This is a genomic window from Desulfohalobium retbaense DSM 5692, from assembly GCF_000024325.1.
Lineage (GTDB): Bacteria > Desulfobacterota > Desulfovibrionia > Desulfovibrionales > Desulfohalobiaceae > Desulfohalobium > Desulfohalobium retbaense.
Genome location: NC_013223.1, coordinates 2,323,983 through 2,379,111, shown reverse-complemented (window position 1 = coordinate 2,379,111; position 55,129 = coordinate 2,323,983). Strand labels below are relative to the sequence as shown.

Annotated in this window: 66 protein-coding genes and 5 tRNA genes (1 of these 71 running past the window's edge); 64 read left to right on the top strand and 7 right to left on the bottom strand. The window is 55.3% G+C overall.

The genetic code is table 11. The annotated features are described in order from the left end of the window. Positions 1-116: 116 nt before the first annotated feature. Positions 117-620, bottom strand: coding sequence for a LysM peptidoglycan-binding domain-containing protein (locus tag DRET_RS10455; protein WP_015752516.1), 504 nt, complete (start codon positions 618-620; stop codon positions 117-119). Positions 621-693: 73 nt separating this feature from the next. Then, positions 694-1,470, bottom strand: a complete 777-nt coding sequence (locus DRET_RS10450; RefSeq protein WP_015752515.1) for a tetratricopeptide repeat protein — start codon at positions 1,468-1,470, stop codon at positions 694-696. A gap of 270 nt (positions 1,471-1,740) precedes the next feature. Between DRET_RS10450 and DRET_RS10445 the strand changes: the two genes are divergently transcribed. From DRET_RS10445 to DRET_RS10150, 62 genes are all read left to right on the top strand, one after another. Next, positions 1,741-2,046, top strand: coding sequence for an AtpZ/AtpI family protein (locus DRET_RS10445; protein ID WP_015752514.1), 306 nt, complete (start codon positions 1,741-1,743; stop codon positions 2,044-2,046). Further along, complete coding sequence (locus tag DRET_RS10440; protein ID WP_015752513.1) at positions 2,018-2,437, top strand: ATP synthase subunit I; 420 nt, start codon at positions 2,018-2,020, stop codon at positions 2,435-2,437. The genes DRET_RS10445 and DRET_RS10440 overlap by 29 nt, the downstream gene beginning before the upstream one ends. Before the next feature lie 15 nt (positions 2,438-2,452). Further along, positions 2,453-3,133: a F0F1 ATP synthase subunit A gene (gene atpB / locus DRET_RS10435; protein ID WP_015752512.1), complete on the top strand. Its 681-nt coding sequence runs from the start codon at positions 2,453-2,455 to the stop codon at positions 3,131-3,133. 52 nt (positions 3,134-3,185) lie between these two features. Further along, positions 3,186-3,506 carry an ATP synthase F0 subunit C gene (gene atpE / locus DRET_RS10430; protein WP_015752511.1) on the top strand — a complete coding sequence of 107 codons (321 nt, stop codon included), beginning with the start codon at positions 3,186-3,188 and terminating at the stop codon, positions 3,504-3,506. Positions 3,507-3,585: 79 nt separating this feature from the next. Continuing rightward, positions 3,586-4,239, top strand: a complete 654-nt coding sequence (locus tag DRET_RS10425) for a redox-sensing transcriptional repressor Rex (RefSeq protein WP_015752510.1) — start codon at positions 3,586-3,588, stop codon at positions 4,237-4,239. A gap of 178 nt (positions 4,240-4,417) precedes the next feature. Further along, positions 4,418-4,642, top strand: coding sequence for a 50S ribosomal protein L31 (gene rpmE, locus DRET_RS10420; protein ID WP_015752509.1), 225 nt, complete (start codon positions 4,418-4,420; stop codon positions 4,640-4,642). A gap of 92 nt (positions 4,643-4,734) precedes the next feature. Then, a complete protein-coding gene (gene prfA, locus DRET_RS10415; RefSeq protein WP_015752508.1) occupies positions 4,735-5,805 on the top strand; it encodes a peptide chain release factor 1 in 1,071 nt (356 codons plus the stop codon). Between the two features lie 8 nt (positions 5,806-5,813). After that, positions 5,814-6,716, top strand: a complete 903-nt coding sequence (gene prmC / locus DRET_RS10410) for a peptide chain release factor N(5)-glutamine methyltransferase (protein ID WP_015752507.1) — start codon at positions 5,814-5,816, stop codon at positions 6,714-6,716. 118 nt (positions 6,717-6,834) lie between these two features. After that, complete coding sequence (gene lpxC / locus DRET_RS10405; protein WP_015752506.1) at positions 6,835-7,755, top strand: UDP-3-O-acyl-N-acetylglucosamine deacetylase; 921 nt, start codon at positions 6,835-6,837, stop codon at positions 7,753-7,755. 330 nt (positions 7,756-8,085) lie between these two features. Continuing rightward, positions 8,086-8,161 (top strand) — tRNA-Thr (locus DRET_RS10400). 15 nt (positions 8,162-8,176) lie between these two features. Then, positions 8,177-8,262 (top strand) — tRNA-Tyr (locus DRET_RS10395). A 50-nt stretch (positions 8,263-8,312) separates the two neighbouring features. Continuing rightward, a tRNA-Gly gene (locus tag DRET_RS10390) sits at positions 8,313-8,389 on the top strand. 17 nt (positions 8,390-8,406) lie between these two features. After that, positions 8,407-8,482 (top strand) — tRNA-Thr (locus DRET_RS10385). Positions 8,483-8,558: 76 nt separating this feature from the next. Next, positions 8,559-9,755 (top strand): elongation factor Tu, encoded by a 1,197-nt coding sequence (gene tuf / locus DRET_RS10380; RefSeq protein WP_015752493.1) that lies wholly within the window; start codon positions 8,559-8,561, stop codon positions 9,753-9,755. A 3-nt stretch (positions 9,756-9,758) separates the two neighbouring features. Further along, positions 9,759-9,908, top strand: coding sequence for a 50S ribosomal protein L33 (gene rpmG, locus DRET_RS10375; RefSeq protein ID WP_015752505.1), 150 nt, complete (start codon positions 9,759-9,761; stop codon positions 9,906-9,908). Between the two features lie 19 nt (positions 9,909-9,927). After that, positions 9,928-10,004 (top strand) — tRNA-Trp (locus DRET_RS10370). Between the two features lie 11 nt (positions 10,005-10,015). After that, the gene (gene secE / locus DRET_RS10365; protein ID WP_015752504.1) at positions 10,016-10,264 is read left to right on the top strand and encodes a preprotein translocase subunit SecE; all 249 of its coding nucleotides are present in this window, start codon (positions 10,016-10,018) and stop codon (positions 10,262-10,264) included. A 14-nt stretch (positions 10,265-10,278) separates the two neighbouring features. Further along, a complete protein-coding gene (nusG, locus tag DRET_RS10360; protein WP_015752503.1) occupies positions 10,279-10,818 on the top strand; it encodes a transcription termination/antitermination protein NusG in 540 nt (179 codons plus the stop codon). A gap of 66 nt (positions 10,819-10,884) precedes the next feature. Beyond that, entirely contained in the window at positions 10,885-11,310 is a 426-nt protein-coding gene (gene rplK / locus DRET_RS10355) for a 50S ribosomal protein L11 (protein WP_015752502.1), read from the top strand. 17 nt (positions 11,311-11,327) lie between these two features. Further along, complete coding sequence (rplA, locus tag DRET_RS10350) at positions 11,328-12,032, top strand: 50S ribosomal protein L1 (RefSeq protein WP_015752501.1); 705 nt, start codon at positions 11,328-11,330, stop codon at positions 12,030-12,032. 146 nt (positions 12,033-12,178) lie between these two features. Then, a complete protein-coding gene (gene rplJ / locus DRET_RS10345; RefSeq protein WP_015752500.1) occupies positions 12,179-12,697 on the top strand; it encodes a 50S ribosomal protein L10 in 519 nt (172 codons plus the stop codon). A 29-nt stretch (positions 12,698-12,726) separates the two neighbouring features. Next, on the top strand, positions 12,727-13,113 hold the full coding sequence (gene rplL / locus DRET_RS10340) for a 50S ribosomal protein L7/L12 (RefSeq protein WP_015752499.1): 387 nt from the start codon (positions 12,727-12,729) through the stop codon (positions 13,111-13,113). Positions 13,114-13,347: 234 nt separating this feature from the next. Further along, a complete protein-coding gene (gene rpoB / locus DRET_RS10335) occupies positions 13,348-17,439 on the top strand; it encodes a DNA-directed RNA polymerase subunit beta (protein ID WP_015752498.1) in 4,092 nt (1,363 codons plus the stop codon). 63 nt (positions 17,440-17,502) lie between these two features. Then, on the top strand, positions 17,503-21,660 hold the full coding sequence (gene rpoC / locus DRET_RS10330; RefSeq protein ID WP_015752497.1) for a DNA-directed RNA polymerase subunit beta': 4,158 nt from the start codon (positions 17,503-17,505) through the stop codon (positions 21,658-21,660). 90 nt (positions 21,661-21,750) lie between these two features. Beyond that, positions 21,751-22,122: a 30S ribosomal protein S12 gene (gene rpsL, locus DRET_RS10325; RefSeq protein WP_015752496.1), complete on the top strand. Its 372-nt coding sequence runs from the start codon at positions 21,751-21,753 to the stop codon at positions 22,120-22,122. Between the two features lie 12 nt (positions 22,123-22,134). Further along, positions 22,135-22,605, top strand: a complete 471-nt coding sequence (gene rpsG, locus DRET_RS10320; RefSeq protein WP_015752495.1) for a 30S ribosomal protein S7 — start codon at positions 22,135-22,137, stop codon at positions 22,603-22,605. Positions 22,606-22,617: 12 nt separating this feature from the next. Beyond that, the gene (fusA, locus tag DRET_RS10315; RefSeq protein ID WP_015752494.1) at positions 22,618-24,687 is read left to right on the top strand and encodes an elongation factor G; all 2,070 of its coding nucleotides are present in this window, start codon (positions 22,618-22,620) and stop codon (positions 24,685-24,687) included. A gap of 10 nt (positions 24,688-24,697) precedes the next feature. Further along, positions 24,698-25,894, top strand: a complete 1,197-nt coding sequence (gene tuf / locus DRET_RS10310) for an elongation factor Tu (RefSeq protein WP_015752493.1) — start codon at positions 24,698-24,700, stop codon at positions 25,892-25,894. A 5-nt stretch (positions 25,895-25,899) separates the two neighbouring features. Next, positions 25,900-26,217 (top strand): 30S ribosomal protein S10, encoded by a 318-nt coding sequence (gene rpsJ / locus DRET_RS10305; RefSeq protein WP_015752492.1) that lies wholly within the window; start codon positions 25,900-25,902, stop codon positions 26,215-26,217. A gap of 8 nt (positions 26,218-26,225) precedes the next feature. After that, a complete protein-coding gene (gene rplC, locus DRET_RS10300) occupies positions 26,226-26,858 on the top strand; it encodes a 50S ribosomal protein L3 (RefSeq protein ID WP_148214054.1) in 633 nt (210 codons plus the stop codon). An 11-nt stretch (positions 26,859-26,869) separates the two neighbouring features. Further along, on the top strand, positions 26,870-27,490 hold the full coding sequence (gene rplD / locus DRET_RS10295) for a 50S ribosomal protein L4 (RefSeq protein WP_015752490.1): 621 nt from the start codon (positions 26,870-26,872) through the stop codon (positions 27,488-27,490). A gap of 2 nt (positions 27,491-27,492) precedes the next feature. Beyond that, a complete protein-coding gene (gene rplW / locus DRET_RS10290) occupies positions 27,493-27,783 on the top strand; it encodes a 50S ribosomal protein L23 (RefSeq protein ID WP_015752489.1) in 291 nt (96 codons plus the stop codon). A gap of 2 nt (positions 27,784-27,785) precedes the next feature. Beyond that, on the top strand, positions 27,786-28,613 hold the full coding sequence (rplB, locus tag DRET_RS10285; RefSeq protein WP_015752488.1) for a 50S ribosomal protein L2: 828 nt from the start codon (positions 27,786-27,788) through the stop codon (positions 28,611-28,613). A gap of 8 nt (positions 28,614-28,621) precedes the next feature. Further along, the gene (rpsS, locus tag DRET_RS10280) at positions 28,622-28,894 is read left to right on the top strand and encodes a 30S ribosomal protein S19 (protein WP_015752487.1); all 273 of its coding nucleotides are present in this window, start codon (positions 28,622-28,624) and stop codon (positions 28,892-28,894) included. Between the two features lie 14 nt (positions 28,895-28,908). Beyond that, on the top strand, positions 28,909-29,241 hold the full coding sequence (rplV, locus tag DRET_RS10275; protein WP_015752486.1) for a 50S ribosomal protein L22: 333 nt from the start codon (positions 28,909-28,911) through the stop codon (positions 29,239-29,241). 12 nt (positions 29,242-29,253) lie between these two features. Next, positions 29,254-29,895, top strand: coding sequence for a 30S ribosomal protein S3 (rpsC, locus tag DRET_RS10270; protein WP_015752485.1), 642 nt, complete (start codon positions 29,254-29,256; stop codon positions 29,893-29,895). Then, positions 29,895-30,308, top strand: a complete 414-nt coding sequence (gene rplP / locus DRET_RS10265; RefSeq protein ID WP_015752484.1) for a 50S ribosomal protein L16 — start codon at positions 29,895-29,897, stop codon at positions 30,306-30,308. The genes rpsC and rplP overlap by 1 nt, the downstream gene beginning before the upstream one ends. Before the next feature lie 2 nt (positions 30,309-30,310). After that, positions 30,311-30,514 carry a 50S ribosomal protein L29 gene (rpmC, locus tag DRET_RS10260; RefSeq protein WP_015752483.1) on the top strand — a complete coding sequence of 68 codons (204 nt, stop codon included), beginning with the start codon at positions 30,311-30,313 and terminating at the stop codon, positions 30,512-30,514. Further along, positions 30,507-30,773 (top strand): 30S ribosomal protein S17, encoded by a 267-nt coding sequence (gene rpsQ / locus DRET_RS10255; RefSeq protein ID WP_015752482.1) that lies wholly within the window; start codon positions 30,507-30,509, stop codon positions 30,771-30,773. The genes rpmC and rpsQ overlap by 8 nt, the downstream gene beginning before the upstream one ends. Positions 30,774-30,782: 9 nt before the next feature. Next, positions 30,783-31,151 (top strand): 50S ribosomal protein L14, encoded by a 369-nt coding sequence (rplN, locus tag DRET_RS10250; protein WP_015752481.1) that lies wholly within the window; start codon positions 30,783-30,785, stop codon positions 31,149-31,151. 11 nt (positions 31,152-31,162) lie between these two features. Next, on the top strand, positions 31,163-31,486 hold the full coding sequence (gene rplX / locus DRET_RS10245) for a 50S ribosomal protein L24 (RefSeq protein WP_015752480.1): 324 nt from the start codon (positions 31,163-31,165) through the stop codon (positions 31,484-31,486). Positions 31,487-31,495: 9 nt separating this feature from the next. Further along, on the top strand, positions 31,496-32,035 hold the full coding sequence (gene rplE, locus DRET_RS10240) for a 50S ribosomal protein L5 (RefSeq protein WP_015752479.1): 540 nt from the start codon (positions 31,496-31,498) through the stop codon (positions 32,033-32,035). Positions 32,036-32,045: 10 nt separating this feature from the next. Continuing rightward, the gene (locus tag DRET_RS13460; RefSeq protein ID WP_015752478.1) at positions 32,046-32,231 is read left to right on the top strand and encodes a type Z 30S ribosomal protein S14; all 186 of its coding nucleotides are present in this window, start codon (positions 32,046-32,048) and stop codon (positions 32,229-32,231) included. 13 nt (positions 32,232-32,244) lie between these two features. Further along, a complete protein-coding gene (gene rpsH, locus DRET_RS10235) occupies positions 32,245-32,628 on the top strand; it encodes a 30S ribosomal protein S8 (protein ID WP_015752477.1) in 384 nt (127 codons plus the stop codon). A gap of 13 nt (positions 32,629-32,641) precedes the next feature. Then, complete coding sequence (gene rplF, locus DRET_RS10230) at positions 32,642-33,178, top strand: 50S ribosomal protein L6 (protein WP_015752476.1); 537 nt, start codon at positions 32,642-32,644, stop codon at positions 33,176-33,178. Positions 33,179-33,187: 9 nt separating this feature from the next. Further along, entirely contained in the window at positions 33,188-33,538 is a 351-nt protein-coding gene (gene rplR / locus DRET_RS10225) for a 50S ribosomal protein L18 (RefSeq protein ID WP_015752475.1), read from the top strand. 13 nt (positions 33,539-33,551) lie between these two features. Further along, entirely contained in the window at positions 33,552-34,043 is a 492-nt protein-coding gene (gene rpsE / locus DRET_RS10220) for a 30S ribosomal protein S5 (RefSeq protein ID WP_015752474.1), read from the top strand. Positions 34,044-34,052: 9 nt separating this feature from the next. Further along, the gene (gene rpmD, locus DRET_RS10215) at positions 34,053-34,235 is read left to right on the top strand and encodes a 50S ribosomal protein L30 (protein ID WP_015752473.1); all 183 of its coding nucleotides are present in this window, start codon (positions 34,053-34,055) and stop codon (positions 34,233-34,235) included. Next, a complete protein-coding gene (rplO, locus tag DRET_RS10210; protein WP_015752472.1) occupies positions 34,222-34,668 on the top strand; it encodes a 50S ribosomal protein L15 in 447 nt (148 codons plus the stop codon). Before rpmD ends, rplO begins: the two co-directional genes overlap by 14 nt. Before the next feature lie 4 nt (positions 34,669-34,672). Beyond that, a complete protein-coding gene (gene secY / locus DRET_RS10205) occupies positions 34,673-35,980 on the top strand; it encodes a preprotein translocase subunit SecY (protein WP_015752471.1) in 1,308 nt (435 codons plus the stop codon). A 2-nt stretch (positions 35,981-35,982) separates the two neighbouring features. Continuing rightward, complete coding sequence (map, locus tag DRET_RS10200; RefSeq protein WP_015752470.1) at positions 35,983-36,747, top strand: type I methionyl aminopeptidase; 765 nt, start codon at positions 35,983-35,985, stop codon at positions 36,745-36,747. 28 nt (positions 36,748-36,775) lie between these two features. Next, on the top strand, positions 36,776-36,889 hold the full coding sequence (gene rpmJ, locus DRET_RS13455; protein WP_015752469.1) for a 50S ribosomal protein L36: 114 nt from the start codon (positions 36,776-36,778) through the stop codon (positions 36,887-36,889). Between the two features lie 16 nt (positions 36,890-36,905). Next, positions 36,906-37,277, top strand: coding sequence for a 30S ribosomal protein S13 (gene rpsM / locus DRET_RS10195; RefSeq protein ID WP_015752468.1), 372 nt, complete (start codon positions 36,906-36,908; stop codon positions 37,275-37,277). Between the two features lie 24 nt (positions 37,278-37,301). Then, complete coding sequence (gene rpsK / locus DRET_RS10190; RefSeq protein WP_015752467.1) at positions 37,302-37,697, top strand: 30S ribosomal protein S11; 396 nt, start codon at positions 37,302-37,304, stop codon at positions 37,695-37,697. Between the two features lie 27 nt (positions 37,698-37,724). Continuing rightward, entirely contained in the window at positions 37,725-38,351 is a 627-nt protein-coding gene (rpsD, locus tag DRET_RS10185; protein ID WP_015752466.1) for a 30S ribosomal protein S4, read from the top strand. Between the two features lie 11 nt (positions 38,352-38,362). After that, a complete protein-coding gene (locus tag DRET_RS10180) occupies positions 38,363-39,406 on the top strand; it encodes a DNA-directed RNA polymerase subunit alpha (RefSeq protein ID WP_015752465.1) in 1,044 nt (347 codons plus the stop codon). Next, the gene (rplQ, locus tag DRET_RS10175; RefSeq protein ID WP_015752464.1) at positions 39,396-39,794 is read left to right on the top strand and encodes a 50S ribosomal protein L17; all 399 of its coding nucleotides are present in this window, start codon (positions 39,396-39,398) and stop codon (positions 39,792-39,794) included. Before DRET_RS10180 ends, rplQ begins: the two co-directional genes overlap by 11 nt. Positions 39,795-40,115: 321 nt before the next feature. Continuing rightward, a complete protein-coding gene (locus DRET_RS10170) occupies positions 40,116-41,030 on the top strand; it encodes a selenium metabolism-associated LysR family transcriptional regulator (RefSeq protein WP_015752463.1) in 915 nt (304 codons plus the stop codon). Then, the gene (gene selD, locus DRET_RS10165; protein ID WP_083777231.1) at positions 41,017-42,063 is read left to right on the top strand and encodes a selenide, water dikinase SelD; all 1,047 of its coding nucleotides are present in this window, start codon (positions 41,017-41,019) and stop codon (positions 42,061-42,063) included. The genes DRET_RS10170 and selD overlap by 14 nt, the downstream gene beginning before the upstream one ends. 8 nt (positions 42,064-42,071) lie before the next feature. Then, the gene (locus DRET_RS10160) at positions 42,072-43,616 is read left to right on the top strand and encodes an ASKHA domain-containing protein (protein ID WP_015752461.1); all 1,545 of its coding nucleotides are present in this window, start codon (positions 42,072-42,074) and stop codon (positions 43,614-43,616) included. 372 nt (positions 43,617-43,988) lie between these two features. After that, entirely contained in the window at positions 43,989-45,704 is a 1,716-nt protein-coding gene (locus DRET_RS10155; RefSeq protein ID WP_015752460.1) for a bifunctional sulfate adenylyltransferase/adenylylsulfate kinase, read from the top strand. 278 nt (positions 45,705-45,982) lie between these two features. Continuing rightward, positions 45,983-46,264 carry a ComEA family DNA-binding protein gene (locus tag DRET_RS10150; RefSeq protein ID WP_015752459.1) on the top strand — a complete coding sequence of 94 codons (282 nt, stop codon included), beginning with the start codon at positions 45,983-45,985 and terminating at the stop codon, positions 46,262-46,264. 468 nt (positions 46,265-46,732) lie between these two features. Here DRET_RS10150 and DRET_RS10145 read toward each other — a convergent pair whose 3' ends face one another. The 5 genes from DRET_RS10145 to DRET_RS10125 all read right to left on the bottom strand — a co-directional run bounded on the left by DRET_RS10145 (position 46,733) and on the right by DRET_RS10125 (position 52,604). Next, complete coding sequence (locus DRET_RS10145; RefSeq protein WP_015752458.1) at positions 46,733-47,800, bottom strand: glycosyltransferase; 1,068 nt, start codon at positions 47,798-47,800, stop codon at positions 46,733-46,735. A 203-nt stretch (positions 47,801-48,003) separates the two neighbouring features. Beyond that, complete coding sequence (larB, locus tag DRET_RS10140) at positions 48,004-48,762, bottom strand: nickel pincer cofactor biosynthesis protein LarB (RefSeq protein WP_015752457.1); 759 nt, start codon at positions 48,760-48,762, stop codon at positions 48,004-48,006. A gap of 7 nt (positions 48,763-48,769) precedes the next feature. Then, positions 48,770-50,566: an amino acid ABC transporter permease gene (locus DRET_RS10135; RefSeq protein WP_015752456.1), complete on the bottom strand. Its 1,797-nt coding sequence runs from the start codon at positions 50,564-50,566 to the stop codon at positions 48,770-48,772. 285 nt (positions 50,567-50,851) lie between these two features. Continuing rightward, positions 50,852-51,679 carry a transporter substrate-binding domain-containing protein gene (locus tag DRET_RS10130; protein ID WP_015752455.1) on the bottom strand — a complete coding sequence of 276 codons (828 nt, stop codon included), beginning with the start codon at positions 51,677-51,679 and terminating at the stop codon, positions 50,852-50,854. Positions 51,680-51,875: 196 nt separating this feature from the next. Further along, positions 51,876-52,604 carry an amino acid ABC transporter ATP-binding protein gene (locus tag DRET_RS10125; RefSeq protein ID WP_015752454.1) on the bottom strand — a complete coding sequence of 243 codons (729 nt, stop codon included), beginning with the start codon at positions 52,602-52,604 and terminating at the stop codon, positions 51,876-51,878. Positions 52,605-53,015: 411 nt separating this feature from the next. On the opposite strand from DRET_RS10125, the gene DRET_RS10120 reads away from it, so the two are divergent. Both DRET_RS10120 and ffh read left to right on the top strand, forming a co-directional pair. After that, a complete protein-coding gene (locus DRET_RS10120) occupies positions 53,016-54,206 on the top strand; it encodes a pyridoxal phosphate-dependent aminotransferase (RefSeq protein ID WP_015752453.1) in 1,191 nt (396 codons plus the stop codon). 132 nt (positions 54,207-54,338) lie between these two features. Beyond that, a protein-coding gene (ffh, locus tag DRET_RS10115; RefSeq protein ID WP_015752452.1) for a signal recognition particle protein crosses the window boundary here: on the top strand, positions 54,339-55,129 show its 5' portion. Its footprint extends 691 nt past the window's final position; the window shows 791 of its 1,482 coding nt (coding positions 1-791); the start codon lies at positions 54,339-54,341; its stop codon lies beyond the right edge, outside the window.

Sequence of the window (55,129 nt, the reverse complement as noted above, 5' to 3'; positions counted from 1 at the left end):
GTGAAAGGGCTGTACGTGTCGTTCCCCGCCAGAATGTTCCCGGGCCGAGCAAAGGAAAAGACCCCGGTTGACGCGATGTCGACCGGGGTCTTGTTCAGGCGCGTCTGGTACGACTTCTAGAAGCCCCAGCCGAGTTCGCTGCGCATGTCTGCCGGTACATTGGCGTCGCGCGGGGGCAGATATGGTTTAGGGGCCCCGGCTTGGCGGCGGCTTTCAGTGAGTTGGTTCTTGGAGAAATCACGGGGGATCGAAAAGACCTGGTTGGGATAGATCAGGTCAGGATCCTGGATCTGATCCCGGTTGGCTTTATAGATAAGGGGCCACATAAAGGGATCGTTGTAGATTTGCTTGTATTCGGCAATCCACCACAGACATTCCCCTTTTTCGACCTTGTGCTGGGTCGGCAACGAGGCGTATTTGTCCGCGTACAATTCCATGGGGGTGGGCGCAGGCGGTTCCGGTTCGCTGATTGTCACTTCCTGCTTGGGTTCCGGCTCTTGAGGTTGCTGCACCTCTTTTTCCGGTTCAGGTTGGCTCGGGGTAGAGGTGACTTTTTTTGAGGCACATCCGACACTGAAAATAACAAGTACAAGCAAAATGGCCCAGATAGATCTTTTCATTTTTCGCCTCTCCTTCCTCGATGGTGTGAACCAGTCCATTCGGCACTTTTGGGCGCCGGACGGAGGTTAAATGCTAGAACCGTAACTGCCCTTGTTGTTTAGCAACAAATTGTTTCTCTTGCAAGGCGGCTGAATTCTCCGGATTGATCTGCAGGGCCTTGTCCAGAGCGCGAGCGGCATTTTCGAACCAGCCGCCCTGTCGAAGGCTTTGGGAAGCCAAAATATACATTTTTTCAGGTGCTTGTGGGTAAAGGCTGTCCAAGAGGGCCGCGAGTTCTTCCTGGCTATATATGGAGTGGATCAAATCTTTGCGGTCATACAACAAGCGCGCCAAGAGCTTGTTGTCCCTGTGCAACACAAGAAACAACCGAAACATGCGGCGACAGCGGACAAGAATGAACCGAATCCGGGAAACTTCACGGGAGATGCTTTCCCGGGTCTGATCAACAATGGCCAGCAATTCCTGGCTTAAAGCGAGTTCTTCGGAGGAGACCTCCCGGCATTGCTGGATCTGTTGAAACCAGGGTCCGTAATTTTGCTGCTGGTAGGCATCTTCCTTGAGCTTGATGGATTCGTGGAAGATATATCCAATCGCCCAGTCCAGAAATTGGCAAATGGTTATCGGTGACGGGTAGTTGCGAAAAAGAAGATGGGCGGTGTCCTTGAGCCGCCAGAGCAGACCTTTATTCGTCTCTTCGCCCAGCAGGTCGCGCATGAAGACAAAATCGACGGCCCCGGTCTGTTCGTAGTTTTGGAATTCTTGATCAAAATAAAAGTGGATCTGGCAAAAATCCCGAAAGACATCACGAACAAATTCTTCTCGCTTGCTCCGGATCCAGGCTTTGGACATGCTCTCTCCTTATTGGACTCGGTTTCGAGCCCCATTCGTGGCACTTGTCAAGAAGTGCCCGCGAGCGAGAGGCTTGTCAACGAAGACTTTCCAAGCTACACGGTGGCTGCTTGCGCGAAAGTTCTCAAGCGCCCGGCAAGCGATACCCGTCAATGCATGCGAGAAGCTCCTGAATTCAGCGTATTGCCGGGATAAATGTGAATTTATAATGGGATGGTCGTTGACTTTGTCAAAAGAGGTGTGCTAGCACGGCTCACGTCTTGTGAATGAATGCACGAAGGGCTTTACCCGGTTGGACTCATGGTCTTTAAGAAAATATTCAAGATAGATGACAAAGACTATATAAACAATCTCGGCCGGGCGAGCATGATGGGCATCCATCTGGTCAGCGGTACAGTCGTCGGGCTGGTCATCGGGATTTATCTGGATAAGTGGCTGGGAATCAAGCCGTGGATGACACTGATTTTTTTGCTCTTTGGGATAGCTGCGGGATTCAAGAACATGCTCTGGGAATTCCGGAAAATTCAAAAGCAGGGCACGCCCCGCGATGACAACAAAGATCAATCGTCGCATTGAGGGGTGGCTGTTTCGGCGGGGATTTGCCGAGCCGGAAGTACGGGAGTTGGTGCGTAATCAGCTCTATGTGGCCGGCTTGATGAGCGTGGTTCTCCTCCTGGTAGCCCAAGGGGAACGTTGGGCAATAGATTTTGCCATCGGCGCTGGGCTCATCACGGCCAATTTCTACTTTTTGGCCCGGTTTATCGCTGAGCTGGTGCGCATGCAAAAAGGGGCGGTGACAGCGCTGTTAAGCGGTTTTTATATCCGTCTCGGGGCCCTGGCGGGGATCCTTTTCGTGCTCATTGTTTTTGCTCAAGCTTCAATACCGGCCCTTTTGGCCGGCTTGTCCACAGCCGTGGTCAATATACTTCTCTGGGGTGCTGGAAAAATGGTAGGACGCGTAAGATAAGGAGGCGTAAGCGAGATGGCTGCAAACATGCATCCGGTGGTGATTGTAGATGCCTTTGAGGCGGTGGGCATCCACATTCCGCACCACATTGTCTACTCCTGGATCGCCATGGCCGTGTTGATTGGAATGGGGTGGCTGGCGACACGCAATCTCTCTCTCGTTCCGGGGAGGGTGCAAAACTTTTTTGAGACCCTCATCGGCGGGCTCGAAGATTTTGTCGTCGAAAATATGGGGGAGCCAGGGAGAAAAGTCTTTCCCGTCCTGGCGACGCTGTTCATCTACATTCTGGTTTGTAATTTGATGGGCCTTATTCCAGGGACGGACGCCTCGACGGCGAATATCAACAACAACGCTGCGATGGCGGTTTTCGTCTTCTTTTATTACAACTATTGGGGCTTTAAGCTTCATGGGGTTGGGTACATCAAGCATTTTATGGGGCCAGTTCTGGCGCTTGCTCCGCTGATGTTTATCATTGAAATCATCAGTCACTTGTCTCGCCCCTTGTCACTGGCAGTCCGGCTTTTTGGGAATATCAAGGGTGAAGAACTCGTTCTGTTGCTTCTGTTCTTCTTGTTGCCTGTGATTTCCACGCTGCCCATTTATTTTCTCTTTATCCTGGTTAAAAGTATCCAGGCTTTTATCTTCTTCATGCTGAGTATGGTTTATCTGAAAGGTGCTTTTGAAGAAGCCCACTAATGGGGAAATGGCTTTTGGCCACAATAATCATATGTAAGGAGGACGAAGAAAAATGCGTAAATTTCTCCTGACCGCTCTGAACACGGTTGCTTTGGTTGCCATCGCCGGCGCTGCTTTCGCAGCAGAAGCTACTCCGGAAGTTATTTCCATGACTTCCATGGCCACCGCCATTGGTATGGCTATCGCCGCCGCCGGTTGCGGTGTTGCCCAGGGCCTTGGCCTGAAGGCCGCTTGTGAAGGAACCGCCCGCAACCCCGAAGCTAGCGGGAAGATCACTGTGACCATGCTGGTCGGCTTGGCCATGATCGAGTCCTTGGCGATTTACGCCCTGGTCGTGAACTTGATCCTGCTCTTCGCCAACCCCTTCCTGTAGGTCGCGGTGTAGCAGAATTGTTAAGGGGGCTGTCCCGCAGCCCCCTTTCCCATCCACGTGATTGTGAAATTTAGAGCAAATGGGCAAATCGATTAAAAGCGAACATATCCCTCGGGCCACCATCCAGCGGCTTGCCGTCTACGTTCAGGTCTTGGAGAATTTTCTTCAGGAAAAGCAAAACGTGGTTTCTTCGGAGGGGCTGGCCAAAGCCTGCGGGGTGAATCCTTCTCAGATCCGAAAAGATCTTGCGTACTTCGGCGAATTCGGCGTCCGAGGGGTGGGGTATTATGTCCAGGATCTGCTGACCGCTATCCGCCAGTCTTTGGGTATTGACCGGACCTGGAATGTCGCTCTGGTAGGGGTGGGCAATTTGGGACGTTCGCTTTTGCGCTACAGCGTGTTCCGCAAGCGTGGCTTTATCATCGTCGGTGCCTTTGATTGTGACCCGTTCAAGATCGGTGAGGTTGTTGCTGGCCTGGAAGTTATCTGTTCCCGACGTCTGAGCGAGAAAGTGCAGGAGTTGGGAATTGAAATCGGCATCATCACCACACCAGCGGAGCGCGCTCAACGGGCAGCCAACTATTTGACCGAAGCAGGGGTGAAGGGCATTGTCAATTTCGCCCCGGCTCGACTTTCTGTTCCCTCGAGCGTGGCTGTCGAATATGTGGACTTTGTCCACCACCTCTTTTCCGTTGCCTTTAATATAAGCTACCAGCAATCGCGCAACCGGTAGCCTCTTCCCGTCTCTTCTCCCTTTCTTTTTTTTATACTTAGCCGCTATTCCGGGTGGTTACGAAGTGCTTGCCAAAAAGGCGAACAGTGGCTAAATTGTAATATTTCCATGTCGCGTATTTTGGGGCAGCGCGCGCCCATCCCTAGTAAATCATGTTTGTCTTGATACGGAGGACACGATGAAAGACGGCATCCATCCCAAGGTGCATCAGGCTAAGATCACCTGCTCGTGCGGCTTTGAGGTCGAGGCCCAGTCCACATGGGGCGAAGAAATCCAGGTGGAAATTTGCTCCCATTGCCATCCCTTTTATACCGGAAAGCAGCGGTTTGTGGATACGGCGGGTCGAATCGACCGTTTTCGCAAGAAATACGCCCAGTTCGAAAATGCCAAGAAGCAAAAATAACAACAAGACCCCGTCTCGGGCGGGGTCTTTTTTTTCAAATCCCACTGAGCCTGCCGTGTGTCTCAAGTGGGGTGACGAGGATAGGGACCGCAATGTTTGCCAAGTTGGATAGCATTGAAGAGCGTTACGCCGAAATCGAACAGGAACTGAGTTCGAGCGATGTCCTGCAGGATCAGCAACGCTATGCGGAGCTGGCCAAGGCCCACGCCGACCTCGGGGAGATTATTTCCGTTTATCGGGAGTACAAGGAAGTGCTCACCGGTATTGAGGAAAATCAGGACGTCCTGTCCGACGGGGATCAGGAGTTGCGCGAGCTCGCCAAAGAGGAGCTGAGCGCTTTGGAAACCCGTCAGGAGGAACTCCACGCCCGGTTGCAAAAGCTCTTGCTGCCAAAGGACCCCATGGATGACAAGAATATCATTCTGGAAATCCGGGCTGGAACCGGCGGTGAAGAGGCGGCGCTGTTTGTTGCTGATCTGCTCCGCATGTATACTCGGTACGCGGAAACCATGCACTGGAAAGTTGAACTCATGAATTCCCATCCGACTGGATCCGGGGGGATGAAGGAAGTCATCGCATCGATTTCTGGGGCCTCGGTGTACAGTCGATTGAAATATGAGTCCGGTGTTCACCGTGTCCAGCGTGTCCCGAGTACCGAGTCTCAGGGGCGGATCCATACCTCGGCGGTAACAGTGGCCATTTTGCCGGAAGCTGAGGAAGTCGATGTGGAGATCGATCCTTCAGAATTGCGAATTGATTACTTTCGAGCCTCAGGCCCCGGCGGGCAAAGTGTGAACACCACTGATTCTGCGGTGCGCATCACCCATATCCCTTCTGGTGTGGTCGTCTCCTGCCAGGATGAGAAATCCCAGCACAAGAATAAGGCCAAGGCCATGAAGGTCCTTCGGTCACGGATTCTGAAGGCCAAACAGGAAGAGGCCAAAAAGGAACTCGACGCTAGCAGGCGATCCCAGGTCGGCAGTGGTGATCGGTCTGAACGCATCCGGACCTACAATTTTCCCCAAGGGCGGATTACAGACCATCGCATCAATTTGACCCTCTACAGCCTGGAAAATGTGCTGGCCGGCAATATGGACGAGGTCATCGAACCCTTGGTCCAGCATGACCAGGCTGAAGCCCTTCGCGCGCAGGCCGAAGAATAATCCCGCCTTTGAACGACTCCATCTTTTCCGAAATATTATGCCAGCCGGGCCCCCTTAGCGCCGTCCTTCGGGCCGCGACAGGGATATTGCGCCAAGCAGGGATCGACTCGGCCCGTCTTGACGCTGAAATTCTCGTCGCTGATGCCCTGAGCGTGTCCCGGCTTGAGTTGTATCTGCAACACGACCGCTGGATCCAGGCAGAGGAACTGCGACGCATTGCCATTCGGCTTGAGCGCCGGTCCAAGTTTGAGCCCGTGGCCTATATCGTGGGGTGTAAAGAATTTTACGGTCTGGATTTTCATGTTCGTCCCGGGGTACTCATCCCTCGCCCGGAAACGGAGACGATCATCGATGCCGTCCGAGAGTGGTTCACTCCTGAATCGATTTTCAGATTCGCCGACACCTGTACTGGCAGCGGGATCCTCGGGGTGGTTCTAGCCACGTATTTTCCCCGAAGCCAAGGGGTGCTCATCGATATAAGCGATGAGGCCCTCGCCATAGCCCGCTCGAATGTTCAGTTGCACGGCCTGAAGCAGCGTCTTCTCGCAGTGCAGGGAGACCTGCTCCATCCAACCGCCCGGAACCAGCTGGACCTCGTGGTGGCCAACCCGCCCTATCTGGCCCCCCGGGAAGTGGAGGAAACCATGCCGGACGTCCGCTTGCACGAGCCCCGCCTCGCGCTTGAAGGGGGAGATACAGGCTGCCTTTTCCTCCAACGACTTGTGGAGCAGGCCCAAAGGGCGCTCAAGCCGGGCGGGATGGTCTGTGTCGAAATGGGGTGGCAGCAGGAGCAGTGGGTTCAGGGGCAATTCCATGGTCCGGCATGGGAACGAACGGCAGTACTCAAGGATCTCGCGGGACACGACCGGGTCGTTGTTGCCCACCGCTCAAAGTGTCAAAGAACAACATAGTTGTTGTGTCAAAGGGACATCTTTTGAATTCTTGAGCGGTAACATTTTGAAATCCAATAGAAAAAACAGTCTCCACAGCGTGGAATGATTTTTGCTTATCCGCGAGTGGAGGTGGATTATGCAACAACATACAATCGAAAAGGCAGTCAGCTGTACCGGCATTGGCTTGCACAGTGGGCGACGGGTTTCTCTGCGGCTCAATCCTGCCGCCGAAGACACGGGCGTCGTGTTTGCTGTCAATACCGGAGATGGAGCACGTTTTTTGAATCTCCATCCTGACGCTGTCCAAGGGACAGGGCTGGCCACCACCTTGGGACAGGGTGATGTCCGGGTCGCTACAGTCGAGCACCTCATGGCCGCAATTCGGGCCATGGGCATAGATAATATCCTGGTTGAGGTCGACGGGGGGGAAGTTCCCATTATGGATGGCAGTGCCGCTTCCTTCGTCATGCTCTTGCGTGACGCTGGGCTGCGCCAGCAACGCAAGCCACAGAAAATCTGGGCCGTCAAACGCCGCGTCAGTGTGGAAGAGGACGGCCGGTGGATTGTGGGCGAGCCCTTTCCCGGATTTTGTGTCGACTACACCATTGATTTTGATCATCCGCTTGTCGGGGTCCAAACCCGGCGTTTTCATCTTGCCCCAGAGGATTTTGAGCGTTCCGTGGCCCGGGCCCGGACCTTCGGGTTCTTGCATGAGGTCGAGAAGTTGCAAAAGCACAACTTGGCCCTGGGCGGGTCGCTGGACAACGCCATTGTCTTGGACGAGTATGGGGTTGTAAATCCGGAGGGGCTTCGGTTCGTTGACGAGTTCGTTCGCCACAAGATTCTGGATTTCGTCGGTGACATGGCGCTTCTCGACGGCCAATTGTGGGGCAAATTCACCGTACATTGTTCCGGACACGCTTTGAATAACGCCTTTTTGCGCCATATTTACGAGAACCGTGCTCAGTGTCTGGAGCGCTGGGAAGCCAAGCCCCAGACCGAACAGCGACTCCCAGGGAGGGAGTGGCTGGGTCAGGAAGTCCCCGCCGATATGTAGAAACTCATCCATGTTTTTCGGGACCTGCGGGCCCAGAGGGTGGCAAACCGGGGCGCCAACGGAGCGCTCCGGTTTTTTTTTATGCCCGCCTCTGGACCGCAGAACCTGAGATTGCTGGCTTGTTTTCGAGGGCATTTACTGGCAGGACAGCAGAGCTGCTCTGAGGCGGCTATCCCGGGAAAAAGAAGTCAGAGCTGTTTTCAAGCCCAATTCGCCAATCAGGCTTTGTGAATATGAACAGCTTTTTCAGGGCTTTAAATAAAAATTTATATTTTTTGGGATAAAGGGGTTGCGTTCGCGGCAAACTCTTTATATAACCCCTCCCTCGTTGCTGGCGTAGCTCAATTGGCAGAGCAGCTGACTTGTAATCAGCAGGTTGCGGGTTCGAGTCCCATCGCCAGCTCCAGATTTCCCCTCACCTGGAGGAGTGCCCGAGTGGCCAAAGGGAGCAGACTGTAAATCTGCCGGCGTAAGCCTTCGAAGGTTCAAATCCTTCCTCCTCCACCAGATTGCATAGTAGGAGACGACTCACGTCGTCAGTGACTACTTAAGATATTGCGGGAATAGCTCAATTGGCTAGAGCATCAGCCTTCCAAGCTGAGGGTTGCGGGTTCGAGTCCCGTTTCCCGCTCCAACGGCCCGCCCGTAAAGGCCCACGTAGCTCAGCAGGTGGAGCACATCCTTGGTAAGGATGAGGTCACCGGTTCAAGTCCGGTCGTGGGCTCCATTCCCATCTTAAGTAGTCGCATTTTCATTTTTACCATATAACTCCAAGTCCGAGACGAGTTCCAAGGGGGTAACGTATGGGCAAGGCGAAATTTGAGCGTTCGAAGCCGCACGTTAATATCGGCACGATCGGCCACATTGACCACGGCAAGACGACATTGACGGCGGCGATCACCCGCCAGATCCATTTGAAGGGCGGCGTGTCCGACTATGTGCCTTTCGATCAGATCGACAAGGCGCCTGAAGAGAAGGAACGCGGCATCACCATCGCCACGGCGCACGTGGAGTACGAGACTGGACCCCGGCACTACGCCCACGTGGACTGCCCGGGTCACGCCGACTACATCAAGAACATGATCACTGGTGCGGCCCAGATGGACGGCGCGATCCTGGTTGTCGCCGCTACTGACGGCCCGATGCCGCAGACTCGTGAGCACATCCTGCTGGCGCGTCAGGTCGGTGTCCCGAGCCTGGTGGTGTTTTTGAACAAGGTCGACCTGGTTGACGACGAAGAGCTGTTGGAACTCGTTGAACTGGAAGTGCGTGAGCTGCTTTCGAGCTACGACTATCCCGGCGACGATATTCCGGTCATCTCCGGTAGCGCCTTGAAAGCTCTGGAAAGCGACGATCCGAACAGCGAAGATGCCAAGCCGATTTTCGATCTGCTCGACGCTGTGGATGAGTACGTTGCCGAGCCCGAGCGCGACATCGAAAAGCCGTTTTTGATGCCCATCGAGGACGTGTTCTCGATCTCCGGCCGCGGAACGGTTGTCACCGGCCGTGTGGAACGTGGTGTGATCAAGGTCGGCGAAGAAGTCGAGATGGTGGGCATGAAGGATACGACCAAGACGGTCGTCACCGGCGTGGAAATGTTCCGCAAGATGTTGGACCAGGGCGAAGCCGGGGACAATATTGGGGCGTTGCTGCGTGGTGTGAAGCGCGAAGATGTTGAGCGCGGCCAGGTTCTGGCACGTCCGAAATCGATCACGCCGCACCGCCGTTTCAAGGCCGAAGTCTACGTATTGAATAAGGAAGAAGGCGGCCGCCACACCCCGTTTTTCTCCGGGTACCGTCCGCAGTTCTATTTCCGGACCACGGACGTGACCGGTGTGGTGACCCTGGCCGAAGGCGTTGAGATGGTCATGCCCGGCGATAACGCGACGTTTGATGTCGAATTGATCGTGCCGATCGCCATGGAACTGGGACTGCGCTTCGCCATCCGCGAAGGCGGCCGTACAGTGGGCGCCGGCGTTGTATCCGAAATTGTGGAGTAGGTCATGCGCATCAAGATCCAGCTTGCTTGTTCCGAGTGTAAGCGTAAAAACTACGCGACAATGAAGAACAAAAAGAATACGACTGGGAAAATGTCCTTGAAAAAGTACTGCCCATTCGATCGCAAGCATACCTTGCACAAGGAAACCAAGTAAGCCCTCTACAAACTCGTGCAGGCCAGTAGCTCGAACGGCTAGAGCGCCGGACTCCAAATCCGGGGGTTGGGGGTTCGAATCCCTCCTGGCCTGCCATATTTATTATTATGGCCAAGAAAAAAAAGAAAAATCTTGAGCAAGCCAAGAAACAGGACCAAGGGCTGCAAGGCAAAATTGCGCAGTTCAAGGAGTTCTTTGAAGAGTCCCAGGTCGAGCTGAAAAAGGTCACCTGGCCGACTCGCAAAGAAACCTTGCAAATGAGCGGAACTGTTTTGCTCTTTGTTGCTGTCCTCGCCCTTTTCCTTGGGTTGGTTGACGTCACCCTGGCCAAAATCATTGAAGCCGTACTTTCGTGAGTTGTGGGAATTCTATGACAGAAGAAAGCGCCCGTTGGTATATCGTCCATGCCTTCTCAGGTTATGAGCAACGCGTGGAGAAAACCATTGCTGAAATGATCCGAAGTGGACAGGGCGAAGGGCTCATAGAGGAAGTGATCGTCCCTACTGAAAAAGTAGTGGAGATGGTCAAAGGTCAGAAGAAAACGTCGACCCGCAAGTTTTATCCCGGCTATGTCCTGGTCAAGATGATCCTCAACGACAAGACCTGGCACCTGATCCAGTCGATCCCGAAAGTGACAGGGTTTGTCGGAGGACAGAAGCGGCCGAAGCCCTTGACGCAAAAGGAAGCGGACCAAATTCTGCAGACCATCGAGAGCCGCAAAGAGCAGCCGCGCCCGAAATTCCATTTCGAACGTGGCGATGAAGTTCGCGTGATTGATGGGCCTTTTTCCGGCTTTAATGGGGAAGTAGAAGAGGTCAATTACGATAAGGGCAAGCTCAGGGTTTCGGTTTCCATTTTCGGGCGGCAGACACCTGTTGAACTCGATTTTGTCCAGGTCTCCAAAGGGTAGCATCGCATCGTGTCTGATGACGGCATGCTCAAGATCTCGCTGTAAGATAATTACGAGGTAGGAATTATGGCCAAGAAAGTACTGGCAAAAATCAAACTGCAGATTCCTGCTGGATCCGCGAATCCATCTCCGCCTGTCGGCCCCGCCCTGGGGCAGCACGGCGTCAATATAATGGAATTCTGTAAGGCCTTCAACGCCAAGACCCAGGAACAAAAGGGTATGGTGACCCCTGTGGAGATTACGGTCTATCAGGACCGGACCTTCACCTTCATCACCAAGACCCCTCCTGCCTCTGTCCTGCTGCTCAAGGCCGCCAAGCTGGATAAAGGTTCCGGTGAGCCCAACAAGCAAAAGGCGGGCAAGGTGACCATGGAGCAGGTGAGGGAGATCGCTCAGACCAAGATGCCCGACCTGACGGCCAGCGATCTGGACGCGGCTACGCGTTCCGTGACAGGTACCGCGAAGAGCATGGGTATCGAGGTTGAAAATTAGTTGGAGAGGGAGTGAGCATGCCCAAGCACGGTAAAGCATATAAAAAAGCAACTGAAAATCTGGATACGCAGAGCCGCTATTCTTTGGAAGAAGGGGTCGCCAATGCGCTGCAGGCTGCGTATGCCAAATTTGACGAAACCGTCGATGCAGCTGTGTGCCTTGGTGTCAATCCCCGCCATCCGGATCAGATGGTCCGCGGTGCGGTGAGCCTGCCCCACGGCATCGGCAAAGACGTTCGGGTCATTGCTTTTTGTAAAGGTGAGAAAGAGGAAGAGGCCAAAAATGCTGGAGCGGATGCAGCCGGGGCTGAAGAGCTCGTGCAGAAGATCCAGGACGGGTGGCTCGAATTTGACAAAGCCGTCGCCACACCGGACATGATGGCCCATGTGGGGAAAATCGGGCGCGTCCTGGGGCCCCGTGGATTGATGCCCAACGCCAAGACCGGCACAGTGACCTTTGATATCGCGACCGCTATCAAAGAGCTCAAGGCCGGCAAAGTCGAATTCCGTGTCGATAAAAACGGGGTGATCCACGCTCCGCTGGGCAAGGTCTCCTTTGGCCCGGAAAAGATCCAAGACAATCTTGTGAGTCTGTTGCAGACCCTGGTGCGCTTGAAACCCAGCGCCGCCAAGGGGACCTATCTGCGCAAACTCGCAGTTTCAACGACGATGGGGCCGGGGGTGAAAATCGAAACCGCCTCGGTCCGTCGCATGGTCGAGTAATATACCACAGGCCTTCAGATACTGAAGGCCGCTCGAACCAACCCCGATAGGAAGTCGAGTCAAAGACAGCAGGTGGGGTCCCCTTAAAGAGGCCTGCCGAGATTCGCTTTGGCTCCCTTCTAGAAAAGCGAAGAGGAGATAGGCAAGTGAACAGGGCAGAAAAAGCGCAAGTCATTCAAGACCTGCACGACAAGGCGCAGAAGGCAAGTATCGCCCTCGTCACTGACTTCAGGGGGTTGAAGGTGGAGGAGATCAATGAACTGCGCTCCACCTTGCGTCAGAACAACGTGGACTATCAAGTCGTTAAGAACACGCTGGCGCGCATAGCCCTTGAAGACAGTCAGCATGCGTTGCTGAAGGATGAGTTGCGTGACACATGTGCTGTCGCGTTCGGGTACGACGACCCGGTCGTCGCGGCCAAAGAACTCGCCAACTTTGCAAAGAAGCACAAAAAGTTTGCGTTGCGGTTTGGAAGCCTTGAGGGCAAATACCTTGATGCCGACCAGATCAAGGACCTCTCAGAATTGCCGAGCCACGAGGAATTGCTCGGCAAATTGCTGGGGACCTTCAATGCTGTGCCAACGCAATTTGTGGGCCTGTTTGCCAATTTACTGCGTAATCTGATGTACGCACTGAAGGCCATTGAAGAGCAGAAACAAGGGTAGCCAAAGCGAAATTGAAAAAGGAGGATGACATGTCCGAGATAACCAAAGATCAGGTTGTCGAATTTATTTCAAATATGACCGTTCTGGAACTCGCTGAGTTCATCAAGGAACTGGAAGATAAATTCGGTGTTTCCGCTGCCGCCCCTGTGGCCGCTGCTGCTCCTGCCGCCGCTGGTGGAGGCGAAGCTGCCGCTGAAGAAGAACAGACTGAATTTGATGTAATTCTGCAGGAAGTTGGCGGCAATAAGATCGCTGTCATCAAGGCTGTGCGGGCCATCACTGGCCTGGGCTTGAAAGAAGCCAAGGCCAAGGTCGACGAACTTCCGTCCGCGATGAAAGAGCAGGTTGACAAAGAGACTGCCGACGAAGCCAAGAAGCAGCTTGAAGAAGCCGGCGCGAAAGTCGAACTCAAGTAGTTCGCCTTGCCATAATGCTATTATGGGCTGGAGAGCGCATTCTCCACTGGAGAATTGCGCCCTCCAGCTGTTTTCGTTTCATATTTATCCTGGACCGTAGCACGTATTTTCAGAGGCTTCACTGTCTCGTCTTCTCTCCTCTTGCGTTGGACGTGCATTGTGCACAATACAATTGCTGCTCCGCGTATTCCCTACCTGGCTACCTAACAATAAACATATTTTTGAGGGGATGCAATGAACCAGCTGGTAAAATATTTTGGTAAAATTCCCCAAGCACTTGAAATACCGCATCTTTTAAGCCTGCAATGCGATTCGTATCTGGACTTCCTGCAAGCGGACGTCCCTGCGGCCAGCCGTGCAGATAAAGGGTTGGAGGGCGTTTTCCGCTCTGTTTTTCCCATCGAAGATTTCAATAAGACAGCGACACTGGAGTTTGTCAACTACGAACTTGGTGAACCAAAATATGATATAAAAGAATGCATTTCGAAGGGGCTGACCTATGAAGCGACTGTTCGTATAAAGGTCCGCCTTGTCGTATATGATGTCGATGAAGAAAGCTCTCATCGCACCATTCGAGATATTAAAGAACAAGATATTTATTTCGGCACAATTCCATTGATGACTGAAAAGGGAACCTTCGTCATTAATGGAACCGAACGGGTCATCGTCAATCAGCTGCAGCGCTCTCCCGGACTGATTTTTGAACATGACTACGGCAAATCCCACTCCAGCCGGAAGGTGCTCTACAGTTCCCGGATCATTCCCATGCGGGGATCCTGGATTGACTTTGATTTTGACCACAAGGACATCCTTCACGTCCGGATCGACCGGCGCCGCAAGATGCCGGCGACCATTTTGCTCAAGGCCATGGGATTGAGTCGTGAAGAGATTCTGAATTATTTTTATGATGTTGAGCACTATTATGTGATCGGGAACCGGGTCTTTCGCGAGGTTCAGAAAGACTACTATCGCCGCAGCAACGCTTACGTCGATATCACTGATGCCGAGGGCAAGGTTCTCGTCGCCGCTGGCAAAGCGATCAGCAAGCCCATGTGGAGGCGGATCGTCAAGGCCGGCATCGAGCGCATTGAAGTTGATCCTATGGAGTTGGCCCAGCAATTCGCTGCGTCCGAGTTGATCCATCCGGAGACCGGCGAAGTCTTGGCTGAGCCCGGGGATCAGATAGCGCCGGAGACCATCGACCTTTTGGGAGAGACAGCGGAGACTGCCGTACCGACCCTGTTTACCAGTGGTCTGGAGGTCTCGACGTCCATTCGCGACACCCTCGAACTCGACAAAACCGAGGATGAAGAAAGCGCCCAGATCGAAATCTACAAACGGTTACGGCCCAGCTCGCCGCCGACGAGCGAAGTGGCCAAGACCTTTTTCGATAATCTTTTTCGTAACAAAGAATATTACGACCTTTCTCCGGTCGGTCGGTATAAGCTCAACGCACGCTTGGGAATCGACCTGCCGTTGGATCATCAGACCCTGAGCAATGAAGACATCCTGCGGACGATCAAGCACCTGACTGCTTTGAAGGATGCCCACGGCCAGCCGGATGACATCGATCACCTTGGTAAGCGTCGGGTGCGGCCAGTTGGTGAATTGGTCGAGAATCAGTACCGCATCGGTCTGGTCCGCATGGAGCGGGCGATCAAGGAGCGCATGAGCCTTCGTGAAGTCGCGACGCTTATGCCCCATGACTTGATCAACCCTAAGCCGGTGACCGCGGTGATCAAGGAGTTCTTCGGGACCTCCCAGCTCTCGCAGTTCATGGATCAAACCAATCCCCTTTCCGAGGTCACCCACAAACGGCGGCTCTCCGCGCTGGGTCCCGGGGGCTTGAGCCGTGAGCGGGCCGGTTTTGAAGTTCGCGACGTCCATCCGAGTCACTATGGGCGTATTTGCCCTATTGAGACCCCTGAAGGGCCGAACATCGGTCTGATCGTCTCCCTGACCACCTATGGTCGCGTTAATCCGTATGGCTTTATCGAGACCCCATACCGTGTGGTCGACAAAGGCCAGGTGACTTCCGAGGTCAAATACCTGGACGCCGATGCCGAAGAAGGGGAGATCATTGCCCAGGCCAACGCTCCGATGGATGACCAGGGCCGGTTTGTAAAGGACCAGGTCGCTGCCCGTGTTGAAGGGGAGTTTGCTGTTGTCGATCGTGACGAGGTCACGTTGATGGACATCTCCCCGAACCAGATCGTGTCCGTCTCCTCGGCCCTGATTCCCTTTCTTGAGCACGACGACGCCAACCGGGCGCTCATGGGCTCGAATATGCAGCGCCAAGCGACCCCGCTACTGAGGACCGAATTGCCCTTGGTGGGAACCGGACTGGAAGGTGTTGTGGCCCGCAACTCCGGGGCGTGTATTCTGGCCGAGGGCCGTGGACAGGTGACCTATGCCGACGCGGACCGGGTTGTCGTGCGCTACGAGGACGGGACGGCGCCCCAGAGCGGCGGCGTGGCCTGCTATACGATGCAGAAATTCCATAAATCCAACCAGAGCAGCAGCTTCGGGCAGCGGCCCGTGGTCCATACCGGGGAACTGGTGGAAAAGGGCAGTGTCCTGGCCGATGGGCCGTCCATCGAGCACGGGGAACTCGCCTTGGGCAAAAACCTGCTTGTGGCTTTCATGCCCTGGTGCGGATACAACTTTGAGGACTCCATCCTCATTTCCGAGCGGTGCGTCAAGGAAGATGTCTATACTTCGATGCATATCGAGGAATTCGATGTCGTCGCCAGAGACACCAAACTCGGACCCGAAGAAATTACCCGGGACATCCCCAATGTCGGTGAAGATATGCTCCGCAATCTCGACGAGAGCGGCATGATCCGTATCGGGGCCAAGGTCCGTCCGGACGATATCCTGGTCGGCAAGATCACGCCCAAGGGAGAGACGCAGCTGACCCCTGAAGAGCGGTTGTTGCGAGCTATTTTTGGCGACAAGGCCCGGGATGTGAAAAATACATCGCTCAAGGTCCCGCCCGGAATCGAAGGCACGGTTATTGATGTCAAAGTCTTTAATCGCCGTTCCGGGGAAAAGGACGAGCGGACCAAGGAGATTGAAGATCAGGAACTGGCCGTTCTTGATCGCAACGAGCAGCAGCATATCGAAGGGCTGTCCCAGAATGTGCGGCACAAGGTCTGGGAGATCATCCAGGGCCACCGTGTCGACCAGAGCATTATGGGCCAGAAAAAAGGCGAAGTCCTGGTCGAGGCCAACAAGACGCTTTCTGAAGAGGACCTGGCCCGTCTGCCCATCAAGAAGCTGCGGGGCGTTTTTGTTCACAAGGAGACAAACGAGGCCCTCGAGGAATTGCTCGATGAATACGACCGCAATATCCAGTTTATCAAATCCATCTACGACCAGAAACGCGAGAAGGTGACCGAGGGCGATGATCTGCCCCCTGGAGTCATCAAGATGGTCAAGGTCCATATCGCCATCAAGCGCAAGCTCAATGTGGGCGATAAGATGGCCGGCCGCCACGGGAATAAGGGGGTTGTCTCCTGCATCCTGCCTGAAGAGGACATGCCCTTTTTCAATGACGGGACCCCGATGGACATTGTGCTCAACCCCCTCGGTGTGCCCTCGCGGATGAATATCGGCCAGATCATGGAGACCCACCTCGGCTGGGCGGCCAAGGAACTGGGCCAGCAGCTTGCCAAGATGGTGGAGGACAAGGCCGACATCCAGGCCCTGCGCCAGGAGGTCAAAGAGGTTTTCCATTCCGACTCTGTGACCACGCTGGTGGATACCCTGGACGACGAGGAATTGGTGGAGTCTGTCAAACGTCTCGACAAGGGGATTGCGACCAAAACCCCTGTTTTTGACGGCGCCCAGGAAGAAGAGATCTGGGAGTGGCTGGAACGGGCCGGACTCCCCAGTGACGGCAAGGCCGTATTATATGACGGGCGCACCGGTGATCCGTTCTATAGCCGGGTCACGGTGGGGTATATGTATATGCTCAAACTCCACCACCTAGTCGACGAAAAGATCCACGCCCGCTCTACCGGCCCCTATTCGTTGGTGACCCAGCAGCCTCTGGGCGGCAAGGCCCAATTTGGTGGGCAACGCCTGGGTGAAATGGAGGTCTGGGCGCTGGAGGCCTATGGGGCGGCCCATTTGCTCCAGGAATTCCTCACGGTCAAATCGGACGACGTCCAGGGCCGGGTGAAGATGTACGAAAAGATAGTCAAGGGTGATAACTTCCTTGAATCGGGCATGCCGGAGTCGTTTAATGTCCTGGTCAAAGAACTCAAGGCCCTTGGCCTGGACGTAACCCTTTTGCACGACGAGGGTGCGAAACGGCAGTAAGCGCAAGCCCTGACGTACAACCGCTATCAGACAACTCTCCAACAGTCTGTGAGGATATCGACAATGACCCTTGATGATCTCTTTACTATGCGTGGCGCCGGGAGTTCCCAAAGCCAGAGCGAAGAACTCAAAGGTATTCAAATATCACTGGCCTCCCCGGAGAAGATCCGGGAATGGTCGTATGGCGAAGTCAAGAAACCGGAAACCATCAATTACCGCACCTTCAAGCCGGAGCGCGACGGCCTGTTCTGCGCCAAAATTTTCGGTCCGGTGAAGGATTACGAATGTAATTGCGGGAAATATAAACGGATGAAACACCGCGGCATCGTCTGCGAGAAGTGCGGTGTCGAGGTCATCCCCTCCAAGGTCCGGCGGGACCGGATGGGCCATATCGAATTGGCTGCTCCGGTGGCGCATATCTGGTTCCTGAAAAGCATGCCATCCAAGATCGCTACGCTCTTGGACATGACCATGGCCGAGTTGGAAAAGGTTCTGTACTTCGATTCCTATATTGTCCTGGACCCGGGACAGACGAATTTGAAAAAACAGCAGACCCTCTCCGAGGACCAGTATCTGCAAATCGTTGAACATTACGGTGAAGACGCTTTGCGGGTCGGCATGGGCGCCGAGGCGGCCAAGGAGCTGCTCGAGGAGATTGAACTCGAATCCTTGCGCCACACCCTGAAAGAAGAGTCGCTGGCCACTCGCTCGCAGACCAAGCGCAAAAAATTGGCCAAGCGGCTGAAGGTGGTCGAAGCCTTTATTGAATCCGGCAATCATCCGGCCTGGATGATTCTTGAAGTCGTGCCGATCATTCCGCCAGAGCTGCGTCCTTTGGTCCCGCTTGATGGCGGCCGTTTTGCCACTTCTGATCTCAATGATCTCTACCGCCGGGTCATCAACCGTAATAACCGGTTGAAAAGGCTTCTGGAGCTTGGGGCCCCGGACATTATTATCCGCAATGAAAAACGGATGCTCCAGGAGGCTGTGGACGCTTTGCTGGACAACGGTCGCCGCGGCCGGGCCATCACCGGGACCAACGGCCGGCCCCTGAAATCCTTGAGCGACATGATCAAAGGCAAACAGGGCCGTTTTCGCCAGAATCTGCTCGGCAAGCGTGTCGACTATTCCGGGCGCTCGGTGATTGTGGTCGGACCGAAGCTCAAGCTGCACCAATGCGGTTTGCCGAAGAAGATGGCCTTGGAGCTGTTCAAGCCTTTTATCTATTCCAAACTGGAGTCTTTGGGGCACGCCAGCACCATCAAAAGTGCCAAGAAGATGGTTGAGCGCGAGGATGTTGTTGTCTGGGACATCCTGGAAGATGTGGTCAAGGAATACCCCATTTTGCTCAACCGGGCGCCAACCTTGCACCGGCTCGGGTTCCAAGGATTTGAACCCCTGCTGGTCGAAGGCAAAGCCATTCAGTTGCACCCCTTGGTCTGCGCCGCCTACAACGCCGACTTTGACGGCGACCAGATGGCGGTCCACGTCCCGCTGTCGGTCCAGGCCCAGATCGAGAGCCGGGTGCTGATGATGTCCACAAACAATATCCTGTCTCCGGCTAACGGAGCGCCGATCATTGTTCCCAGTCAGGACATCGTCTTGGGCTTGTATTATCTGAGCCTGGCCCGCTCATTTGAGCGTGGTGAGGGCAAGATTTTCGCCGACGCCGAAGAGGTGATCATGGCCCTGGATGCACAGGCCATCACCCTGCACGCCCGGATCAAGGTGCGCATCGATGGCGAGTTGATCGACACCACGCCGGGGCGGATTCTTCTTAAAGGAATCCTGCCGGAGAAGGTGCCGTTTTCGTTGGTCAACTCGATTTTGAACAAGAAGGCCATTGGCCGCCTGGTCGGCGAAGCCTATCGTCTGGCCGGAACCAAGGCCACGGTTCTGCTTTGCGACCGCTTGAAGGACATGGGCTATGAATACGCCACCCAAGCCGGTGTGACCATCGGTGTCAAAGATCTGCTCATCCCGGAGCAGAAAAAACCGCTCCTGGAAAAAGCCCGAGCCGAAGTGGATTCCATTGAATCCCAGTACCGCGACGGCATTATTACCCGCACCGAGAAATACAACAAGGTGGTCGACGTCTGGACCAAGGCCACTAACGATGTTTCTTCGGAAATGATGCGGGATATCTCTGTGGATCGGATCAGCGACGCGCACGGGGAGCGGGTGGAAGAAAATCCCAGCCTTAACCCCATCTTTATGATGAGCAACTCCGGGTCCCGGGGGAATGTGGACCAGATGCGCCAGCTCGCAGGTATGCGCGGCTTGATGGCCAGGCCCTCGGGCGAAATTATTGAGACGCCGATTACGTCCTCGTTCCGTGAAGGACTGACGGTGCTGGAATACTTTACCTCGACCCACGGCGCGCGGAAGGGGCTGGCGGATACGGCGCTGAAGACCGCTAACTCCGGGTATCTGACCCGGCGTTTGGTCGATGTCGTCCAGGACGTTATCGTCGGTGAACTCGACTGCGGGACCGTCGACGGGATCGAGATCTCGCACCTCATGCGCGGTGGCGAGATGCAGACCCGCCTGAGCGAGCGGATTCTGGGACGGATGACCCTGTTTGACGTCACCAACCCGGAAACCGGAGAGGTTGTTGTCCCAGCCGACTCCATCATTGACGAAGAGTACGCCCGGCGTATTGATGATGCGGGCATCAACTCGGTCATGATCCGGTCGGTGCTGACCTGCAATTCCGAGAAGGGCGTCTGCGCCAAGTGCTACGGACGCGATCTGGCCCGCGGCCATCTGGTGAACGTCGGCGAATCCGTGGGGATCATTGCTGCCCAGTCCATTGGGGAGCCGGGTACCCAGTTGACCATGCGGACCTTCCACATCGGTGGCACCGCCTCCAAGGAGATCGAACAGTCCTCGATCACCGCCCAGCACAAAGGGCGCATTGTCCTCAATCGTGTGCGCACGGTCTCCAATTCCGATGGTATGCACATGGTCCTCGGCAAAAGCGGTCAGATCGGCGTGGTGGACGAGCAGGGTCTGGAGCGGGAGAAGTATGTCCTGCCTCCAGGGGCCAGGCTCTATATCCAGCCCGGTGATGAGGTCTCCAAGGGGACGCTTCTGGCTGAATGGGACCCGTTTAACGAACCCTTTGTGACCGACGTCGACGGTGTGGTTTCCTTTGCCGATATTGAAGAAGGCAAGACCTATCAGACCAAGGTTGACGAGGCGACACAACGGACGACGAAAACGATTATCGAATACCGGTCGACAAACTTCCGTCCCTCGATCTCCATTTGCGACGAGAAAGGGGAGGTCAAAACACGCCCCGAGAGTTCGCTGGCCGCGACCTTCCAATTGCCGGTCGGAGCCATTTTGATGGTCGAGGACGGTCAGCAGGTTCAGGCCGGGGACGTCATCGCCAGAAAGCCACGGGAAACGTCGAAAACCAAGGATATCGTCGGCGGTCTGCCCCGAGTTGCCGAACTCTTTGAGGTCCGCAAGCCCAAGGAAATGGGTGTGGTTACCGAGATCGACGGTGTGGTCAGTTTTGGCCCGGATTCCAGGGGCAAGCGGAAAATTATCGTCACTCCGGATACCGGGGACCCGCGGGAATACCTCATCCCCAAGGGCAAGCACATCACGGTTCAGGAAGGCGATTTCGTCGAGGCCGGCGAGTTGTTGACCGAGGGCAATCACGAATTGCACGATCTGCTCCGGGTCAAGGGTGAGAAGTACCTGGCCAACTATCTGGTCGAGGAAGTCCAGGATGTGTACCGCTTCCAGGGCGTGCACATCAATGACAAGCACATTGAGATCATTGTCCGTCAGATGCTCAAGAAGGTGAACATCACCGACCCGGGCGACAGCAGCCTGTTGGTTGGCGAACAGGTCGAAAAGACGCGCTTTATGGAGGAAAATCAGAAAGTCCTCAAGCGCGGCGGGCAGCCGGCAGTGGCCGAACCGCTGGTTCTGGGGATCACCCAGGCCTCCCTGACCACGGAATCCTTCGTCTCTGCAGCCTCCTTCCAGGAGACAACCAAGGTCCTGACCGAGGCGGCGTTGCAGGGCAAAAAGGATTTTCTGCAAGGACTCAAGGAAAATGTTATCGTCGGCCGGATTGTACCCGCCGGCACTGGGTTCCGCCCCTACTTGCAAGCAGGAATCAAGGTTCCCAATCAGCCGGAACGGTCGGAAAGGTTTTTGGAAGATTTGGAAGATGAACAACGATATAACGGTGTTGGGTAGCCAGCGTCAGGAACCGGTCAGCTTGACATCGCGAGTGGCTTAGATTAAGGCTAACCGGTTTCAACGAGCCCATGAGAGACGGAGGACATCATGCCAACGATCAATCAATTGATCAGCAAAGGCCGGAAGAAAATGGTCAAGCGCAAAAAGCGCGCGGCCCTTCAGCAGTGCCCGCAACGCCGGGGCGTATGCGTGCGTGTATACACCACAACCCCGAAAAAGCCGAACTCGGCCTTGCGGAAGGTCGCCAGGGTGCGATTGACCAATGGGATTGAAGTGACCTCGTATATTCCCGGGGAAGGGCATAATCTCCAGGAGCACTCCGTTGTGTTGGTGCGTGGAGGCCGTGTAAAGGACCTTCCCGGTGTACGCTATACAGTGATTCGCGGCACCTTGGATACGGCCGGTGTCCAGGATCGTCGCCAGAGCAGATCCAAATACGGCGCAAAACGACCCAAATAGGAGTGAGGAAATATGCCTCGTAAAGGTCCAGTACCAAAGCGGACAGTGACGCCTGATCCGCGCTTTCAGAGTCGGTTGGTGGCCAAGTTCGTCAATCGCCTCATGCGTGACGGCAAAAAGAGTCTTGGTGAGCGGTTGCTCTATCAGGCAATTGACGACTTGGGCGAGCGGACGAGCGAAGAGCCGCTCAAGGCGTTCGAGCAGGCCTTGGAAAACGTCAAGCCGCAGCTCGAAGTCAAACCGCGCCGTGTCGGCGGGGCGACCTATCAGGTACCTATGGAGGTCCGTCCCGAACGGCAGCAGACGTTGGCTATCCGCTGGTTGGTTACTGCGGCTCGTTCTCGGGGTGAAAAGGGGATGTCCAATCGTCTCACGGCCGAGTTGATGGATGCCTATAATGGGCGCGGCGGTGCCGTGAAGAAACGCGAAGACACGCACCGCATGGCTGAAGCGAATAAAGCTTTCGCACACTATCGTTGGTAGCGGGGAAGAGCAGTGGCACGAGTTGTACCCATACAGAAGCAGCGTAATATCGGCATCATGGCCCACATCGATGCTGGTAAGACGACGACCACGGAACGTATCCTGTATTACACAGGAGTCTCGCACAAAATCGGAGAAGTCCACGACGGCGACGCGGTCATGGACTGGATGGAGCAGGAGCAAGAGCGGGGGATCACTATCACCTCAGCGGCAACGACCTGTTTCTGGAAAGATTATCGTGTGAATATTATTGACACTCCCGGCCACGTGGATTTCACGGTTGAGGTCGAGCGTGCCTTGCGGGTCTTGGACGGTGCAGTTGCCGTTTTTTGCGCCGTGGGCGGAGTTGAACCACAATCTGAAACGGTCTGGCGGCAAGCTGACCGCTACAAAGTCCCCCGTTTGGCCTTTGTCAATAAAATGGATCGCACAGGCGCCGACATGTTTCATGTGGTGGGCGAGATCCGGGACAAGCTCAAAGCCAAACCGGTGCCACTGCAGATTCCCATCGGCGCGGAAGAAAATTTCAAAGGTGTTGTCGACCTCATCGAGGGCAAGGCCCTGTATTTTGATGAGGCCTCCAAAGGCCAGAAATTTATCTACGACGAAATTCCCGAAGATCTGCGCGACGAGTTCGCCAAATGGCAGCAGCATCTGGTCGAATCGATTGCCGAGGAAGACGAGAGCCTGCTGGATAAGTATCTGGCCGGGGAAGAATTCGCACCTGAAGAGTTAGTCCAAGGGATCCGCGCTGCGTGTCTGAATCTGAATATTTGCCCCGTGCTGTGCGGCTCGGCCTTCAAAAACAAGGGCGTGCAGCCGCTTCTCGACGCGGTGGTCTCGTATCTCCCCTCCCCCCAGGAAGTGCCTGCCATTGAGGGGATGGACCCGGATTCTGGCGAGACGATCGTCTGCCCTTGTGAAGACGATGCGCCTATGAGCGCCTTGGCCTTCAAACTGGCCAGCGACCCCTATGTCGGGCACCTGACCTTTTTGCGTATTTATTCCGGGCATATTGAGAGCGGCATGTCGCTTATAAATGCCGCCAACGGCAAAAAGGAGCGCATCGGCCGGTTGCTGAAGATGCACTCCAACAAGCGCGAAGAGATCAAGGAAGCCTGGGCGGGAGACATCGTGGCTGCGGTGGGGCTCAAGCATATCGCCACCGGCGAAACCCTGTGCAGCGGTGATCGCCCGGTCATGCTCGAATCCATGGAGTTCCCTGAACCGGTGATTGAGGTCGCCATCGAGCCCAAGACAAAAAGCGATCGCGATCAGCTGTCGCAGGCTCTGCAGAAACTGGCCAAAGAGGACCCGTCGTTCCGTGTGAGCACGGATGAAGAAACCGGGCAGACCCTTATTGCCGGCATGGGCGAACTCCACCTCGATATCATCGTTGACCGCCTGACGCGCGAATTCAAGGTTGATGCGAATATCGGCAACCCGCGGGTCGCCTACCGCGAATCGATCACCAAGGCGGTCAAGCAGGAGACCAAGCACGTCAAGCAGTCCGGTGGCCGCGGTCAATACGGCCATGTGGTCATCGAGGTTGAGCCCGGCGAAACCGGTTCCGGCTTCCAGTTCAAAAATTCCATTGTCGGCGGGGTTATTCCCAAGGAATACATCCCGGCTGTGGAAAAGGGGATTGCCGAAGCCCTGCAAACCGGTGTCGTGGCCGGGTATCCGACCATTGATGTCAGCGTTAATCTTGTTTTCGGTTCGTATCACGATGTCGACTCGTCGGAACAGGCCTTCTATGTTGCCGGTTCTATGGCCATTAAGGAAGCCTGCCAGAAAGCGGCCCCAGCTTTGCTTGAACCGATTATGTATGTGGAGATCCTGACCCCTGAAGACTATCTTGGCGATGTCATGGGTGATCTGAATGGCCGCCGGGGGAAGGTGATAAATCTGGAACCGCGCATGGGCACTCAAATTGTTCGCGCCCACGTCCCCCTGAGCAATATGTTCGGCTACGCCACTGTGCTGCGTTCGAACACCCAGGGGCGGGCAACATACTCGATGCAGTTTGACCACTATGAACAGGTCCCGGCGAGTTTAGTAGAAGAAATTGTGAAGAAGTAGGGGGTAACGTATGGGCAAGGCGAAATTTGAGCGTTCGAAGCCGCACGTTAATATCGGCACGATCGGCCACATTGACCACGGCAAGACGACATTGACGGCGGCGATCACCCGCCAGATCCATTTGAAGGGCGGCGTGTCCGACTATGTGCCTTTCGATCAGATCGACAAGGCGCCTGAAGAGAAGGAACGCGGCATCACCATCGCCACGGCGCACGTGGAGTACGAGACTGGACCCCGGCACTACGCCCACGTGGACTGCCCGGGTCACGCCGACTACATCAAGAACATGATCACTGGTGCGGCCCAGATGGACGGCGCGATCCTGGTTGTCGCCGCTACTGACGGCCCGATGCCGCAGACTCGTGAGCACATCCTGCTGGCGCGTCAGGTCGGTGTCCCGAGCCTGGTGGTGTTTTTGAACAAGGTCGACCTGGTTGACGACGAAGAGCTGTTGGAACTCGTTGAACTGGAAGTGCGTGAGCTGCTTTCGAGCTACGACTATCCCGGCGACGATATTCCGGTCATCTCCGGTAGCGCCTTGAAAGCTCTGGAAAGCGACGATCCGAACAGCGAAGATGCCAAGCCGATTTTCGATCTGCTCGACGCTGTGGATGAGTACGTTGCCGAGCCCGAGCGCGACATCGAAAAGCCGTTTTTGATGCCCATCGAGGACGTGTTCTCGATCTCCGGCCGCGGAACGGTTGTCACCGGCCGTGTGGAACGTGGTGTGATCAAGGTCGGCGAAGAAGTCGAGATGGTGGGCATGAAGGATACGACCAAGACGGTCGTCACCGGCGTGGAAATGTTCCGCAAGATGTTGGACCAGGGCGAAGCCGGGGACAATATTGGGGCGTTGCTGCGTGGTGTGAAGCGCGAAGATGTTGAGCGCGGCCAGGTTCTGGCACGTCCGAAATCGATCACGCCGCACCGCCGTTTCAAGGCCGAAGTCTACGTATTGAATAAGGAAGAAGGCGGCCGCCACACCCCGTTTTTCTCCGGGTACCGTCCGCAGTTCTATTTCCGGACCACGGACGTGACCGGTGTGGTGACCCTGGCCGAAGGCGTTGAGATGGTCATGCCCGGCGATAACGCGACGTTTGATGTCGAATTGATCGTGCCGATCGCCATGGAACTGGGACTGCGCTTCGCCATCCGCGAAGGCGGCCGTACAGTGGGCGCCGGCGTTGTATCCGAAATTGTGGAGTAGTATATATGGTTGAAATGAACAGTGACCGCATTCGAATTAAACTCAAGGCCTACGATTACCGCATTTTGGACAAGGCCGTCGCTGAAATCGTGGATTCGGCAAAGAATACCGGTGCGAGCATTGCCGGGCCCATCCCGTTGCCGACGCGGATACACAAATACACGGTCAATCGTTCTGTGCACGTGAACAAGAAATCCCGCGAACAGTTCGAAATGCGAATCCATAAGCGGTTGTTGGATATCCTTGAACCGACACAGCAGACCGTGGACGCCTTGGGGAAATTGAGTCTGCCGGCCGGCGTGGATGTGGAAATCAAGCTTTAGGTGAGGATATCATGAGCGCTTTAAATCTCATCGGGAAAAAATTGGGCATGACCCGTGTCTTTGGCGAAGACGGCACAGTGATTCCTGTGACCGTCATCCAGGCCGGACCCTGCCCTGTCATTCAGGTCAAGACGGCTGAGACCGATGGATATACCGCCTTGCAGATCGGAGCCGATCCGCTTCCCGCACATCGCGTGACCAAGCCCCAGCAGGGGCACCAGGCGAAGGCCGGGAAGGGATGTTTTCGGAAACTGCAGGAAGTACGTGTCGAGGACGCGGCCGAATACGAGCCGGGTCAGGAATTGTCCGTTGACATGTTCACCATCGGAGAGCGGATCGACGTGACCGGAAAATCCAAGGGCCGTGGTTTTGCCGGGGCCATGAAACGTTGGAATTTTGGCGGCTCCCCGTCGACCCACGGTCACGAGAAGGTGCACCGGTCCACAGGTGCTGTGGGGCAATGTGCCGCACCATCGCGGATCTTCAAGGGCAAAAAGATGCCCGGACATATGGGTGCGCAGCGGGTCTCCGTCCGCAATGCCGAAGTCGTTGACATCCGCCCGGAAGACAATCTGATCCTGTTGCGGGGTCAGGTGCCGGGTCCGAAAAACGGTGTCATAACCCTCCGGAAGAAGAGCTAAGGGACAGAACCATGCCAGTGGTACAGATAGTAGATAAATCGAATCAAGCGGTGGGTGAAGTGACCCTGTCCAGCGAGGTGTTCGAACGGGAGGTCCGTGCTGAGATCCTCCATCAGGTTGTTCGCTCCCAGCTGGCCGCCAAACGTCGCGGGACTGTTGGGGTCAAAACCCGGTCCCTCATCCGTGGCGGCGGGCGGAAGCCGTGGCGCCAAAAAGGTACTGGACGCGCCCGGGCGGGCACAGTTCGGTCGCCAATCTGGACGGGCGGAGCTATTGTTCACGGCCCGCAAGCCCGGGATTACGACATCAAGGTCAATAAGAAGGTCAAGCGGTTGGCCTTGAAGATGGCCATGTCCTCCCGGTTGGCAGAAGACAACCTGGTCGTCGTGGACAGTGTAACCCCTGAAGAGGTGAAGACGAAAAGCTTTCGGAAAATCCAGGAACAATTGGATTTGAAAAAATGCTTGATTGTCACTGCGGAAAAAGATAATACTCTTGAGCTTTCCGCCCGTAATATCCCTGGGGTCACCGTTATGACCTGGGACAACCTCAATACCTTCGATGTGTTGAACCACGACCAGCTGGTCCTGGAGGCCAAAGCGGTGGAAAAAATCGAAGAAAAACTGGGGTAGCCATGGAATATACACGCGTACTACACAAACCGCTTGTTTCCGAGAAAGCGACTTGGGCCAAGGAAATGGACAACCAAGTTGTTTTTTTGGTGGACAAGGCGTCAAATAAGGTAGAGGTCCGGAAGGCCGTTGAAAAGGCTTTCGGCGTCAAGGTCGAACGGATCAATATTGTCAACAAACGGCCCCGCACACGGCGTCGTTTCGGCCGTGAGGTGGGCAGGGTACCAGGTACCAAAAAAGCCTACGTCACGCTTGCTCCAGGTGAAAAAATCGAATTTTTTGAAGGTGTCTAGTTATGTCTATCCGGAAGCTTAAACCGACTTCCCCCGGGCGTCGATTCCAGACCGTTTCTATGTATGTGGATGTTACCCGGGAGACGCCTGAAAAGAGCCTGACGAAGGGCTTGGGACGCAAAAGCGGGCGTAATAATGCCGGACGGGTAACGTCCCGTCGTCAAGGTGGCGGAAACAAGAGACGATTTCGCGTTATTGATTTCAAGCGCAACAAGGCCGAAATACCGGCCAAAGTCGCCACCATTGAATATGATCCCAACCGCAGTGCCCGGATCGCGCTTCTGCACTATGTCGATGGGGAAAAGCGCTATATTCTGGCTCCCTTGGGCCTGAAAGTGGGCGATTTTGTCTACTCCGGTGACAATGTGGACATCAAGCCCGGCAACGCCATGCAGCTGAAGTCCATACCGGTCGGGACCACCGTGCACAATATTGAATTGGTTCCAGGCAAAGGCGGGCAAATGTGCCGCTCAGCCGGAACATACGCGCAGCTGGTCGCTAAAGAAGGCAAGTATGCTTTGCTCCGGCTTCCCTCCGGGGAGATCCGGCATGTCCTGGCTGCATGCCAAGCTACGGTCGGTCAGGTGGGCAATGTGCACCATGAAAATATTCGAGTGGGTAAAGCTGGCCGGAATCGCTGGAAGAATCGTCGTCCTAAGGTGCGTGGCGTGGCCATGAACCCGATCGACCACCCCCTTGGTGGTGGTGAGGGCCGCAGTTCTGGCGGTCGTCATCCGGTGACCCCTTGGGGACGGCCAACGAAAGGGTATAAGACACGAAATCCCAAGAAACCTTCTTCGCGTTTGATTGTTAAGAGAAGGAATAAATAGGAGTCGCCATGCCTCGTTCACTGAAGAAAGGACCTTTTGTAGATGAGCATCTGCTGAAAAAGGTTGAGCAGGCGCAGTCGACCAACGACCGCAAGGTGATTAAGACTTGGTCCCGGCGCTCTACCATCATCCCTGAAATGGTCGGAATGACCTTTGCTGTCCACAACGGGCGGAAATTCATTCCTGTTTTCGTTTCGGAGAATATGGTTGGCCATAAATTGGGTGAATTTTCTCCCACGCGTACTTTTCATAGCCACGCCGGCGACAAGAAGAAAAAGTAATTGGGGTTGCTACCATGGAAGTGAAAGCTTTAGCCCGGTTTATACGGGTGTCGCCACAAAAGACGCGCGTGTTGGCGAAAAATATCCAGGGCATGCCAGTGGAAGATGCACTGAACACGCTCAAGTTTACCCCGAAAAAGGGTGCCAATATTCTTTCTAAGGTACTGCAATCCGCTGTAGCCAATGCCAACCAGCTGCCGGGGATGGATATCGATGCTCTCTACGTCAAACGTGTGTGCATCGATGAAGGACCCACCTGGAAGAGGATTCGACCCAGGGCAATGGGCCGGGCCACGCGCATCCTGAAGCGGACCAGTCATATTACCGTTGTGGTAGACGAATTATAGGAGGATGTCGTTTTGGGTCAAAAAGTCCATCCATACGGTTTTCGGCTGGGGTATAATAAAAACTGGCTTTCTCGCTGGTTCAGCAGAAAGGATTACCCGCAGTACGTTTACGAAGACCGGCAAATTCGGAATTATGTGAAGTCGAAGTTGTACCATGCTGGTTTGTCTTCGCTGGAGATCGAGCGCTCAGCTTCCAAGCTGCGCCTGATCATCCACACCGCCCGGCCTGGTATTGTCATTGGGCGCAAAGGCGTGGAAATCGAGAAATTGCGCAATGACCTCAAGAAGAAATTCAAGCGTGATTTTTCCATTGAAGTCAATGAAATCCGCCGCCCGGAGACGAACGCGCAATTGGTGGCTGAAAACGTTGCCATGCAGCTTGAACGCCGTGTCGCCTTTCGGCGGGCCATGAAGCGGACCATCAGTTTGGCTCGGAAATTCGGTGCCGAGGGAATCAAGATCTCGTGCTCCGGGCGTTTGGGCGGGGCCGATATTGCTCGTACAGAGTGGTTCCGTGAAGGACGTGTTCCGCTGCAGACCTTGCGTGCTGACCTTGATTACGGCTACGCCGTGGCTCGGACCACCTATGGGGTCATTGGAGTCAAGGTGTGGATCTTCAGGGGTGAAATACTCGATGATGAGGTGTCCAGCTAATGTTAAGCCCAAAGAAAATCAAATTCCGCAAGCAGCAAAAAGGCCGCATCGGTGGGAAGACTGTCCGAGGGAGCCAGATCGCTTTCGGTGATATCGCTCTGAAGACTGTTGAGCCCGGCAAGATTACCAATAAGCAGATTGAGGCCGCTCGTGTGGCAATGATGCGCCACATTAAACGTGGCGGTAAGGTCTTTATCCGCATTTTCCCAGACAAGCCGATTACCTCCAAGCCCGCTGAAGTGCGTATGGGTAAGGGGAAAGGTTCGCCTGAGGGGTGGTGTGCTCCCGTTCGTACCGGACGGATTCTGTATGAGCTTGCCGGAGTGGCCGATCGTGAGTTGGCTCGGGAAGCGTTAGTCCGTGCCTCGCATAAGCTCCCGGTCAAGACTGTTATTGTTGAGAAGGAGTCCTAGCCATGGATGCGAGCAAGCTGAGGGAGATGGAACGGACAGAGCTTACGCAAAAGCTTGCCGATTTCGAGAAGGAGTTGTTCAATCTCCGTTTCCAGCACGCGACAGCGCAATTGGATAACACGCAACGCTTACCGCAGGTCAAGCGGACCATCGCGCAAATAAAGACCGTCATGCGCGAGAAAGAGATGGAGAGCGGTGATGAATAGTGAGCTGAAATCTTCGAATAAGCGGATAATGACGGGCTATGTCGTCAGCGACAGAACGGATAAGACAATCGTTGTCCGTGCTGAGACCCTGGTCAAGCATTCGCTGTACAAGAAGTATGTCCGCAGACGGAAAAAACTCATGGCCCACGACCCTGCGAATGATTGCAAGGTGGGTGACAAGGTGCAGGTCATTGAACACCGGCCGCTGAGCAGGCGTAAACGCTGGCATCTGCACAAGATACTTGAAAAAGCTGTTTAGGGGGTGGCCATGATTCAGGTGCAAACAAATCTTGATGTCGCAGATAACTCTGGGGCGAAGAAAGTCAGCTGTATTAAGGTGCTTGGTGGCAGTAAGCGCCGCTATGCTGGCGTCGGTGACCTCATAGTCGTCAGCGTCAAAGATGCCATGCCCCATTCCCGGGTGAAAAAAGGTGAAGTTCGTAAGGCCGTCATTGTGCGGACCAAAAAAGAAATCAACCGCCCGGATGGGACGTTCATCCGCTTTGATACCAATTCGGCTGTACTTTTGAATAATAATCTTGAGCCGGTTGGGACTCGTATTTTTGGACCGGTAGCCAGGGAATTGCGTGGCCGCAATTATATGAAGATCGTTTCCCTTGCACCGGAAGTGCTATAGGGGTTGGCATTATGAAAAAGTATAAGATTCGTGAAAACGACAAGGTCATGGTGCTGGCCGGTAAAGACCGCGGGAAGATTGGCAAGATCAAGAAGTTGGTCCGAAAGAAAGACCGTGTGATCGTAGACCAGGTAAATATGGTCAAACGCCATACTCGAGCCAATCCCTATACCGGAGAATCCGGAGGCATCCAGGAAAAGGAAGCTCCGATCCATATTTCCAATGTGGCCGTGGTGTGCGATGGGTGTACAAAGCCGACCCGTGTAGGGTACCGTTTTACCGAAGACGGTCAGAAACGGCGCTATTGCAAAAAGTGTAATGAACTAATCGATTAAGGTGCTCTCATGACCCGGTTAGAGACCCTGTACAAAGACAATATTGTTCCTGAACTGAGCAAGGAATTTGGCTATTCCTCGCAAATGCAAGTTCCCTCTATGAAGTGCGTCGTGCTCAATATGGGCCTGGGCGCTGGAAGTCAGGACAATAAGATTATTCAGGATGCGGTGCAGGAACTGGCTTTGATAGCCGGTCAGAAACCTGTTGTGACCCGCGCCAAAAAATCCATCGCCGCGTTTAAATTGCGCGAAGGGATGCCAGTTGGCTGCCGTGTGACATTGCGTAAACGCCGCATGTGGGATTTTGTGGACAAGCTTATCAACTTTGCCCTTCCCCGTGTTCGCGACTTCCGTGGCATCGCTGATCGTGGCTTCGACGGACGCGGCAACTTCACTCTGGGCATTCGTGACCACACCATCTTTCCTGAGATCAATATGGACAAGGTGGACAGGATTAAGGGACTTAACGTGACTATGGTCACGTCCGCTCAGACCGACAAGGAAGGCAAAATGCTGCTCGATCAACTGGGCATGCCTTTCAGGAAGTAAGGAGGGAGTTTTGGCACGTAAAGCATTAATGGCGAAAGCCAAGAGAAAGCCGAAATTTTCAACACGGGCCTATAACCGGTGCCCCATTTGCGGGCGCAGGCGTTCGTTTATACGTCGTTTTGGTATTTGCCGGATTTGTTTCCGGAATATGGCCCTTGCCGGCGAATTGCCCGGCGTGAGAAAATCGAGCTGGTAAAGGAGTGAGGGAAATGGCCGTTGTCGATCCCATTGCCGATATGCTGACGCGTATCCGCAATGCCCACTTAGCCTTGCAGAAGGAAGTGGTCGTTCCCAGATCAAAAGCCAAGAAGGCGATTGCGGAGATCCTTCAAGAGCAGGGGTACGTCCTTTCCGTCACCGAAGGTGAGCGCGAGTTGACTTTGACTTTGAAATACGTCGGGCGGAAGCCGGCGATCAGCGGTCTCAAGCGCAAGAGCCGTTGCGGGTTGCGCCAGTATGTCGGAGTCGATGAGATTCCGCAGGTGCAAAATGGCCTTGGTATCTGTGTACTTTCAACATCGAAAGGAATTGTCGATGGGGAAAAGGCGAAGCAGATGCATGTGGGCGGTGAATTAATGTGTGAAATCTGGTAAGGCGGAATTGGATATGTCTCGAATTGGCAAGCTTCCAGTACAAATCCCGCAGGGTGTCGAAGTCACGCTGAATAAAGACAGTGTTGATCTTAAAGGGCCCAAGGGGGAACTGCAGGTACCTGCGCATACCAAAATTCGGTTTGCTCAAGAAGGTGATGCTATCCTCGTCAATCGTGTTGATGATAGCCGGCCGGCAAAGGAGCAGCACGGACTGCGCCGGACTCTGTTACAGAATGCGGTGGACGGTGTCACGAAAGGCTTTGAGAAAGGCCTTGAACTCGTTGGCGTTGGGTATCGTGTTGCTGTCAAAGGGCAAACTGTTGAATTGAACGTCGGATATTCCAACCCGGTTGAATTTTCGCTTCCTGATGGGATCAGTGCTCGCGTCGAAGGAAATAAGATTTTCATCGCCGGAATTGATAAACAATTGGTCGGCGAGATTGCGGCACAGATCCGTCGTGTTCGTCCCCCAGAGCCGTATAAAGGCAAGGGCATCAAGTTTATCGATGAGCAGATTCGCCGCAAGGCTGGTAAATCCGCCAAAAAATAGGGTACGGCCATGAAATTCAATCGTCATAAAGCCCGGCTGAAACGGAAGCAACGCATCCGTAAAAAGATTTCGGGGACTACTGAACGACCCCGTATGGTAGTGTTTCGTTCCAATAAGCACCTTTCAGTACAGCTGATTGATGATCTGCAGGGGCACACCCTTGCAGCTGCATCGACGATGGGGAACGAAGCTGCGAACGGAGTGACCAAAGAATCGGCCTCTGTCATCGGACAGGAAATCGCAAATAAGGCCTTGGCCAAGAACATTCAGGAAGTCGTTTTCGACCGGAATGGGTATTTTTACCACGGTCGAATTAAGGCTCTGGCCGACGGTGCCCGCCAAGGTGGACTGAAATTTTAAGTTGGGGATGGCCATGGAACAGAATGATCTTGGGCTGATAGAAAAAGTCGTGTATTTAAACCGTGTGGCGAAGGTGGTCAAAGGTGGCCGCAATTTCAGTTTCGCTGCTCTTGTTGTTGTCGGTGACGGCAACGGGAAGGTCGGGTTCGGCCACGGGAAAGCCAATCAGGTCCCTGATGCTATCCGGAAGGCCACTGATCGGGCCAAAAAGGATATGTTTGACGTCGCATTGCTGGAAGGGACTTTGCCGTACGAAGTTATCGGACATTATGGAGCCGGGCGAGTCATGCTCAAGCCCGCTTCCGAAGGGACCGGCATTATCGCCGGCGGTCCGGTTCGTGCCGTCATGGAAGCAGTTGGCGTCCGTGACATCCTGACCAAGGCAATTGGTACGAACAACCCGTATAATGTTTTGAAAGCCACTATTGCCGGATTGCAATCTTTGCGTAGTGCCGAAGAAGTCGGTCGCTTGCGCGGAAAGCAGTTGCAAATCAGCCGCAAATAGGGGGACGCAATGCTGAAGATCAAGCTTGTTCGCAGTAAGATAGGCGCGTCTCCCAAACAGCGTCGGACCCTCGAAGCTTTGGGATTGCGCAAAATCCACCAGGAACGCAGTATGGAATCCAGTAAGACTGTGTTGGGCATGGTGGACAAGGTTAAGCACTTAGTAGAGGTCACAAGCGATGAAACTGCATGAGTTGAATCCGTTTTACGAAGAACGGAAGAATAGAAAGCGGTTGGGCCGGGGACAGGCGACTGGCACCGGATGTACCTCCGGTAAGGGCAATAAAGGGCAGCGCAGTCGCGCTGGCTCGAATCCCCCGGCATGGTTTGAGGGTGGGCAGATGCCATTGCAGCGTCGCACCCCAAAACGTGGCTTCACCAATATCTTTCGGGTCCGTTACCATTCGCTGAATCTCGATACGCTTGGCGAATTTTTTCCTGAGCAAAACGAGGTCCGCTTGACGGACATTTATGAGCGTGGATTGTGTCCGAAGAATATGCCGGTCAAAATCCTGGCGCGTGGGGAGATGGACCGAGCCATCACGGTTGAGGCCCATAAATTTAGCAAGCAGGCTGCTGAAAAGATCAAAGCTGCCGGTGGCGAACCGATTGCCATAGAAGGATAGACTTGTGCTGCCAAAAGCGGACAACCTCCCAGGCTCCAGTGAACTGAGTAAGCGGATCATAACCACCTTTTTGTTGCTCGTTGTCTATCGGTTGGGGATTCACATTCCCATACCGATGGTTGACGGCCAGGCACTGGCTGAATTTTTTGCCAACGCCCAAAATACCCTTTTCGGGTTGTTTGACATGTTTTCCGGCGGCGGACTGAGTAAACTCTCCATTTTCGCCCTCGGAATCATGCCCTATATTTCGGCGTCGATTATCATTCAGCTCTTGACGGTCGTTAGCCCCAAGCTTGAGGAATTGAAAAAGGAAGGGGCCTCGGGGCAAAAGAAGATCACAGAGTACACCAGATATCTGACAGTGCTTATAACCCTGGTCCAAGGGTTCGGGATCTCTTTTGGCCTGGAGCGGATGACCAGTCCCACTGGGGCTCCAGTTATTCCTGATCCGGGCTGGATGTTCCGGCTGACCACTGTGATCACCCTCACAACCGGGACCGTTTTTCTCATGTGGCTTGGCGAGCAGATCACTGACCGGGGAATCGGCAACGGCATTTCCCTGATCATCTTTGGTGGCATTGTCGCCCGGCTCCCCGGGGCTGCTGGCAATACCTTCCGGCTCATGTCCGCCGGGGAGATGTCGCTCTTTCTGGTCTTGCTGCTTTTGACCGTAATGCTCGGCGTGTTGGGTTTTATCGTTTTCATGGAGCGCGGGCAGCGTCGGTTGCCCATCCATTATGCCAAGCGACAGATGGGCAGGAAGATGTATGGGGGGCAAACGAGTCATTTACCACTTCGGGTGAATACCGCCGGGGTCATCCCGCCAATTTTTGCCTCCTCGATTCTGATGTTCCCGGCGACGGTGGCGAATTTTTCGCAAGTGCAGTGGATGCAGGAGTTCTCAAATTATTTTCGTCCAGGCTCAACCATCTACACACTGGTTTTCGTCGCCTTGATCCTGTTTTTCTGCTACTTCTATACCGCGATCATTTTCGATCCCAAGGATATAGCTGACAATCTGCGCAAGCAGGGAGGCTTTATTCCCGGGATCCGTCCGGGCCTGAAAACAAAACAGTATATCGACAAGGTCCTGTCGCGGATCACATTGTGGGGCGCCTTGTATGTGGCAGCGATATGTGTACTGCCCATGCTCCTGATCTCTCAATTTAATGTCCCCTTTTACTTTGGCGGCACAGCGTTGCTCATTGTCGTTGGGGTGGCCATGGACACGATGGGCCAGATCCAGTCCCATGTGATCTCGAATCAGTATCAGGGACTGATGCAAAAAGCCGGTCTCCGAGGAAGGCGCTAGTCTTGAAAAAATTTCGAGGAGTCTTTCTCAAAAATGATCGCGAAATTGGCCTCCTCAGGGAGGCCAATCGCATTGTGTCCGAGATCCTTGACCAGTTAGGTGAAGCGGTTCAACCCGGCGTACAGACTCACGAATTCGAGCGTCTTGTCGATGCGGTCTGTGCCAGGTATGATGTCCGTCCGGCCTTTAAAGGCTATTGCGGTTTTCCGCATTCACTGTGCTGTTCAGTCAATGAGGAGATCGTTCACGGATTTCCTTCTGACAGACGTCTGCTTGAAGGGGATATTGTCAGCTTCGATGTCGGGGTGGTCTATAAAGGATTTTACGGGGATTCGGCCCGGACCTTTGCGGTGGGCGAAGTCCCTGATACCACGCAAGAGTTGCTGGACACGACCAGAGAATCCTTGCATCAAGGCATAGAGAGCGCGCGAGTCGGGAACGAACTTGCGGATATCGCCCGAGCAGTGCAGACATATGTTGAAAATCGGGGCTATGCGGTAGTCAAGCGGTTCGTCGGTCACGGTATTGGCCGCCAGTTGCATGAAAAACCAGAAGTCCCTAACTTTATTACCAACCGTATGGCGCGGCTGCCATTGAAGTCAGGCATGGTCCTGGCAATAGAGCCCATGGTCACCATGGGTACGGATGAGGTCGAGATTCTCGAGGATAACTGGACAGCGGTTCCGAAAGACCGCTCTTTGTCGGCCCATTTTGAACACACGATCGCAATCACTAAAGATGGGCCGGAGATCCTCAGTCGTTCCTGAGGGTCTGCCAATCTCGATGGGGGAGAAAATGAAAGTAAGACCATCGGTTAAGAAAATCTGTTCTGGCTGCAAAATTATTCGCCGTCGCGGCGTATTGCGAGTCATTTGTAGCAATCCCAGACACAAACAGCGTCAAGGTTAAGCGAGGGGGATGAGCTGTGGCGAGAATTGCAGGTGTAGACTTGCCCAGGAATAAGCGGGCCGATATTGCTCTGACGTATATTTATGGCATTGGCCGGACCACGGCCCTGGCTATCCTGGACAGCGTAGGTGTAGACTGGACCAAAAAAACGGACGCCTTGTCGAACGACGAAGTCAACTCCATCCGCAATGAGTTGGAGAAGACCTACAAGGTAGAGGGCGACCTTCGCCGCGAAGTCCGTGCGAACATCAAGCGTTTGATGGACATTGGATGTTATCGTGGCTTGCGCCATCGCCGGTCGCTCCCCGCTCGGGGACAGCGGACCGGGACCAATGCGCGGACGAGGAAAGGTCCGCGCCGGGCTGTCATGGGTAAGAAAAAGAAGTAGCGACAAGACCTGAGAGGAATTGATATGGCCAAGCAAAAACGGCGTACCGTCAGCAGGAAAAAAGTTAAAAAGAACGTTCCTGTTGGACTAGCGCACATTCAAGCGACCTTCAACAATACAATCATTACCTTTACCGATATGGACGGCAATGTGATCAGCTGGGCGACTTCCGGTATGTCCGGGTTTAAAGGGTCCAAGAAAAGCACGCCCTATGCCGCTCAGATTGCCGCTGCCAATGCGGCGAAAAAGGCGCAAGAGCACGGTATGCGTTCCGTTGGCATCTTGGTAAAGGGTCCGGGGTCCGGACGGGAATCCGCCATGCGGGCGATCAATTCCGCCGGTTTTAAAGTGACCTTTATTCGTGATATTACCCCGATCCCGCATAACGGTTGCCGTCCTCCCAAACGGCGCCGAGTCTAATTTCTTGTCGAGACAGGAGGAAGACCATTGGCTCGATATACAGAATCCAAGTGCCGTCTGTGCCGGCGTGAAGGCGAGAAACTCTTCTTAAAGGGTGACCGCTGCTATACAGATAAATGCGCATTTGAACGGCGCGCCTATCCCCCCGGACAGCACGGGCGGATGCGCAAGAAGCCTTCAGACTATGCAATTCAGCTGCGTGAAAAGCAGAAAGTGCGCCGCTTGTACGGCATCCTAGAAAATCAGTTTCGGAATTACTTCAAAAAGGCCGAAGCTCAGAAAGGTGTTACTGGTACCAACCTCTTGCGGCTCTTGGAGACCCGCCTGGACAATGTTGTCTACCGGCTCGGTTTCGCCAATTCCCGCGAACAGGCCCGTCAACTGGTGCGCCACGGACATTTTGAGCTCAACGGACGCCGTGTGAACATTCCCTCCCTGCAGGTGCGCGAAGGCGATGCCATTGAGGTTCGGGAACGGAGCCGCAAGGTCCCTGCGTTCCAAGAGGCTCAGGAAGTGATCGCCCGGCGGGGTTGCCCGGAATGGTTGGAAGTGGACAGCGCTGCCTTCAAGGGGGCCATTAAAGCCCAGCCGCAGCGCGAAGATGTCACATTCCCCATCAACGAGCAGCTCATTGTTGAATTGTACTCCAAGTAAGCAGGTGGAATATGATCGTCAAAGACGGTGACAAACTTGTCAATTGCCGTAATTGGTCGACGCTGGTTCATCCAGAGACTCTTGAGCGGGATGAAGACAGCACGGAGAACTATGGCAAGTTTTCCTGCGAACCTTTGGAGCGGGGTTTTGGAACGACCTTAGGCAATGCCCTGCGCCGGGTGCTGCTGTCCTCTCTGCAAGGGGCGGCCATTGTAGCGGTGCGCATCAAGGGTATCCAGCACGAGTTCACGACGATCCCCGGGGTAATGGAGGACATTACTGATATAGTCCTCAATTTGAAGCAGTTGCGTTTGCGGATGAATACGGACGAGCCTCAGCGTATTGAACTCAATGTCAATACCAAGGGTGCCGTGACGGCTTCCGCGTTTCAGACAACGCAAAACCTCGAGATCCTGAATCCGGACTTACATATCGCCACCTTGTCGGAGGATATCGAATTCGGCATTGAGGCTGAAGTGCGGATGGGAAAAGGGTATGTTCCGGCGGAGATGCATGAAGGATTGGAAGAGGAAATCGGGCTGATTTCCATGGATGCCAGTTTCTCTCCGATCCGCAAAGTCGCGTATCGTGTGGAACAGGCCCGCGTGGGCCAGATGACCAACTATGACAAACTGGTCATGGAAGTCTGGACTGACGGGTCCGTGTTGCCCGAGGACGCTGTGGCTTATAGCGCCAAAATCCTGAAAGAACAGCTGGCCGTGTTCATTAATTTCAATGAAGACAGTGCCAATGTCTGTGAATCCAAGGGTGCCGGCACCGAGTCATTGAACTCGAACCTCTTCAAACATATTGATGACCTCGAACTCCCCGTCCGGGCCAGCAATTGTCTGAAAAGCGCCAACATCAATCTTGTTGGTGAACTGGTCCAGAAGACCGAGGGCGAGATGTTGAAGACCAAGAATTTTGGTCGCAAATCGCTTGAGGATATCCGCAAGGTGATCCATGAACTCGGTCTCGACTTCGGAATGAAGCTGGACGGCTTCGAGGAACAATACAAGAAATGGCGAGAGAGGAACCAGCAAGATGAGGCATAAGAAATCCGGTAGAAAGCTCAATCGGACCTGGGAGCATCGGAAAGCCCTGATGCGCAATCAGGTGAAGTCGTTGCTGACCAATGAGCAGATCCGTACTACTGAGGCCAAAGCCAAGGAATTGCGCAAATTGGCTGATCGGTTGATCTCCATGGGCTTGGAAAATACGGTTCATGCCCGTCGGAAAGCATATAAGGTTCTTGGCAACCATGCTTTGGTCAAAAAACTCTTTGATGAAGTGGCGCCGCGGTATACCGCAGCCAAAGGGGGATACACCCGGGTGATCAAACTCGGTGAGCCCCGGCGCGGCGACGCTGCACCTATGGCGATGGTCGCTTTTGTCGAACCTCGCCAAGCCGGCAGTGATGCGGCTTCAACGCCAGAAGCGTAGATGATGGGGCAGGCCTTAAGGGGCCTGCCCTTTTTTTACCGCAAGGCATAGATTTTCTCTATACGAAGGGCTGAAATCGCTGTATACTCAATGCCTCCTTGAATGGCGATCTTCGCGACAAAAAGTTGAGACAGCGGCACCTTCGCCCGCGTTGTCCGCAACGTTGCCATCTCCGGCAACGCGCAATTTGGAGAGGCAGCCTGGTAACCGTCCGGTGAGATCAGCGGTGAGAGTGGGCTGGAATGTGAGACGGTCTTGCCAGCAACCGTCCCTAGGTTCAGGCGTACTGCGCCTGGGCGTGTCCTGTCAGGAAGAGAAAGGATGACCATGGATTCACGCCGGTTAGAGGTCTTTTCGTTTGTTTACAGTGAACGGAGCTTTTCTAAAGCGGCCCAGGCACTTTGTTTGACTCAACCGACCGTCAGTGCCCATATCTCTGAACTCGAGCAGTATCTTGGCACCCGGCTCTTCGACCGTTTGCCGCGGAAGATCGTACCCACAGCCGCCGCGCGAACGCTGTACACCTATACGCAACAGATTCAAGGGCTTCTCAAAGAGGCCGAGGCCTCGGTCTGGGCTTTGGAAAATCGAATAGTCGGGCAGTTGCTGCTCGGCGGGAGTACGATCCCTGCTGAATATCTTCTGCCAGACCTGCTGGGCCGCTTTGTGCAGCGCTACCCTGAAGTCCGCCTGGACCTTCAGGTGGGAGATTCCCGCACCATCACCGAAGCCGTCCGGACAGGGGAATTGGAAGCTGGCGTAGTCGGTGGGCGGTATTCAGAGTCTGAATTGGCATATTCCCCGTATATTAAAGACGAATTGCTCGTTTTGGCCGGGCGGCACACCGATGTCGCCAAGTCGGGTCCCCTGTCTATGGACCAATTGTCCCGTTTGCCCTGGGTCTTGCGCGAACCGGGGTCCGGGACGCGCCGCGCCTTGCGCCACGCTTTGAAGAGGAGCGGATTGCGCCTTGAAGATCTGTCCGTGCGTGCGGTATTGGGCAGCACCGGGGCTCTTCTGCGTGCTGTTCGTGGCGGCGTGGGCGTGACGGTCAGTTCTCGTCTTGCCGCTGCCGGCATGTTAGACCGCGGCGAATTGGTGCATATGCCTGTCCCGGAATTTGTCAGTGAACGGGATTTTGAACTTGTTGTCCATCGTGGGCGGAGTCAAAGTCCCATTTTACAACGTTTCATCGCCTGTGTTGCTCGTTCAGGAGAAGACAATGCCCATGAATGATCTTGTTTCACGCGTCAAAGCGTCCGGTTGAGCGGCAAAGCTTGCTCCAGGGGACCTGGAGGCCGTTTTACAAGGATTGGATATTCCCCAGGACTCGCGGCTCCTGACCGCCTCGGACACCTGTGAGGATGCCGCTGTGCTCCGTTTTCCTGATGGGAAGGCACTTGTGCAATCCGTTGATTTTTTTACCCCAATCGTCAACGACCCTTACGCCTTCGGGCGTATAGCCGCTGCTAACGCCCTTTCCGACATCTATGCCATGGGTGCTGACCCGCTCTCGGCGATGAATATCGTCTGTTTCCCGGTCAAGGCTATGGACAAGCAGGTGTTGACCGATGTGCTCAAAGGCGGCTTAGATGCTGTACGGGAGGCCGGAGCTGTCTTGGGCGGCGGGCATAGCGTGCAGGACGAAGAGTTAAAATATGGGCTGGCGGTCAACGGGTACGTCGATCCGGACCGCTTGGCCTCAAACGCCGGTCTCGTGCCTGGCGATGTCCTGCTGTTGAGCAAACCGCTTGGGACCGGCGTCTTGGCCACAGCGGTCAAAGCCAATTGGGCCGGGTATGAGGCGATGGAAGAAACATTGCTGAAATGGGCTGGTCGACTCAACGCCGGACCCGGTCGAGCCATTCAGGAATTTGGCCTCCGTGGAGCGACGGATGTGACCGGATTTGGCCTTGGCGGGCATCTCCTGGAAATGGCCAGGGCCTCCAAGGTTTGTATCGAGATCGACAGTGACAGTGTGCCGTATCTCGACACCGCTTTGGAACTTGCGGGCATGGGGCTCCTTCCAGCCGGGAGCTACGCGAACAAACATTATTGTGCAGCATTGGTCGCTGTCGCCCCCCATGTGCAGACCCTCCACGCGGACTTGATCTTTGACGCCCAGACTTCCGGGGGAATGGTCTTGGCGGTCAAGGAGGATCAGGTGGAGGCGGTTGGCCGTTTCCTTGAACAATGGGGAGACATGGCCGTCCCCATCGGCCGTGTCGGATCAATGGCACCGGACGAGCCATTGCTAGAGATCAGGTAGGAGGGCGAATGGCTCTCTCTCGCCTCATTGTAGAGGATGCGGGCCAGGCTCGAGAAACACCATTGCGGGCGAGGCCTGACGAGACCGTGGCCCAGGCCCTCTTTCGGCATGGCTGGCTTCAAAACCGACCGCTTTGTGCGGGATTGGGACGTTGTGGCCACTGCCGAGTTCGCTTTGCGGGCCGTACTCCGGAGGCCGGAGCTGATGAGTTGGAGGCCTTGCCCCCTGAAGAGATCGGGAACGGATGGCGCCTTGCCTGTCGCCATCTCGTGGGGGAAAACGGGTGGCGTGTCCAGATTGATTCAGCTCCCTCAGGGGCTTTGACCCCGCAACCGCGGTGCTCCTCTCCTGAGGCCGTGGCTCTGGATATCGGCACTACCCAGCTGAAATGGGCCGTGCAATGCCAGGAACAGGTTGACATAGGCGGCATCTTCAATCCCCAGATGGGAGCGGGGGCGGAAGTCGTCTCCCGCCTGCATTGGGCATTGAACTCCCCCCAGGATCAAGCCTTTCTCGCCGACATGGTCTGGAAGCGCCTTGGCGCCCTTTTTGAGGTCGCCTCCGAATTCGCTGCCCCGGTCTGCCTGGTCGGCAATCCCGTCATGACCGGTATCCTCGCCGGATGGGATCTATCTCCCCTCACACGTCCTCCGTATGTCCTGCCTGTTCAAGACGACTCCCCTGTCTTGGGCTCCCCCCCGGTCCATGTCTATATTCCGCCCGTTCTGGGATCGTTTGTCGGGCCGGATGTCAGCGCCGGATTGTGCGCCCTTTTTGCACAAAATCCCTCCCTCGCCTTTCCCTTTCTCTATATCGATCTGGGAACGAACGCTGAATTGGTCCTTGCTGTGGACGCGACCCATTGGGTGGCGACCAGTCTGCCCTTGGGACCAGCGCTGGAAGGCGTGGGGCTGGACTGCGGCACTGTTTTTTCCGAACAGGCCTGGAGCCGTTTCGCGCTTGGCCCCGCCGGTTTGTCCGGCGAGCCCGCTCAGCAGTTTCCGGCTGGGTTATCCGGCTCAGGGGTTCTGTCCTTGCTTGCCCAACTCAAGCGGGCCTCACTCCTGGATGGCGAAGGGCATTGGCAAGCCCCGGAAACGCCGTGGGCTTCACGTGTGGCCAAAGCGCTGGAGATGAAGCAGGGAGAACTCCGTTTTGGCCTTGCCCCCGGGGTGTGGCTGAGTTCGCATGATGTGGAGGAGGTCCTCAAATTGAAGGCCATCTTCAACTTGGGAGTGAGTAGTCTTTTGCAAAGCGCTGGATTGGATTTCATACACTGCCGGCAAGTGCATCTGGCAGGGAGCATAAGCCGTGTCGTTGCCGAGGAGGATCTCTTCGAACTCGGTTTTTTCCCCCGCTTTTGGCGGGGGCGGGTTCTGGGCCACGGCAACCTGGCCCTGGACGGGGGGTTGCTTCTTGCGCAGCAAAAGACCTGGCGGGAGTGGATCGCCGAGCGCGCTGCCCAAGTACGTCTGGTGGAACTTGCTCGGCACACTGGTGGGCCGCATGGATTTACACGCGCCATGCGTTTTGACTTTGTCGTGCCGAAGTAAGCCTTATCTTTGTGCCCCGGGGATTCCAAGCCGCACCGGCTTGTCAGTACAGGGTGAGATGGAGTTTTGGCTTGGCGACGCGGTTGCCTTTAGCGGACAAACACGGCACATACACAGGGCTGCGGCCGGGTTTGCCGGGAAATGTACGTAGGCAACACCGTTTTGGGGCGCAGTCGCTCCGGGCCACTATCCCAATGGCGGCAAGCGGCAACACATTCAAATGTGGACTTCTTCGCGCTACGAGCGGAAGTTGTGTGCAACGGATTTGTGAATTGGTGGACGGCCTGGCAAGGTTGCGGTTTTTTTACACGCAGTGAGGTGTCCCGCGGAAGGCGGGACAGAAAATGACCATCAGCAATGCGGGGAAGAGGTATGCTCGAAGGGGATTCCGGCCGGCGGTACGCTGAAAGCCTTATGGTCCACTTCAGACGCGTGGAGCGTTTGAAGCAAGAGGCCGTGCAATGTCCCTCGGTGGATTTGAATGCGCGCCAGGTCTGTGATCTGGAACTGCTTCTCAACAGGGCCTTGTATCCCCTCGAAGGGTTCATGGGCCGGGGCGATTACGAGTGCGTTCTCGATTCCATGCGCCTGGAGGAGGGGACAGTCTGGCCTGTACCGATTTGTCTTGATCTGCCCGAGGCAGTGGCAAGCCGCCTGGAGCTTGGTGGGCTCCTGGGACTGCGAGATCCGGAGGGCTTTTTACTGGCGATTTTGCAGGTCAGCGATGTCTGGGCCCCGGACAAAACACGGGAAGCCGAGGCTGTGTTCGGCACGAGTGACCCTGAGGTCCATCCCGGTGTGCGGAGGTTTTTGGAGCAAACACACCCTTTTTATGTCGGAGGGCGTATTGAAGGGCTCCATCTGCCACAACATTATGATTTTTCCCAGTTGCGTCTTCCTCCTTCAGAGACCCACCGCCGTTTTTCGCAAAACGGCTGGCGCCGGGTGATCGGGTTTCAAACCGAGCGTCCGTTGCATTGTGCCCATAAAGAGATGATTCAACATGCAGCACGTGAAGTGGGGGCCTCGATTTTTTTGCAGCCCGTGGTTGGGCATGGGGTCTGGGGCCGAGTAGACCATTTCACCCGGGTGCGGTGTTTCCAAGAATTTGCCGCGCGGTTTCCCAGGAATATGATCGATGTCGGATTGCTCCCCATGGCGCTGCGCCACGCCGGGCCCCGGGAGGCGCTGCTCCAGGCCATCGTTCGCCGCAATTTCGGGTGTACCCATTTCATGGTCGCGGACGACCAGGCTGACCCATACGCGTGCCAAAACGGAGCAGAACGGTTTTATCCGCAATACAAGGCCCAGCACCTGGTTCAGGAGTATGCCGGCGAAACTGGGATCGACATGGTGCCGCTCAAGCATATGGTCTATGTGGAGGACAAGGCTCAGTATCTGCCCCAGGACGAGGTGCCCGAGGGGATGCGGGTCAAAGAGATCAGTTCCCGGGAGTTGGAACGGCGACTAGAATTCGATCTTCAGATCCCGGAGTGGTTCTCTTTCCCTGAAGTTGTCCGGGAGTTGCGAGTCGCCCACCCCCCGCGGCACAAGCAGGGGTTCACCGTTTTTTTGACCGGGCTCTCCGGGGCCGGCAAGTCGACATTGGCCAAAGTTCTGTATGTCCGGTTCATGGAAATGCGCGACCGTCCGGTGACTTTGCTCGACGGGGACATCGTGCGCAAAAATCTTTCCAGTGAGTTGAGTTTCACCCGCGAGCACCGGGAACTCAATGTGCGCCGGATTGGTTTCGTGGCCAGCGAGATCACGAAAAACGGCGGTATTGCCGTATGCGCCCCCATCGCACCTTATGAAGATTCGCGACGGCTGAACAGGGAACTTATCGAAGGGTATGGCGGGTATATTGAAATCTTTATGGCCACTCCACTGACTGTGTGTGAACAACGCGACAGGAAAGGGCTGTATGCCAAGGCGCGAGCCGGGGTGGTTCAGGGCGTGACTGGTATTGATGATCCCTATATCCCTCCTTCGGATCCGGAATTGGAGATCGACACCTCCGAGATGACACCGACTGAAGCCGCTCAGGAGGTCCTTCTCTATCTTGAGGAGCAGGGATATATTCGCTGAATGGGGTGAAACATCCCGATTCGCTTCAAACCCCTTACGAGCTCCGCGTAGATTCCTCTACGCGGAGCTTTGTTATTTCGAGGAATGTGGCAGGGAGTCCACAAAGTTCAAAAATGTGTTGCGGGTCTTGAGAGTGTCGTGTATACTGCTACTGCAATTTTTATTAATTTTGGAAATTGAATAATTTAGAGCAAAATATGTGGGTCTGATGTGCTCTTGGTATTCCAACTCGCACATGCAGATAGTGTCTGTTTCACCATTCTAGCCAAGGAGTTTGTATGTCCAAGGAGAAATTCCAAAAAATCTTAGGCGCGCTGTGCTGTGTCTGTCTCCTGTTCGCCGTTCTGGGGACGCCGGTGTTTGGGAGTGAGGCGGTGAATATCAACACAGCGACAGTGGCCGAGCTTGAAACCTTGCCTTCGGTGGGTCCAGTAATCGCCAAACGGATTGTCGAGTATCGGGACAAGCATCCCTTTACAAGCACCGAGGATATCCAGGAAGTCAAGGGTATTGGTGCAAAAACATATGAAAAGATTGAAGGAGACCTTGCAATTGAATGATGGATCGCATCCAGCCCTCTCTTATCTAGGCAGGCAGTTGCCGGAATCTTCCGTAAAGAGATGATTGGACGAGGGCGGCTGGAATAGACTGGGTGAAGTATCGCTTCCATTGAGCAATACAGGGAGCGCGCTTCTCTTCACACGGGAAGACCGGGTTGCGGCTGGATGTCGCAGGCCGGTCTTTTTTTTTGCCGGCAGTCCAAAAGGGTCTGTGGCATGGGGAAACAGCGGTAGATGAAAGGGCAACAGGGACAGGTTTGATGTGTGGGGCAGGTCTGGAAAACGACGCGCAGGGAAAAACGACGCGCCACGCGGCGCCACTTGGACAGGGTGCTGCCGTTTTCCCTATGCCAGCACGTTGCGAGGACATTTACATACCTCGCCACGAGAACGAGGAGGTTGTGGTCCTGCAGGACTGTGTGTCGTTTGGGGATAGCGCGCTACCGGGCTTTTCAGGGCACAGTAAGATCAGGATCTTGGGGCGCGTTGTCCTTGCAGCCAGGCTTCGAGGCGGGAGATCTGAGTGGCCAGGGTGAAGTTCTCGGTGCAGGCTTGCCAGCTTGCAGCCTTGTAGCGCAGAAGCTGGTTTTCGGGTTGGACGAGAAGGTCACTCAACGCCGCGGCCCATGTGGCGGGGTCGCTGTCCTCTGGCAGGAGAAAAGGGGCGAGCGAATCCGGCCAGACTTCTTGAACGCCGCCTACATTTCTGGACAACGGGATAAGGCCTTCAGCCATCGCTTCCAGCAGGGTGTTGGGCAATCCCTCTCGGTATGAAGGGAGAAGAAAAATGTCGGCTTGCCGCAAAAAGGGGCGCACGTCGGGTTGGAAGCCGTGCCAGATGAGATGGTGGTCCAATCCCAGCTCTGAAGCCAGGTCCTGGAGCTGGTTTTCGAAAGGGCCAGTGCCGAGGATGTGGCAGACAAAGCGGTGCTGCCCACGCAGCCGGGCCAAGGCCTGAAAAAGGTCACTGTGGCCTTTTTCCTTGCTGAGTTGGCTGGAAATGACCAGCCGCAGTGGATCGGCGACCTGGCCGGGGGGAACTGTCACGGGAGTCTTCCCGGTATGCACGGAGGTGACCGCCTCCGGCGACAGGAACGACAGCTCTCGCAGCAATCCGTTTTTAATGAATTCACACGGAACGAGATAGGATGGCTTGAGGAAGCGGTGAACCAGGCGCACGTTCCATTTGTCTCGCATGTCTCCCGGAAGACCGACACGGTGGATGACGGGAATACCGCACAACGTGGCGGCAATACCGGCGGTTCGCAGGTCTTTGCCGACATTGGCGAGAATCAGATCTGGGGTCCAGGCGCGAAAGTCGCGGACAAAAAAACCGATACTGCGGGGACTGAAATCGCTGCCAAAGGTGACCGACCTCCCAGGCAACCCGGCTGCGGTCCAGGCGTCGACAAAAGGGCCGCGACGGCCATAGAGCGTCACCGCGTGACCGCGTTCGGAAAGGGCCTGGCCGACATCCAGCATCCAGGTTTTGACGCCGCCCCAACGGTGTGTGGAATTGATAAAGGCAATGCGCATAGGTTGTGTGGCAGAAGGTCAGCAGTGTTCAGTCGCTGAGCAAGGTGGACGTTTTGCATGGGGGCCGAAGCAGGGCGGGTAAGGGTGTTTCCTTATGCCGTCTGCAGCGGCGGAAGGCAGCAACGGCGGGCCGCTGCGCTCAGGTTGCCTCGCAACGTGGGCCCGTGAATCCGAAATGGGATTGGTACAAAAGCCAGAGCGTTTCAGGGCTTCAGGTGACACAATTTACGGGCCATGGCGGCAGCCCCGAACCCGTTGTCGATATTGACCACCGCCACGCCTGGGGCGCAACTGCTGAGCATGCCCAAAAGTGCGGTCACTCCCTGAAACGAGACCCCGTAGCCCACTGACGTGGGCACAGCGATGACCGGCTTGTCCGTGAGGCCGGCGACGACAGAGGGCAAGGCCCCCTCCATCCCGGCAACCACGATGAGCACTCGGGCCTGGTCACAGGCCTGGAGATGGGGCAAAAGCCGGTGCAGCCCGGCGACGCCGACGTCACTGACCAGTCCGGCCGTCAGTCCGAAATATTGGGCTGTGGCGTAAGCTTCCAGGGCCACGGGGAGATCGCTGGCCCCGGCGCTGAGGACCAGCGCCTCACCTTGTTCGGGCCAAGGAGGGGTCAGCGAGAGATCAGCGCCGAGGGTGAAAAGGCCGGCCTGGGGATGCACCTTCCCCTCGGGAAACAAGGCGTGTAACGCTTCGCCTTGACCGGGACTCAGCTTGGTGACCAGCACCGAGGCTCCCTGATCAGCCAGGCCTTGAACAGCCCGTTCGAGCTGCGCCTCCGATTTCCCCGACCCAAAGACGACTTCGGGAACACCGGTGCGCAGCCCGCGGTGGCCGTCCAGGCAGACGCCCTCCCCGGATGCGGTGAACGGGGCAAAACGGAGTTCGCGCGCGGCGTCCTCGACAGAGAGGCGCCCTTGGGCCACGCGCTGCAAGAGGTCGTGAATGTCCATAGCGGTCTTACATCTGCATCCGGGCTGATGCCGGAGTGAGTTTATTTTCCAGTCGCCGGGCCATAAGGCTCATAGAATAGCAGCAAATGAAATAAAGCGCCGCAACAGAAGTATAGATCTCGAAAGGATAAATCATCAACCGATTGTTCAGGCCCTGTGCGACAAAGGTGAGTTCCAGGACCCCTATCACAAATGCCAGCGAGGTGTCTTTGAAGATGGCGATGAATTGGCCGACAATAGCCGGGATCATTTGTTTCAGGGCCTGGGGCAGGACGATATGGCGCATGGTGCTCCAATATCCCAACCCGGTCCCGTAGGCGGCCTCAAACTGCCCCGGAGGAATGTTCTGGATCCCCCCCCTGACGATTTCAGCGATATAGGCCCCGGTAAAGATGGTCAGGGCGATGGTCGCGCTCCAGAAGACATTGAGATAGGTTTTAATGAAAATGGGCAGAAAGAAATAGACCCAGAAAATGACGATGATAAGCGGGTTGCCCCGGATAACCTCTATATAGACCATACAGGGCAGGCGCAGGATACGGTTTTTGGACATCCGGCCAAGCCCGACAATAAGGCCGATGAAAAAGCTGATGGATATGGCTATCACCGCCATTAAAATGGAGAAACTCAGTCCGCCAAGACCCCACATAAAATTCTCTTCTCCCCCGCCGCTTTGGGGAAAACGCCAGATAAGCAGGGTGTCGAGATTTTCCCAGACCACGTCCCAATGAAATGACATCAACCCCTGACCGATCTTGTAGAGGATATAGAGAAAGACCAGGACGAATCCCCCTTTGGCCAGCCAGGCCATTGCCTGGAAAAGGGATTTTTTCGCCGTCTCCCACATTCGTCTGCCGGGGGACATTCGCAGACTGTCTGCCGGCGGAGCGCACAATTTGCAGACGGGAAGAATGCCGAGTTTCCAGATCTGCGTGAAGGGCCAGAAGAGCGCGCCGGTCAAGTGGTAGGTCAGTCCTCCCTTTTTATGGACATCTTCAATGCGCAACCGGGTGTTGATCATGTTCAACAGCCCCGAGATCGCCAGGGACAGCCCGAGATACAGGACAGTCGCGCCAGTCGTGGCTTCAAAGCCTCGGAATGTCAGGGATTCGATTTGCTGGGACTGCCATGTGAGTTCAGCTACGCCGACGACCATGGCCAGGGAGGAATTTTTCATATTGTTTAAAAATTCACTGCCCAAGGGGGGGATGATGGCCCGGAAGGCCAGGGGCAGGATCACCGTGCGCAAGGCCTGGAAATAGGTCAGTCCCGAGGAGTACGCCGCTTCCAGAAGGCCTTTGGGGATCGACTGGACGCCGGCGCGAATGACTTCGGCCATAAAGGAACTGGTGTAAATCGCCAAGCCCAGTGTTGCAGACCAGAATTCGTAATCGAGGCTGAAGACAAAATTGCGAGCGGCTTCCGGGAGGGCTTTGGGCAGTGCGAAATACCAGAAGAAGAGCTGGACCAGAAGGGGCGTGTTCCGGAAGAATTCGACGTACCAGGTCGAAAACAGATAGAAGGGTTTGAAGGACGACAGGCGCCCGAGCCCGAAGACAGTCCCCAATCCTAGAGCAATCCCCGCGCTTATCAACGAGATGATGATTGTGACCTTCAATCCCTTCAGCAGGTTCAACCCAAGGTATTCGCCGTAGGTATCATTGAAGGTGAAGAGAACAGACCAATCGAACTCATACCCGAAGTCGAAAATCCAGCCCCAATAGTATATGGCCGTGCCGACCAGGAGAAAGAGGACAAGATATTGGGCCCAGGATTTTTCAAGAACGTAGCGCAGGGTACTCATAGGGCATCAATCGAGGTGTTGTGGGTGGCCTCAAGTGAGGACGGTGGTCCAACGCACGAGAGCTGGTTGCCCGGCACCGAATAAGGGGTGAGGACAGTCCCGGAAGCGGTTACAGGGCGAGACCGGCGCGGGGTTGCTCCGACAGGGAGCAAGCGGCAGACCCGCCGGCTTCAAGAAAATGGCCATAGGGACTACGGCCGCAACGGCCCTGCGTGGCAAAAAGCAAAAGAAGAGCCCGGAATACGCGTCATTCCGGGCTCGGTCAATCCATGGTCGCTTGCCGTTCTAGGGCCAGACTTCGATTTGTTCAGTCATGGGGAAGGAGTACGGAGTGTCCGGACCATACCATTTGTTGTAGATGTCCATGTAGGTCCCATCCAGCCACATGTCCTGGATGGTGAAGTTGATGGTGTCGCGCCATTTGGAATCGTCTTCAGGCAGGCCGATGCCATAGGGTTCGTCGCTGATAAAGTCGCCGATGAGTTCGTATTCTCCCGGACGCTTCGCGGCATAGCCCAGAAGGATGGTCGAGTCTGTGGACCAGCCGGCAACGCGGCCCATTTCCAGGGCCTGGAAGCATTCCGATTCCTTCTGGAAGGAGATGACGTTGTCGTCGGCGTTGGTGTCACCGAGCTCTTCCAGCTTGTTTTTCAGATTGACCTCCGAGGTCGTGCCCTGCATGGTGGCAATCTTCTGGCCTACGATCTCGTCCCAGTTCGCGAAGCTGCCCTTTTTGACGAGGAGCTTTTGGCCGTCGAAAAAGTAGGTGATCGAAAAGTCGATCGATTTGTCCCGTTCGCGTTTATGAGTCATGTTGGCCACAGACATGTCGATGCGACCCTGCTGAACAAAGGCGATCCGGGTTTTGTTGGTCACCGGCACCCGTTTGAGTTCGCAATCGAGTCGCTTGGCGATTTCTTTCGCGATGTCGACGTCAAAGCCGACCCACTCGTTGTCTTTGTTGTAAAATGCACCAGGAATGGAGTCGGTCATCAAGCCGGCGCGGATGACCTTGTCTTTCATGACCTGGTCGTACGTGGGGCCGGCAAGCACTGCCTGGGCAGAGAACAGGGCAAAAATGACGGCCAGAAAGAGAATTTTGCCGAAGCGCATAGGGCAGCTCCTTTGATAGGGGGTTGCAGGATGGAAAGTGACCTTTTCTGGCTCTTACCTGCTTGGAGCGCGACTGACAAGTATTTCCTGACATTTGGCGCTAGGGCTCACCTTGAATGCGATATTGCCTTCAAAGGGAGCTTTTTGTCTCTGGCAGGCAGAAAGACGTCCCAGAGGGCACCTCATAAGAGGCGGTTTAATGGGCCAGGATTTTGCTCAGGAAAAGTTGGGTCCGCTCGTTTTGCGGGTGGTGGAAAAAGTCTTCCGGGGTGTTGGTTTCGATCATTTCACCCTCGTCCATGAAGATGACCCTGTCGGCCACTTCCCGGGCAAAGCCCATTTCGTGGGTGACCACGATCATGGTCATGCCTTCCCGGGCCAAGGTCTTCATGACCTCAAGGACTTCGTTGATCATTTCCGGATCCAGGGCTGACGTCGGTTCGTCAAAGAGCATGATCTTCGGCTGCATGGCCAAACCGCGGGCGATAGCTACCCGTTGCTGTTGCCCGCCGGATAATTGGGCCGGATAGGAATGGGCCTTTTCGGGAATGCCGACTTTGTTCAGCAGCTGCATGGAACGGTCTTCCGCGGCCGAAGGAGACATGCGCCGGACCAAAAGCGGGGCAAGGGTCACATTTTCCAGAACCGACATGTGCGGGTAGAGATTAAATTGCTGGAAGACGAAACCGATTTCAGCTCGCAACTGGCTCAAGCTGAGTTCCGGATCCGCCAGGTCGACCCCATCGACCCGGATCTGCCCCTGCTGATACGGTTCCAATTTGTTGATGCAGCGGATAAGGGTGCTTTTGCCTGATCCGCTGGGGCCGCAGATGACCACGACCTCGCCGCGCTCGATGTGGAGGTTGATGTCCTTTAAGACCTGGAAATCGCCAAACCACTTGGAGACGTGGTTGAATTGGATCACGGTTTGCTCCTTATGCCAACGCCCCGGGCCGACACCTCCCGCGGCCCCTGTCGTATGGAGCCGGGCCTGGAGCGCCAAACGGCATTGGCCAAGCCAAAACGTTTTGGGGGAGAAGGTGAGGTTTTCAGGGGAAATGGAGTCTGAAGGTCAAAAAACGAATCCCAGGCCTATATGATTTTGAGGTGCTGGGCAAGATTCGGAGCCGGGCCTGGGTTGGGTTGGAGCCACGAACCGTGAAACGGCGGTCCAATTTCCCCCGCCGTCCGGACCGGATGCAGGTTTGGATATTGAAAATCGGTGCTCTTCACGCTAGCAACACACAGCGGTGCCCCTTTGCCGAGGGTTGGCAGAGGTTTTGTGCGAAGTTGAGAATCCGCAGGCACGACCCCCAGTAATTGAAAGGAGCGGGATATGTCGATGTTGAGCCAACAGGTGCAGACCTATTTGGAAAGTTCCTCATGGATCCGCCGGATGTTCGAGGCCGGGCGGGAGATGAAGGCCAAATACGGCGAAGACCAGGTGTATGATTTCAGTTTGGGCAATCCGGACCTCCCCCCGCCTGCAGCCGTGACCAAAGGGTTGCAGCGCCTGGCTGAACAGGCGCAGTCGTCCTATGCCTTCGGGTATATGCCCAATGCCGGGTATCCTGATGTCCGGCAAGCCCTGGCCCAGCGCTTGTCCCGCGAGCAGCAGGTCGCGCTTTCCGAGCAGGAACTGTTGTTGAGCTGTGGGGCCGCCGGAGGGCTGAATGTGTTGTTCCGGGCGATCCTGGAGCCCGGGGACGAAGTGGTCTGTCCCGCGCCCTTTTTTGTGGAGTATACCTTTTACGTCCAAAACCACGGCGGCGTCCTGCGCACGGTCCCCTCACGCGAACCGGATTTCGCTCTGGATATTGAAGGCATTGAGGCGGCTCTCTCGGAGAAGACCCGGATTGTGCTCATCAATTCCCCCAATAACCCGACCGGGCGGGTCTATTCTGCATCGGAGCTGCGCCAACTCGCGGCTGTCCTCGACGCAGCAAGCCGCAAGTACGGCCGGCCCATCCTGCTTGTGTCCGACGAGCCGTACCGTTTCTTGACTTTTGACGGAACGCAGGTGCCCCCTGTTTTGCCGGCCTACCAACACAGTGTGGTGGTCAGTTCCTTTTCCAAGAATCTGTCCCTGGCCGGAGAACGGGTCGGGTATTTGGCTTTGAATCCGGAGATGCCTGGAAAAGAGGAACTTATGGACGGCTTGGTATTGACCAACCGCATCCTCGGTTTTGTCAATGCTCCAGCCCTTGGCCAGCGTCTTGTCGGCTATTGCCTGGAGGCCTCGGTGGATCTCGAGGTCTATGAAAAACGACGGGCGGCCATGGTCGAGGCCCTTGACGCCGGGGGCTATACCTATGCCGTGCCCCAAGGGGCGTTTTATTTCTTTGTCCAGGCCCCAGGCGGCGACGATGTCGCCTTTGTCCAGACCCTCCAGGAAGAGCGGGTTTTGGCTGTCCCAGGTTCCGGATTCGGTTTTCCCGGCTATTTCCGGTTGTCTTTTTGCGTTCCTGAAACGGTTATTCGCAATGGCGCCGCCTCCCTGGCCCGGGCCCGTCAACGGTGGCAATGAGAACGTTTTCCCGGGGGTGACGGGACGGGCCTGAGAGTTGTCCGTTGACACCTCCGGGATTTGAGTTTATGTTTTCAAACTTTTGTAATGCCGTTTTGCGGCAGCCCAGACAGCGAAACTGCGGAAGCGCCCATGTTTGATACCCTTTCTGACAGACTTGACTCGATATTCAAGCGCATTAAAGGCCAAGGTCGCCTGGACGAGAAGGCGATCCAGGAGGGGTTGCGTGAGGTGCGCCTGGCCCTTTTGGAAGCGGACGTCAATTTTAAGGTGGTCAAGACCTTCACCGATCGCGTCCGGGAACGGGCCATGGGCCAGGAGGTCCTGTCCAGCCTGACACCAGGCCAGCAGGTCATCAAGATTGTCCACGAGGAGATGATCGATCTGCTGGGTGGCAGTCAGGAAGGATTGAATCTCAAAGGCCCGGCGCCGCGGGTTATTATGCTCGTCGGCCTCCAGGGATCGGGAAAAACGACCAGTTCCGCGAAGCTGGCCCTGCAACTGCGCCGCGATAACCATGCGCCGCTGTTGGTGCCCGCTGACGTTTACCGGCCAGCGGCTATCGACCAACTCCATCGTCTGGCCTCTGAGATCGACATTCCGGCTTACCCGTCGACTTCTGAGATGAATCCGGTGGATATCTGTCGCGACGCCCTCGAAAAGGCGCGCGAAAACGGCCAGGATACCGTTTTGCTGGACACGGCCGGCCGGCTCCATGTCGATGAAAAACTCATGGATGAGCTGGCGCGGATCAAAGAGGTCTGCGCTCCCAGTGAAATCCTGCTTGTGGCCGATGCCATGACCGGACAGGACGCCGTCAATGTGGCCGAGCGCTTTGACGAATTGCTCGACTTGACCGGCGTTGTGCTGACCAAGATGGAGGGGGATGCCCGCGGCGGGGCGGCCTTGTCTATCAAGTCCAT

Excerpts from the sequence above, each read along its gene's own strand:
- rpsS (WP_015752487.1), top strand. The coding sequence starts at position 28,622 with ATGCCTCGTTCACTGAAGAAAGGACCTTTTGTAGATGAGCATCTGCTG.
- DRET_RS10425 (WP_015752510.1), top strand. The coding sequence starts at position 3,586 with ATGGGCAAATCGATTAAAAGCGAACATATCCCTCGGGCCACCATCCAG.
- rpsH (WP_015752477.1), top strand. The coding sequence starts at position 32,245 with ATGGCCGTTGTCGATCCCATTGCCGATATGCTGACGCGTATCCGCAAT.
- DRET_RS10155 (WP_015752460.1), top strand. The coding sequence starts at position 43,989 with ATGCTCGAAGGGGATTCCGGCCGGCGGTACGCTGAAAGCCTTATGGTC.
- nusG (WP_015752503.1), top strand. The coding sequence starts at position 10,279 with ATGACAGAAGAAAGCGCCCGTTGGTATATCGTCCATGCCTTCTCAGGT.
- rplD (WP_015752490.1), top strand. The coding sequence starts at position 26,870 with ATGCCAGTGGTACAGATAGTAGATAAATCGAATCAAGCGGTGGGTGAA.
- rplO (WP_015752472.1), top strand. The coding sequence starts at position 34,222 with ATGAAACTGCATGAGTTGAATCCGTTTTACGAAGAACGGAAGAATAGA.
- tuf (WP_015752493.1), top strand. The coding sequence starts at position 24,698 with ATGGGCAAGGCGAAATTTGAGCGTTCGAAGCCGCACGTTAATATCGGC.
- larB (WP_015752457.1), bottom strand. The coding sequence starts at position 48,762 with ATGGACATTCACGACCTCTTGCAGCGCGTGGCCCAAGGGCGCCTCTCT.
- atpE (WP_015752511.1), top strand. The coding sequence starts at position 3,186 with ATGCGTAAATTTCTCCTGACCGCTCTGAACACGGTTGCTTTGGTTGCC.
- atpB (WP_015752512.1), top strand. The coding sequence starts at position 2,453 with ATGGCTGCAAACATGCATCCGGTGGTGATTGTAGATGCCTTTGAGGCG.
- rpmE (WP_015752509.1), top strand. The coding sequence starts at position 4,418 with ATGAAAGACGGCATCCATCCCAAGGTGCATCAGGCTAAGATCACCTGC.
- rplK (WP_015752502.1), top strand. The coding sequence starts at position 10,885 with ATGGCCAAGAAAGTACTGGCAAAAATCAAACTGCAGATTCCTGCTGGA.
- DRET_RS10180 (WP_015752465.1), top strand. The coding sequence starts at position 38,363 with ATGATCGTCAAAGACGGTGACAAACTTGTCAATTGCCGTAATTGGTCG.
- rplF (WP_015752476.1), top strand. The coding sequence starts at position 32,642 with ATGTCTCGAATTGGCAAGCTTCCAGTACAAATCCCGCAGGGTGTCGAA.
- rpoB (WP_015752498.1), top strand. The coding sequence starts at position 13,348 with ATGAACCAGCTGGTAAAATATTTTGGTAAAATTCCCCAAGCACTTGAA.
- rpmG (WP_015752505.1), top strand. The coding sequence starts at position 9,759 with ATGCGCATCAAGATCCAGCTTGCTTGTTCCGAGTGTAAGCGTAAAAAC.
- DRET_RS10445 (WP_015752514.1), top strand. The coding sequence starts at position 1,741 with ATGCACGAAGGGCTTTACCCGGTTGGACTCATGGTCTTTAAGAAAATA.
- rplP (WP_015752484.1), top strand. The coding sequence starts at position 29,895 with ATGTTAAGCCCAAAGAAAATCAAATTCCGCAAGCAGCAAAAAGGCCGC.
- rplE (WP_015752479.1), top strand. The coding sequence starts at position 31,496 with ATGACCCGGTTAGAGACCCTGTACAAAGACAATATTGTTCCTGAACTG.
- DRET_RS10150 (WP_015752459.1), top strand. The coding sequence starts at position 45,983 with ATGTCCAAGGAGAAATTCCAAAAAATCTTAGGCGCGCTGTGCTGTGTC.
- DRET_RS10135 (WP_015752456.1), bottom strand. The coding sequence starts at position 50,566 with ATGAGTACCCTGCGCTACGTTCTTGAAAAATCCTGGGCCCAATATCTT.
- rplV (WP_015752486.1), top strand. The coding sequence starts at position 28,909 with ATGGAAGTGAAAGCTTTAGCCCGGTTTATACGGGTGTCGCCACAAAAG.
- rpsJ (WP_015752492.1), top strand. The coding sequence starts at position 25,900 with ATGGTTGAAATGAACAGTGACCGCATTCGAATTAAACTCAAGGCCTAC.
- DRET_RS10170 (WP_015752463.1), top strand. The coding sequence starts at position 40,116 with ATGACCATGGATTCACGCCGGTTAGAGGTCTTTTCGTTTGTTTACAGT.
- DRET_RS10145 (WP_015752458.1), bottom strand. The coding sequence starts at position 47,800 with ATGCGCATTGCCTTTATCAATTCCACACACCGTTGGGGCGGCGTCAAA.
- rpmJ (WP_015752469.1), top strand. The coding sequence starts at position 36,776 with ATGAAAGTAAGACCATCGGTTAAGAAAATCTGTTCTGGCTGCAAAATT.
- rpmC (WP_015752483.1), top strand. The coding sequence starts at position 30,311 with ATGGATGCGAGCAAGCTGAGGGAGATGGAACGGACAGAGCTTACGCAA.
- rplX (WP_015752480.1), top strand. The coding sequence starts at position 31,163 with ATGAAAAAGTATAAGATTCGTGAAAACGACAAGGTCATGGTGCTGGCC.
- rplQ (WP_015752464.1), top strand. The coding sequence starts at position 39,396 with ATGAGGCATAAGAAATCCGGTAGAAAGCTCAATCGGACCTGGGAGCAT.
- DRET_RS10450 (WP_015752515.1), bottom strand. The coding sequence starts at position 1,470 with ATGTCCAAAGCCTGGATCCGGAGCAAGCGAGAAGAATTTGTTCGTGAT.
- rplA (WP_015752501.1), top strand. The coding sequence starts at position 11,328 with ATGCCCAAGCACGGTAAAGCATATAAAAAAGCAACTGAAAATCTGGAT.
- rpmD (WP_015752473.1), top strand. The coding sequence starts at position 34,053 with ATGCTGAAGATCAAGCTTGTTCGCAGTAAGATAGGCGCGTCTCCCAAA.
- DRET_RS10440 (WP_015752513.1), top strand. The coding sequence starts at position 2,018 with ATGACAACAAAGATCAATCGTCGCATTGAGGGGTGGCTGTTTCGGCGG.
- prfA (WP_015752508.1), top strand. The coding sequence starts at position 4,735 with ATGTTTGCCAAGTTGGATAGCATTGAAGAGCGTTACGCCGAAATCGAA.
- tuf (WP_015752493.1), top strand. The coding sequence starts at position 8,559 with ATGGGCAAGGCGAAATTTGAGCGTTCGAAGCCGCACGTTAATATCGGC.
- DRET_RS10455 (WP_015752516.1), bottom strand. The coding sequence starts at position 620 with ATGAAAAGATCTATCTGGGCCATTTTGCTTGTACTTGTTATTTTCAGT.
- lpxC (WP_015752506.1), top strand. The coding sequence starts at position 6,835 with ATGCAACAACATACAATCGAAAAGGCAGTCAGCTGTACCGGCATTGGC.
- rpsK (WP_015752467.1), top strand. The coding sequence starts at position 37,302 with ATGGCCAAGCAAAAACGGCGTACCGTCAGCAGGAAAAAAGTTAAAAAG.
- DRET_RS10130 (WP_015752455.1), bottom strand. The coding sequence starts at position 51,679 with ATGCGCTTCGGCAAAATTCTCTTTCTGGCCGTCATTTTTGCCCTGTTC.
- secE (WP_015752504.1), top strand. The coding sequence starts at position 10,016 with ATGGCCAAGAAAAAAAAGAAAAATCTTGAGCAAGCCAAGAAACAGGAC.
- rplB (WP_015752488.1), top strand. The coding sequence starts at position 27,786 with ATGTCTATCCGGAAGCTTAAACCGACTTCCCCCGGGCGTCGATTCCAG.
- rpoC (WP_015752497.1), top strand. The coding sequence starts at position 17,503 with ATGACCCTTGATGATCTCTTTACTATGCGTGGCGCCGGGAGTTCCCAA.
- rpsG (WP_015752495.1), top strand. The coding sequence starts at position 22,135 with ATGCCTCGTAAAGGTCCAGTACCAAAGCGGACAGTGACGCCTGATCCG.
- rplL (WP_015752499.1), top strand. The coding sequence starts at position 12,727 with ATGTCCGAGATAACCAAAGATCAGGTTGTCGAATTTATTTCAAATATG.
- rpsQ (WP_015752482.1), top strand. The coding sequence starts at position 30,507 with ATGAATAGTGAGCTGAAATCTTCGAATAAGCGGATAATGACGGGCTAT.
- DRET_RS10160 (WP_015752461.1), top strand. The coding sequence starts at position 42,072 with ATGGCTCTCTCTCGCCTCATTGTAGAGGATGCGGGCCAGGCTCGAGAA.
- rplW (WP_015752489.1), top strand. The coding sequence starts at position 27,493 with ATGGAATATACACGCGTACTACACAAACCGCTTGTTTCCGAGAAAGCG.
- rplN (WP_015752481.1), top strand. The coding sequence starts at position 30,783 with ATGATTCAGGTGCAAACAAATCTTGATGTCGCAGATAACTCTGGGGCG.
- rpsE (WP_015752474.1), top strand. The coding sequence starts at position 33,552 with ATGGAACAGAATGATCTTGGGCTGATAGAAAAAGTCGTGTATTTAAAC.
- rplR (WP_015752475.1), top strand. The coding sequence starts at position 33,188 with ATGAAATTCAATCGTCATAAAGCCCGGCTGAAACGGAAGCAACGCATC.
- rpsL (WP_015752496.1), top strand. The coding sequence starts at position 21,751 with ATGCCAACGATCAATCAATTGATCAGCAAAGGCCGGAAGAAAATGGTC.
- DRET_RS10120 (WP_015752453.1), top strand. The coding sequence starts at position 53,016 with ATGTCGATGTTGAGCCAACAGGTGCAGACCTATTTGGAAAGTTCCTCA.